This is a genomic window from Sphaerotilus microaerophilus, from assembly GCF_023734135.1.
Taxonomy (GTDB): domain Bacteria; phylum Pseudomonadota; class Gammaproteobacteria; order Burkholderiales; family Burkholderiaceae_C; genus Sphaerotilus; species Sphaerotilus microaerophilus.
This window is the reverse complement of sequence record NZ_AP025730.1, coordinates 1462201-1519871: the sequence shown is the minus strand read 5'-3', so window position 1 is coordinate 1519871 and position 57671 is coordinate 1462201. Positions and strand designations below refer to the sequence as shown.

General features: G+C 65.3%; 49 protein-coding genes (2 of these 49 only partly in view). 24 read left to right on the top strand and 25 right to left on the bottom strand.

Going from position 1 to position 57671, the window contains the following annotated elements:
* The 10 genes from NGK70_RS06710 to NGK70_RS06665 form a co-directional block, all read right to left on the bottom strand.
* Positions 1–117 carry the start of a bactofilin family protein gene (locus tag NGK70_RS06710; RefSeq protein ID WP_251972495.1) on the bottom strand. 303 nt of this gene lie to the left of the window's left edge, so 117 of the gene's 420 nt are visible here — the first part of the coding sequence; the start codon lies at positions 115–117; its stop codon lies beyond the left edge, outside the window.
* A gap of 127 nt (positions 118–244) precedes the next feature.
* Positions 245–958: a DUF6776 family protein gene (locus NGK70_RS06705; protein ID WP_251972494.1), complete on the bottom strand. Its 714-nt coding sequence runs from the start codon at positions 956–958 to the stop codon at positions 245–247.
* Between the two features lie 207 nt (positions 959–1165).
* Complete coding sequence (rpsI, locus tag NGK70_RS06700; RefSeq protein WP_251972493.1) at positions 1166–1558, bottom strand: 30S ribosomal protein S9; 393 nt, start codon at positions 1556–1558, stop codon at positions 1166–1168.
* Positions 1559–1567: 9 nt separating this feature from the next.
* Complete coding sequence (gene rplM / locus NGK70_RS06695; RefSeq protein ID WP_251972492.1) at positions 1568–1996, bottom strand: 50S ribosomal protein L13; 429 nt, start codon at positions 1994–1996, stop codon at positions 1568–1570.
* Between the two features lie 144 nt (positions 1997–2140).
* Positions 2141–2611, bottom strand: a complete 471-nt coding sequence (locus NGK70_RS06690; protein ID WP_251972491.1) for a SixA phosphatase family protein — start codon at positions 2609–2611, stop codon at positions 2141–2143.
* A 35-nt stretch (positions 2612–2646) separates the two neighbouring features.
* Complete coding sequence (locus tag NGK70_RS06685) at positions 2647–3288, bottom strand: hypothetical protein (protein WP_251972490.1); 642 nt, start codon at positions 3286–3288, stop codon at positions 2647–2649.
* 120 nt (positions 3289–3408) lie between these two features.
* On the bottom strand, positions 3409–4575 hold the full coding sequence (locus NGK70_RS06680) for a BMP family ABC transporter substrate-binding protein (RefSeq protein WP_251972489.1): 1167 nt from the start codon (positions 4573–4575) through the stop codon (positions 3409–3411).
* 103 nt (positions 4576–4678) lie between these two features.
* On the bottom strand, positions 4679–5599 hold the full coding sequence (locus NGK70_RS06675; protein WP_251972488.1) for an ABC transporter permease: 921 nt from the start codon (positions 5597–5599) through the stop codon (positions 4679–4681).
* Entirely contained in the window at positions 5596–6657 is a 1062-nt protein-coding gene (locus tag NGK70_RS06670; RefSeq protein ID WP_251972487.1) for an ABC transporter permease, read from the bottom strand. Before NGK70_RS06670 ends, NGK70_RS06675 begins: the two co-directional genes overlap by 4 nt.
* An 8-nt stretch (positions 6658–6665) precedes the next feature.
* Positions 6666–8243 (bottom strand): ABC transporter ATP-binding protein, encoded by a 1578-nt coding sequence (locus NGK70_RS06665; RefSeq protein WP_251972486.1) that lies wholly within the window; start codon positions 8241–8243, stop codon positions 6666–6668.
* A 169-nt stretch (positions 8244–8412) separates the two neighbouring features.
* Here NGK70_RS06665 and NGK70_RS06660 point away from each other — a divergent pair, with 169 nt between their 5' ends.
* The 13 genes from NGK70_RS06660 to NGK70_RS06600 all read left to right on the top strand — a co-directional run bounded on the left by NGK70_RS06660 (position 8413) and on the right by NGK70_RS06600 (position 23941).
* Positions 8413–9039 carry a Uma2 family endonuclease gene (locus NGK70_RS06660; RefSeq protein ID WP_251972485.1) on the top strand — a complete coding sequence of 209 codons (627 nt, stop codon included), beginning with the start codon at positions 8413–8415 and terminating at the stop codon, positions 9037–9039.
* A 155-nt stretch (positions 9040–9194) separates the two neighbouring features.
* Positions 9195–11537, top strand: coding sequence for an SLBB domain-containing protein (locus NGK70_RS06655; RefSeq protein ID WP_251972484.1), 2343 nt, complete (start codon positions 9195–9197; stop codon positions 11535–11537).
* 37 nt (positions 11538–11574) lie between these two features.
* Positions 11575–12777 carry a Wzz/FepE/Etk N-terminal domain-containing protein gene (locus NGK70_RS06650; protein ID WP_251972483.1) on the top strand — a complete coding sequence of 401 codons (1203 nt, stop codon included), beginning with the start codon at positions 11575–11577 and terminating at the stop codon, positions 12775–12777.
* The gene (locus NGK70_RS06645; protein WP_428985581.1) at positions 12777–13943 is read left to right on the top strand and encodes a DegT/DnrJ/EryC1/StrS family aminotransferase; all 1167 of its coding nucleotides are present in this window, start codon (positions 12777–12779) and stop codon (positions 13941–13943) included. Before NGK70_RS06650 ends, NGK70_RS06645 begins: the two co-directional genes overlap by 1 nt.
* Positions 13924–14523 (top strand): acyltransferase, encoded by a 600-nt coding sequence (locus NGK70_RS06640; RefSeq protein WP_251972482.1) that lies wholly within the window; start codon positions 13924–13926, stop codon positions 14521–14523. Before NGK70_RS06645 ends, NGK70_RS06640 begins: the two co-directional genes overlap by 20 nt.
* Positions 14524–14602: 79 nt before the next feature.
* Positions 14603–16129, top strand: coding sequence for a lipopolysaccharide biosynthesis protein (locus tag NGK70_RS06635; RefSeq protein WP_251972481.1), 1527 nt, complete (start codon positions 14603–14605; stop codon positions 16127–16129).
* Between the two features lie 6 nt (positions 16130–16135).
* Positions 16136–17080: a glycosyltransferase family 2 protein gene (locus NGK70_RS06630; protein WP_251972480.1), complete on the top strand. Its 945-nt coding sequence runs from the start codon at positions 16136–16138 to the stop codon at positions 17078–17080.
* A 5-nt stretch (positions 17081–17085) separates the two neighbouring features.
* Entirely contained in the window at positions 17086–17643 is a 558-nt protein-coding gene (locus NGK70_RS06625; protein WP_251972479.1) for a serine O-acetyltransferase, read from the top strand.
* Positions 17644–17694: 51 nt separating this feature from the next.
* Positions 17695–18984 (top strand): oligosaccharide repeat unit polymerase, encoded by a 1290-nt coding sequence (gene wzy / locus NGK70_RS06620; RefSeq protein WP_251972478.1) that lies wholly within the window; start codon positions 17695–17697, stop codon positions 18982–18984.
* On the top strand, positions 18962–19558 hold the full coding sequence (locus tag NGK70_RS06615) for an acyltransferase (RefSeq protein WP_251972477.1): 597 nt from the start codon (positions 18962–18964) through the stop codon (positions 19556–19558). Before wzy ends, NGK70_RS06615 begins: the two co-directional genes overlap by 23 nt.
* Positions 19555–20694, top strand: a complete 1140-nt coding sequence (locus NGK70_RS06610; protein ID WP_251972476.1) for a glycosyltransferase — start codon at positions 19555–19557, stop codon at positions 20692–20694. The genes NGK70_RS06615 and NGK70_RS06610 overlap by 4 nt, the downstream gene beginning before the upstream one ends.
* A 148-nt stretch (positions 20695–20842) precedes the next feature.
* Positions 20843–22825 carry an asparagine synthase (glutamine-hydrolyzing) gene (gene asnB, locus NGK70_RS06605; RefSeq protein ID WP_251972475.1) on the top strand — a complete coding sequence of 661 codons (1983 nt, stop codon included), beginning with the start codon at positions 20843–20845 and terminating at the stop codon, positions 22823–22825.
* A gap of 3 nt (positions 22826–22828) precedes the next feature.
* Positions 22829–23941: a glycosyltransferase family 4 protein gene (locus tag NGK70_RS06600; protein ID WP_251972474.1), complete on the top strand. Its 1113-nt coding sequence runs from the start codon at positions 22829–22831 to the stop codon at positions 23939–23941.
* A 55-nt stretch (positions 23942–23996) separates the two neighbouring features.
* Here NGK70_RS06600 and NGK70_RS06595 read toward each other — a convergent pair whose 3' ends face one another.
* From NGK70_RS06595 to rfbB, 13 genes are all read right to left on the bottom strand, one after another.
* Positions 23997–29027 carry a putative Ig domain-containing protein gene (locus NGK70_RS06595; protein WP_251972473.1) on the bottom strand — a complete coding sequence of 1677 codons (5031 nt, stop codon included), beginning with the start codon at positions 29025–29027 and terminating at the stop codon, positions 23997–23999.
* A gap of 217 nt (positions 29028–29244) precedes the next feature.
* Positions 29245–35064, bottom strand: coding sequence for a Calx-beta domain-containing protein (locus NGK70_RS06590; protein WP_310742583.1), 5820 nt, complete (start codon positions 35062–35064; stop codon positions 29245–29247).
* Between the two features lie 226 nt (positions 35065–35290).
* Positions 35291–36958 carry a type I secretion system permease/ATPase gene (locus NGK70_RS06585; protein ID WP_251972472.1) on the bottom strand — a complete coding sequence of 556 codons (1668 nt, stop codon included), beginning with the start codon at positions 36956–36958 and terminating at the stop codon, positions 35291–35293.
* A gap of 10 nt (positions 36959–36968) precedes the next feature.
* Entirely contained in the window at positions 36969–38309 is a 1341-nt protein-coding gene (locus NGK70_RS06580) for an HlyD family type I secretion periplasmic adaptor subunit (protein WP_256490847.1), read from the bottom strand.
* A gap of 27 nt (positions 38310–38336) precedes the next feature.
* Positions 38337–39497, bottom strand: a complete 1161-nt coding sequence (gmd, locus tag NGK70_RS06575; RefSeq protein ID WP_251972470.1) for a GDP-mannose 4,6-dehydratase — start codon at positions 39495–39497, stop codon at positions 38337–38339.
* Positions 39498–39554: 57 nt separating this feature from the next.
* The gene (locus NGK70_RS06570; RefSeq protein ID WP_251972469.1) at positions 39555–40025 is read right to left on the bottom strand and encodes a PIN domain-containing protein; all 471 of its coding nucleotides are present in this window, start codon (positions 40023–40025) and stop codon (positions 39555–39557) included.
* 37 nt (positions 40026–40062) lie between these two features.
* On the bottom strand, positions 40063–40299 hold the full coding sequence (locus NGK70_RS06565; protein WP_251972468.1) for a type II toxin-antitoxin system Phd/YefM family antitoxin: 237 nt from the start codon (positions 40297–40299) through the stop codon (positions 40063–40065).
* Positions 40296–41270 carry a GDP-L-fucose synthase family protein gene (locus NGK70_RS06560; protein ID WP_251972467.1) on the bottom strand — a complete coding sequence of 325 codons (975 nt, stop codon included), beginning with the start codon at positions 41268–41270 and terminating at the stop codon, positions 40296–40298. The genes NGK70_RS06565 and NGK70_RS06560 overlap by 4 nt, the downstream gene beginning before the upstream one ends.
* Before the next feature lie 8 nt (positions 41271–41278).
* The gene (locus NGK70_RS06555) at positions 41279–42742 is read right to left on the bottom strand and encodes a mannose-1-phosphate guanylyltransferase/mannose-6-phosphate isomerase (protein WP_251972466.1); all 1464 of its coding nucleotides are present in this window, start codon (positions 42740–42742) and stop codon (positions 41279–41281) included.
* Between the two features lie 153 nt (positions 42743–42895).
* Positions 42896–43447 (bottom strand): dTDP-4-dehydrorhamnose 3,5-epimerase, encoded by a 552-nt coding sequence (rfbC, locus tag NGK70_RS06550; RefSeq protein ID WP_251972465.1) that lies wholly within the window; start codon positions 43445–43447, stop codon positions 42896–42898.
* Between the two features lie 19 nt (positions 43448–43466).
* A complete protein-coding gene (gene rfbA / locus NGK70_RS06545) occupies positions 43467–44351 on the bottom strand; it encodes a glucose-1-phosphate thymidylyltransferase RfbA (protein ID WP_251972464.1) in 885 nt (294 codons plus the stop codon).
* A gap of 20 nt (positions 44352–44371) precedes the next feature.
* Entirely contained in the window at positions 44372–45271 is a 900-nt protein-coding gene (gene rfbD, locus NGK70_RS06540) for a dTDP-4-dehydrorhamnose reductase (RefSeq protein WP_251972463.1), read from the bottom strand.
* Complete coding sequence (rfbB, locus tag NGK70_RS06535) at positions 45268–46341, bottom strand: dTDP-glucose 4,6-dehydratase (RefSeq protein WP_251972462.1); 1074 nt, start codon at positions 46339–46341, stop codon at positions 45268–45270. Before rfbB ends, rfbD begins: the two co-directional genes overlap by 4 nt.
* 317 nt (positions 46342–46658) lie before the next feature.
* Here rfbB and NGK70_RS06530 point away from each other — a divergent pair, with 317 nt between their 5' ends.
* Positions 46659–47795, top strand: coding sequence for an MraY family glycosyltransferase (locus NGK70_RS06530; protein ID WP_251972461.1), 1137 nt, complete (start codon positions 46659–46661; stop codon positions 47793–47795).
* A gap of 7 nt (positions 47796–47802) precedes the next feature.
* A complete protein-coding gene (locus tag NGK70_RS06525) occupies positions 47803–49272 on the top strand; it encodes a DEAD/DEAH box helicase (protein ID WP_428985580.1) in 1470 nt (489 codons plus the stop codon).
* Between the two features lie 38 nt (positions 49273–49310).
* Here the strand turns inward: NGK70_RS06525 and NGK70_RS06520 are convergent, their stop codons facing one another.
* Both NGK70_RS06520 and NGK70_RS06515 read right to left on the bottom strand, forming a co-directional pair.
* The gene (locus NGK70_RS06520) at positions 49311–50081 is read right to left on the bottom strand and encodes an SAM-dependent methyltransferase (RefSeq protein ID WP_251972460.1); all 771 of its coding nucleotides are present in this window, start codon (positions 50079–50081) and stop codon (positions 49311–49313) included.
* Between the two features lie 104 nt (positions 50082–50185).
* The gene (locus tag NGK70_RS06515) at positions 50186–50806 is read right to left on the bottom strand and encodes a Maf family nucleotide pyrophosphatase (RefSeq protein ID WP_251972459.1); all 621 of its coding nucleotides are present in this window, start codon (positions 50804–50806) and stop codon (positions 50186–50188) included.
* A 137-nt stretch (positions 50807–50943) separates the two neighbouring features.
* On the opposite strand from NGK70_RS06515, the gene NGK70_RS06510 reads away from it, so the two are divergent.
* The 9 genes from NGK70_RS06510 to NGK70_RS06470 all read left to right on the top strand — a co-directional run.
* Positions 50944–51570 (top strand): YceD family protein, encoded by a 627-nt coding sequence (locus NGK70_RS06510; protein WP_251972458.1) that lies wholly within the window; start codon positions 50944–50946, stop codon positions 51568–51570.
* An 81-nt stretch (positions 51571–51651) separates the two neighbouring features.
* On the top strand, positions 51652–51834 hold the full coding sequence (rpmF, locus tag NGK70_RS06505; RefSeq protein WP_251972457.1) for a 50S ribosomal protein L32: 183 nt from the start codon (positions 51652–51654) through the stop codon (positions 51832–51834).
* Positions 51835–51992: 158 nt separating this feature from the next.
* The gene (gene plsX, locus NGK70_RS06500; protein ID WP_256490846.1) at positions 51993–53069 is read left to right on the top strand and encodes a phosphate acyltransferase PlsX; all 1077 of its coding nucleotides are present in this window, start codon (positions 51993–51995) and stop codon (positions 53067–53069) included.
* On the top strand, positions 53066–54058 hold the full coding sequence (locus tag NGK70_RS06495) for a beta-ketoacyl-ACP synthase III (RefSeq protein WP_251972456.1): 993 nt from the start codon (positions 53066–53068) through the stop codon (positions 54056–54058). The genes plsX and NGK70_RS06495 overlap by 4 nt, the downstream gene beginning before the upstream one ends.
* Before the next feature lie 55 nt (positions 54059–54113).
* Positions 54114–55052 (top strand): ACP S-malonyltransferase, encoded by a 939-nt coding sequence (gene fabD, locus NGK70_RS06490; RefSeq protein WP_251972455.1) that lies wholly within the window; start codon positions 54114–54116, stop codon positions 55050–55052.
* Positions 55049–55792 carry a 3-oxoacyl-ACP reductase FabG gene (gene fabG, locus NGK70_RS06485; protein WP_251972454.1) on the top strand — a complete coding sequence of 248 codons (744 nt, stop codon included), beginning with the start codon at positions 55049–55051 and terminating at the stop codon, positions 55790–55792. The genes fabD and fabG overlap by 4 nt, the downstream gene beginning before the upstream one ends.
* Positions 55793–55929: 137 nt before the next feature.
* A complete protein-coding gene (gene acpP, locus NGK70_RS06480; protein WP_251972453.1) occupies positions 55930–56169 on the top strand; it encodes an acyl carrier protein in 240 nt (79 codons plus the stop codon).
* A gap of 47 nt (positions 56170–56216) precedes the next feature.
* Entirely contained in the window at positions 56217–57461 is a 1245-nt protein-coding gene (gene fabF, locus NGK70_RS06475) for a beta-ketoacyl-ACP synthase II (RefSeq protein WP_251972452.1), read from the top strand.
* Between the two features lie 68 nt (positions 57462–57529).
* On the top strand, positions 57530–57671 hold the 5' portion of the coding sequence (locus NGK70_RS06470) for a hypothetical protein (protein WP_251972451.1). It continues 377 nt past the right edge of the window; 142 of the gene's 519 nt are visible here — the first part of the coding sequence; it begins with the start codon at positions 57530–57532; its stop codon lies beyond the right edge, outside the window.

The window sequence follows — 57671 nt, the reverse complement described above, 5'->3', positions numbered from 1 at the left end:
ATCACCCTGCACCTCGCCATCAATGCGCAGGCCGTCGCCGAAACGCAACGTCCCCTGCACCGTCGTGCCCTCGCCGATCAGGCTTCTGATGGAGGGCTGTTTCTTGGATCCAAACATGACTGGAGCTTCCTGGAGTTGAAGGGATTTGATCAGGGGGTGCGAGCCAGGGCGCCTTTGGGCATTTTCGTGCGAAACGGCACCAAGGCGAACCGCGCCGGCCGATAGGCCACCTTGACGTCCGGATTCACAGGCGTACGACCTCGCTGGTCTGCACCTTACCGACGCTGTCAAGCACCTTGATTTCCACCTGTTTTACCATGGCGCCAGCAGGGTGGTCGATCACGCCTTCCAGGCGTTGATACTGTTTCAGGTTTACGGTAAGGGAGGGCTGCGCGACATGGTGCGTCCAGGTCTTGCCGTCCTGGGTGCCGCTCAGATGGACCTCATAGCGGCCATTGAACCCGCCAGTGCGCCCTGCCGCCGCCATCAGCAACGCTTGGTAGCGCAGCCGCCCCGCTCCGTCCGGGAAGGCCTGCAGGCCGCGCAGCGCCATGGCCTTGTTGACTCCGCCCGAGGGCATGAATTTTTCGAAGAACCCCAGGTCGCGCGTGAGCGCGAGGTTCTCGGCCTCCAGTGCCTTCACCCGGGCAGCCAGGCTTTCCTGCGAGACGCGCTCGGTCTTGAGCAGGCTGTCGGCCGAGTTCGCGATCGAAATCGCGCGCTCATGCTCGCTGCGCAGCTTGGCCAGCTCGGCGCGCAACTCGACCAGCTCGGCCTGGGCATTGCGATCGATACCGGCGATGTCCTTGCCAAACTCGAAGGCCCACAGCGACAGCGCCCCCGAGAAACCCAGCACGAGGGCGAACGCCACCCAGCGCAGAGGCCACGGCAGCCGACTTTTGACCGTCACCCTGGGCGCACTCACCGACAGGCGACGACGCAACAACTTCCAACGCATGCAATCCCGTGTGTAGCGAAGCGGCGGCACACCGGAGGCCCGGCACCGCCCAACCGAGGCGCGCACCATACACGATGCGCACGCGGCTGCGACTGATCGAGCGCACAAAGTCGCAACCGCACCCCAGATGCGACAAAGCCGGCGCACCTGGCACCGGCTTTGCGTGTCGGGACGCCCCGCCGGATCCGGCAGGACGCACCCGTGGCGTCAGCGCTTGCTGAACTGCTTGCGACGGCGAGCGCCGTGCAGACCGACCTTTTTACGCTCGACTTCACGCGCATCACGCGTCACGAAACCAGCGTGGCTCAGCTCGGGCTTGAGCGCCGCGTCGTAGTCGATCAGCGCGCGGGTCACGCCGTGGCGCACCGCACCGGCTTGGCCGGATTCGCCGCCGCCATGGACGTTGACCTGGATGTCGAAGGCCTCGACATTGTTGGTCAGCACCAGGGGCTGCTTGACGATCATGATCGAGGTCTGGCGGCCGAAGTACTGCTCCAGCGGCTTGCCATTGACCTTGATCTGGCCCGTGCCCTTCTTGATGAACACACGCGCTACCGACGACTTGCGGCGGCCCGTGCCGTAGTTCCAATCACCGATCATGGCCGTTCCTTAGATGTCCAGCGTCTTGGGCTGCTGAGCGGTGTGCGGGTGCTCGGCACCGGCGTAGACCTTCAGCTTCTTGATCATCGCGTAGCCCAGCGGACCCTTGGGCAGCATGCCCTTGACGGCCTTCTCCAGGGCGCGGCCCGGATGCTTGGCTTGCATGTCCTTGAACTTGGTGGCACGGATGCCGCCCGGATAACCGGTGTGGCGGTAGTACACCTTGTCTTCGGCCTTGTTGCCGGTGACACGGATCTTGTCCGCGTTGACGATGACGATGAAGTCACCGGTATCCACGTGAGGCGTGTAAATGGCCTTGTGCTTGCCGCGCAGGCGGAGGGCGACTTCGCTGGCCACCCGTCCGAGAACCTTGTCCGTTGCGTCAATCACAAACCACTCATGCACGACTTCGGCCGGCTTGGCGCTGAAAGTCTTCATGGCAAATCTTCTTTGCTGGGGGTTTGCGGCTGCTGCCGTCACCGTCGGCGCCGCTTATGGGGGGCGGCCTCTCGGGCATCCGGCTGAGTGCCCCGGCGAACCGGGTAGCGCTCCTTCCCGTGCAGCCAATGCCGGGAAAGCCGACTATTGTAGCTGATCCTCGACTGGCAGGCGAACGGCCCGCAGCAGCACCGTCAACCCGGCGGCCGAACGCTCGCCGCGCAGCCACCAGACAGACCCTTTCTTGAGGGTCCAGGCCAGGGGCAGGCCCGACAAGACGAGAGCGGCGGCCTGCCCGAGTGCGGGCTGGTGTCCGACCAACAGCACCGCGCCACCACCGTCCGGCCACCCGGCACAGCCCAGCAGGTCATCGGCCGAAGCCGCCGGTCCCAATGCGTCCACCACCCGGCTGGGGCGCCCCAGCGCCTGCGCCGTCTCACGGGTACGCAGTGCCGGGCTCACCAGCACACGGGCATCGGCAGGCAGTTGGCGATCCAGCCAGGCCGCCATGCGCCGCGCCTGCCGGCGGCCCTTCGCAGACAGTGGCCGCTGCAGATCCGCTGGGCCGGCGACGGGCGTACCGGCATCGGCATGGCGCCAGAGAAACAGGTCCATAGGTCCGTCACCCGCCCGCCCGGAACCCAGCGGGCTCAGGAACCGCGACGCGCGCCGGCCTTGCCGGCCTTGGCCTTGGGCAAAGGCAGGTCCTGCGCGGCCGGACGGCCGGTCTTGAGCGCCGGCACGTCGTACAGCGCCGCCAGGAAAGCCGTGTCGCCCATGGCAGCGAGGGCCTTGATGCCCGCACGCAGCAGCTCACTCTTCTTCGCCGGGCGGGCCAGCGTCGTGGCGCGCTGCTTCAGGTCGGCCAGCAGGGCGTATTCGCCCTTGGGCATCGTGAAGCTGTCGCGCACCAGCTTGTCGCGCTTGCGGGAGGCCTCCGCCTTGACCGCCTGGGCCTGCGGAGCGCCCTTTGCGACGACCACCTCCTTCGCGGTGTCGCCAGACACAGCGGCCTTGGCGGACAGCTTGCGCACCGGCTTGAGAGCGTCCGACGCCACGGCCTTCACAGCCACGGGGATCTTCTTCGGAGCACGCTTGGCGGCAGGTGCCGACGCTGCCGCATGCACCGGCTCGGTGGCAGCGGCTTCAGCCGGCTTTGGCGCGGCAGCCCGCTTGCGCGCCGGCTTCACGGCCGGCGCGGGCTCGGCAGTCGCCGGTACGGCGGGTTCGACCACCGCTGCGGCAGAGGCAGCGGGGACGGAGGAAACGGCGGCGGCGGGCGAGGTGTTCATGGTCACTGACCTTTCCGTGAAAAACAGTATAAACAATATATACCGTTTTACATCCAAACGCCACGAGCAATGCCCGCACGAGCGGGCCGCGGCGCGCTCAGCCCGCCGGCAGCCGCTGCGTCACTTGCCGCTGGGGATCTTGCCGTCCACGCCCTTGACGTAGAAGTTGATGCCGCCGAGGAACTTGTCGTCGGCCACCGCGTCCTTGGCCAGCGCTTCCTTGCCGTCCTGGCCGACGATCGGGCCCTTCCAGATCACGAAGCTGCCATCCTTCAGGCCGGCCTTGACCTTCTCGACCTGCGCCTTCGCGTCGGCCGGCACGGTGTCGGAGACCGAGACGATGTCGATCGCCCCCTCCTTGACGCCCCACCACTGCGAGCCGGTGGCCCAGCTGCCGGTGAGGGCGTCGTCGATGGCCTTCTTGTAGTACGGCGTCCAGTTGATCACGGCCGAGGCCAGGTGCGCCTTGGGGCCGAACTTGCTCATGTCCGAATCCCAGCCGAAGGCAAACTTGCCCTTCTCCTCGGCCTTCTGCAGCACCGCGCTGGAATCGGTGTTCTGGAACAGCACGTCCGCGCCGCCGGAAATCAGGCTGGCCGCGCCCTCGCCTTCCTTGGGCGGATCGAACCACTTGTTCACCCACACCACCTTGGTCCGGACCTTGGGGTTCACGCTCTGCGCGCCCAGGGTGAAGCTGTTGATGTTGCGGATCACCTCGGGGATGGGGATGGAGCCGACCACGCCCAGCACGTTGGACTTGGTCATCCGGCCGGCGATCACGCCAGCCATGTAGGCGCCCTCGTAGGTCCGGCTGTCGTAGGTGCGCATGTTCTCGGCCGCCTTGTAGCCGGTGGCATGCTCGAACTTGACGTCCTTGCTGTCGGCCGCGACCTTGAGCATCGGCTCCATATAGCCGAAGGTGGTACCGAAGATCAGCTTGTTGCCCTGGCCGACCAGGTCGCGCATCACCCGCTCGGCGTCGGCCGACTCGGGCACGTTCTCGACAAAGGTGGTGACGATCCGGTCGCCGAACTCGGCCTGCACCGCCTTGCGGGCGTTGTCGTGCGCAAAGGTCCAACCCGCGTCGCCCACCGGGCCGACGTAGGCGAAGGCCACCTTCAGCGGCTCGGGCTTGGCCACCGCGGCGGATGCCGCAACCGAGGCCGGCGCCGCGGCGGGGGCGGCAGGCGCTTCTTCCTTCTTGCCGCAGCCGACCAGGGCAGCGGCGGCAGCCAGCGCAGCGCCACCAGAGAGTTTGAGCAGCGCACGTTTGGCGAGCAGGGTCATGGTTTCTCCTTGGTCAGGAATCAGGAATCAGGACAGGGGCACCGGTGCCCGGGCGGGCAATTCGTCACCCGTTTTGTGACAAACGGGCATTATCGACAGCGTCTCAGCCGCCCGGGAAGAACGGCTTGCCGATCGACGCCGGCATGTTGGCCCGGATCCACGCCGGGTTGCGCGAGATCAGCACCAGCACGACGATGGTGGCCAGGTAGGGCAGCATCGTCAGGAACTGGCTGGCCACCTGCACGCCCTCGCCCTGCAGGTGGAACTGCAGCATCGTCACGCCGCCAAAAAGGTAGGCACCCAGCAGCACCCGCGCCGGCCGCCAGGTGGCGAAGGTGGTCAGCGCCAGGGCGATCCAGCCCTTGCCCGCCGTCATGCCCTCCACCCACAGCGGGGTGTAGATCACCGACAGGTACGCGCCCGCCACGCCGCAAAGCGCCCCGCCCGCCACCACCGCCGCCAGGCGGATGCGCCGCACCGGGTAGCCCAGTGCGTGGGCCGACTCGGGCGACTCGCCCACCGCCCGCAGCACCAGCCCGGCGCGCGAGCGGTAGAGGAACCAGGCCAGCCCCAGCATCAGCGCCACCGCGAGATACACCATCGGGTGCTGGCGAAACAGCGCCGGCCCGACGAAGGGCAGGTCGGCCAGGCCGGGAACCTCGAAGTGCGGCCGCTCGGCCAGCTTCTCCTGCGTGTAGCGGATGCCCACGAAGGCCGAGAACCCCGTGCCAAACAGGCTCAGCGCCAGCCCGGTGGCGTACTGGTTGGTGTTCAGCCAGATCACCAGCAGGCCAAAGGCCGCAGCCATCACCGCCCCCGCCGCGGCGCCGGCGGCGAAGGCCAGCCAGTCGTTGTGCGTGTGCACCGCGGTGGCGAAGCCGGCAATGGCCGCCACCAGCATCATTCCCTCGGCACCGAGGTTGACGATGCCGGCGCGCTCATTGATCAGCAGCCCCAGCGCAGCGATCGCCAGCACGGTGCCGGCGCTCAGGGTCGCAGCCAGCAGCAGCGCAAACTCATTCATGACGGACGGCTCCAGCGGATGCGGTAGGCGATCAGCGTGTCGCAGGCCAGCAGCGAAAACAGCAGCAGCCCCTGGAACACGCCGGTGAGCGACTTGGGCAGGCCCAGGCGCGACTGCGCCAGCTCGCCGCCGATGTAGAACATGCTCATCAGCACCGCCGAAAACACGATGCCCACCGGGTGCAGCCGGCCGACAAAGGCCACGATGATGGCCGCGAAGCCGTAGCCCACCGGCACATAGGGCGTGAGCTGCCCGAGCGGCCCAGCCGCCTCCAGCGCCCCGGCCAGCCCGGCCATGCCGCCGGACACCAGCAGCGCCGTCCACAGCGCCCCGCGCGAGGAGAAGCCGGCGTAGCGCGCCGCCGCCGGCGCCAGCCCGCCCACCTGCAGCGCAAAACCCCGGTAGGTGCGGAACAGGAAGAGCGTGAACGCCACCACCGCCGCCAGCGCGACCAGCACGCCGATGTTCATGCGCCAGCCGTCCACCAGCCGCGGGATCTTGGTCGGCGCCAGGAAGGTGATGGTCTGCGGGAAGTTGTAGCCCTGCGGGTCCTTCCAGGGCCCGTAGACCAGCCAGCTCAGCAGCATCTCGGCCACGTAGACCAGCATCAGGCTGACCAGGATCTCGTTGGCGTTGAAGCGGTCGCGCAGCAGCGCCGTCAGCGCCGCCCAGGCCATGCCGCCCGCCACGCCCGCAGCCAGGATCAGCAGCACGATGCCGCGCGAGCTCTGCGCATCGGCCTGCATCGCCACCCAGCCGCCGGCCAGCGCGCCCAGCACGAACTGCCCCTCCGCGCCGATGTTCCACAGGTTGGAGCGAAAGCACACCGCCAGCCCGAGAGCGATCAGCACCAGCGGCACCGCCTTGACGCTCAGCTCGGCCAGCGCGTAGCCGCTGCGCAGCGGCTCGACGAAGAACACCTGTAGCGCCTTCAACGGGTCCTTGCCCAGCAGCGAAAACAGCGCGATGCCGATCAGCACCGTCAGCACCAGCGCGATCAGCGGCGACAGCCACGACATCAGCCGCGAAGGCTGCGGCCGCATCTCCAGTTTCAACATGCCGAGTCTCAACATGCCCCCACCCTTCCTGGACCGCCCTCCCGGACCGCGGTACCCACGGCCGCCGGCTCACCCCACAGCCCGGACATCCACAGGCCGATCTGCTCGATCGTCGCGTCGCGCGTGGCGATCGTCGGCGACAGCCGCCCCTGCGCGATCACCACCAGCCGGTCGCAGATCTCGAACAGCTCCTCCAGCTCCTCGCTCACCACCAGCACGGCGCAGCCCGCATCGCGCAGCGCCAGCAGCTCGGCGCGGATCTGCGCCGCCGCCCCCACGTCCACGCCCCAGGTCGGCTGGCTGACGATCAGCAGCTTCGGCTGCGCATCGATCTCCCGCCCGACGATGAACTTCTGCAGGTTGCCGCCCGACAGCGACCTGGCCGCCGCGCCCGGCCCGCCCGCCCTGACCTTGAAACGCTCGATCAGTGCCGCCGCCTGGCGCTCCACCGCCCCCAATCGCAGCCAGCCCGTCGCCGCCACCCCCTCGGTGCGCGTGAGCAGCAGGTTGTGCGCCAGCGACAGCGTCGGCACCGCGCCGCGGCCGAGCCGCTCCTCCGGCACGAAGTGCAGCCCCAGCTGGCGCCGCCGCCGCGGCGAGGCGCGCGCAATGTCGGCACCGAACAGGCGGATCGAGCCGGCCGGCGCCCGCATGTCCTCACCCGACAGCGCCGCCATCAGCTCCTGCTGGCCGTTGCCCGACACCCCCGCCACGCCCAGGACCTCACCCCCGCGCAGCTCGAAGCCGACCTGCCTCAGCGTGGTGCCGAACGGATCGCCCTTCGGCAGGTCCAGCCCCGCCACCTGCAGCGCCAGCGCCCCCAGCCTGGCCGGGCGGTGCTGCAGCGGCGGCGGCTCGGCGCCGATCATCAGCCGCGACAGGCTGGCGTTGCTCTCCCGCGTCGGGTCCACCTCGCCGGTCACCCGCCCGCCGCGCAGCACGGTGCAGTGGTGGCAGAGCGCGCGGATCTCGTCGAGCTTGTGGCTGATGTAGAGGATCGAGCGGCCATCCGCGGCCAGCTGGCGCAGTGTGACGAACAGGCGCTCCACCGCCTGCGGCGTCAGCACCGAGGTCGGCTCGTCCAGGATCAGCAGCTGCGGGTCGGTCAGCAGCGCGCGCACGATCTCCACCCGCTGGCGCTCCCCCACCGACAGCGTGTGCACCGGCCGCGCCGGGTCCACGTCCAGCCCGTACTCGCCGGCCACTTCGCGGATGCGTGCGCTCACCTGCGCCAAGCTCAGCGACCGGTCCAGCCCGAGCCACACGTTCTCCGCCGCCGTCAGCGTGTCGAACAGCGAGAAGTGCTGGTAGACCATGCTGATGCCCAGCTGCCGGGCCTGCGCCGGGCTGGCGATCTGCACGGGCCGGCCGTTCCAGCGGATCTCCCCGGCGTCGGGCTGCACCGCACCGTAGATGACCTTCATCAGCGTGGACTTGCCCGCGCCGTTCTCACCCAGCACCGCGTGGATCTGCCCGGGCGCGACCGTCAGGTCCACGCCATCATTGGCCCGGACGGCCGGGTACTGCTTGGTGATGCCGCGCAGCTGCAGCCGCGCGGCGGGCTCAACACCGATTTCCGCAGACATAGGACGCTTCCAGGTTCCTCTCGTCGGCCAGGGTGATCCAGGCGCTCAGGGGTGGACATGCGTGAATTGTCGCCGCGGCGGATGGTGCTGGCAGCCGCGAAAGTGCCGCGCTAGCATCCAACCCCGGGAACATCCCCATCACCGCGCAGCAACTCGCAGGGAGCGCAACGTGGGACTGGCCTTGCAGAAACAGGAAACCGTTGGCTTCGACCGCGACAGCTACCTGGCGTGGGAAGCCGAGCAGGACGCGAAGCACGAGTACCAGCGCGGCGAAATCGTCGCCATGGGCGGCGCACGCCAAAGCCACGTGCTGGTATCCCTGCGCCTGGCCAGCCTGTTCCTGCGGCCTCTCGATGGCAGCCCCTGCCGAACCTACATGTCCGACATGAAGCTGCTCATCGAAGCGGCCGACGCCTACTTCTACCCCGACGTCATGGTCAGTTGCAGCGCGGCCGACCGCCAGGCCGAACTCGCCCTCACCGCCCCCTGCCTGATCGCCGAAGTGCTGTCAGCCTCCACCGCCGGCCGCGACCGCGGCGCCAAGTTCGTGGCCTACCGCCTCATCCCCAGCCTGCGCGACTACCTGGTCATCGACCCGGAGCGCCGCCGCATCGAACTCTACAGCCGCGCCAACGAGGGCTGGCTGCTGCGCGAAACCGGCCCCGGCGAGCCCGGCCTGCCGCTCGACAGCATCGGCCTGACCCTCGCCGCCGAGGAGGTGTTTGCCGACCTGCCGGCGCTGAGCGCGCCACCAGGCATCGAGTCCGACCCGCCGCACGGCGACGACGCGCGCTGACCGACGCTGCGCCGGCAAACGGCCGCCCGAGGTCCCGATCCGAGAACAAGTTTGCAACCAACGGATACATGTGCGATCCCCTCTTCATGGGGTCCGTACACTTGCGGGTTGCTTTGCAGTTCAGGGTTGCCGCAGGCCCCCCCAACCAGATGCCCATGCGCTCGCTCCTCCTTCGTCCGCTCGTATTGCTGCTGCTCGCCTCGCCCCTGGCACACGCCCAGACGGCAGTCGCCGTCGGCTTCGCGGGCTCTGCCGGTGCAGCGACACCGGGCGCCGCGTCCATGGCAACGCAGGGCATGGCGTCGCCGGCCGGCAGCACAGCGCCTGCGGGCGCCATCACCATCACCAACAACCCCAGCGGCAACCCCACACCGGGCGATGGCAAGGCCCAGCGTCCAGCGGAGTCCCGCCCGGCCGACGTTCCCAGCGATACGCCGAGTGGCGCACAGCGCGAATTGGCGCAGGAAAACGAGTTCCAGCGCTTCGTCTACAACGCAACGGGACAGAAGCTGCCGCTGTTCGGCCAGCCCTACTTTGCCGGGGCCGACCGCAGCTTCGCCCCCGTCGAGAGCGTGCCCGTACCCACCGACTACGTGCTCGGCCCGGGCGACGAGCTGTATATCCGAGCCTGGGGCAGCATCGACGTCGACTACCGCGCCACCATCGACCGCAACGGGCAGATCAACATCCCCCGCATTGGCACCATGGGCGTGGCGGGAATCAAGGCCGGGGACGTCGAGGCCCACCTGCGCACGCAGGTCAGCCGGGTGTTCAGGAACTTCAGCCTCAACGTCACCCTGGGCCAGCTGCGCAGCATCCAGGTCTTCGTCGTCGGGCAGGCGCGCCGGCCCGGAAACTACACCATCAGCAGCCTGTCGACCCTGGTGAGCGCCGTCTTCGCCAGCGGCGGCCCGGCCCAGAACGGCAGCATGCGCAAGATCCAGCTGCGCCGGGACCGCAAGGTCATCGCCGAGTTGGACCTCTACGACTTCATCATCCACGGCAACAAGGACCGGGACGTCCGGCTGCTGCCTGGGGACGTCATCGTCTACACCGCGGCTGGCCCCCGCGTGGCGGTGCTGGGCGCCGTCGACACGCCGGCCATCTACGAGTTGCAGCCGCAGGGCGAGGCCCTGGAGCGCGTGCTCGGCTACGGCGGTGGTACCCGCGCCTCCACCAACCCGCGCTCGGCCCAGCTCGAAAGCATCGACGCCAGCCAGCCCAGGGCACCACGCACCGTCGCCACATTGGACCTGGCCCAGGCGGGGCGCACCTTGCTCAAGGACGGCGACATCGTCACCCTCTTCGGCGTCGCCCCCCAGTTCGCCAACGCCATCACCCTGCGCGGCAACGTCGCGGCCCCCCTGCGCTACCCGTACAGCCCCGGCATGCGCATCAGCCAGCTCATCCCTGACCGGGACGCCCTCATCACCCCGGACTACTACGTTCGCAAGAACAAGCTGGTGCAGTTCACCAACGGCAGCGACGTCAGCACCCAGCAACTCACCCGCGACGTCAAGAACATCGTCGACGAGCCCAACTGGGAATATGCCGCCATCGAGCGCATCGACCCCAAGACGCTTGCGATGCAGCTGATTCCCTTCAACCTCGGCAAGGCCGTGATCGACCGCGACCCGGCCCATGACCTGGCCCTGCAGCCCGGTGACGTTGTGACCGTCTTCGCCCGGCAGGACATCCGCAACCCGGTCTCCAAGCAGACCCGGCTGGTGCGTGTGGAAGGCGAAATCGCCGCGCCCGGCATCTACCAGATCCAGCCCGGTGAAACGCTGCCCCAGCTCGTCCAGCGAGCTGGCGGCATGACCCCCGAGGCCTACGTCTTCGGCACCGAGTTCGCCCGCGAGGAAACCCGCCGCCAGCAGCAGATCGCCCTGGACGACGCCATCAAGCGCCTCGAAGCCCAGTTGGCCAGTGAAGGTGCCACCGCTGCAGCCAACCTGTCCGCCACCGACGCCCAGGCCGCCAATCAGCTCCGCCAGGCACAGGCCGAAGCCCGCAAAGCGCAGATCACACGCCTCAAGGGCCTGAAGTCCACGGGCCGCATCGCACTGGAACTCCCCTCCAGCGCCACCCCGTCCGACCTGCCCGACCTGCCCCTGGAAGACGGCGACCGCGTGAGCGTGCCCGCCCGCCCCGCCTTCGTCTTCGCCGTTGGCGCCGTGGCCAACAACAACGCCATCCTCTGGCGCTCCGGGCGCAAGATGCGTGACTACCTCGACGTGGCCGGCGTCGACGCCGACGCGGACATGGGCAACAGCTTCATCGTGCGCGCCGACGGTACCGTGCTGCACGCCAGCCGACGCGGCTGGTTCAACGACCTGGAAGGCACCGAACTGATGCCGGGCGACACCCTCGTCGTGCCCGAGAAGGGCAACCGCGAGACGTTCTGGACCGCCTTCACGCGGGGGCTAAAGGACTGGTCGCAGATCCTGTATCAGTTTGGCTTGGCAGCAGCGGCGATCCAGACGCTGCGGAATTGAAGTTCGGACGACGCGCGTATATCCCTGTTTCTGAATCATGTCGAACGAAACACTCCCAGAGTCACCACACCGGTCCGAATCACCTGACGAAGAATCATCGATCTCGGCCATCGACATACTGCTGATCCTTCTAGCTCACAAGAAGTTGCTGACTATTTTTCCGCTGGCAGTAGGTGCCGTGGTGCTGGGCTTGAGCTTCCTTATCAAACCTGTATTCACTGCCAATACCCTGATGCTACCGCCGCAGCAGCAGCAAAGTAGCGCAGTCGCCGCGTTGCTTGGTGCAGCAGGCGGGATGGCAGGTGCATTGAGCGGCGTCGCCGGCTTGAAAAATCCGAGTGACCAATGGATTGCATTGTTGAAAAGCCGCCCGATCGCTGACGCCATCGTCTCGGAATTCAAGTTGCGTGAAGTCTATGAAAGCGAATACCAGTTTCAGGCGCGCAATGCCCTTGCAGGCAACACCCGCATCACATCAGGAAAAGACAATCTGATCACCATTGAGGTCGATGACGAAGTACCCGAGCGGGCCGCAAAGATCGCCAACAGGTACATCACTCAACTCCAGGAAATGACCAAGACGTTGGGCGTCACGGAAGCCGCACAGCGGCGGCTGTTTTTTGAGCGCCAACTGCTTGATGTCAAGGACAAGCTTGTCAAAGCCGAAGTCGCATTGAAGGACAGTGGCGTCGGAAAGGACGTGCTAAAAATCAACCCTGAAGCCGCTGTGGGTCGTGTCGCCCAAGTTCAAGCCACAATCGCTGCTCAAGAAATCCGGCTCTCGGTCATGCGAGGCACCATGACCGAGAGCAACCCTGAATACCGATCGGCGACGGCAGAACTTCAATCACTGCGGGCCCAGCTCAAGGCGCTGGAGCGAGACAACTCGCAGGAGCCTGATGGCAAGAGCAACGAGTACATTTCAAAGTACCGTGAATTCAAGTATTTCGAGACATTATTCGAAATATTTTCCCGGCAATACGAAATGGCAAGAGCCGATGAAGCCAGCAACGGTGCTGTCCTGCAGGTGGTCGCTATCGCCGAAATTCCAGAATACAAGTCCAAGCCAAAGCGCGGATTGCTCGCTATAACAGCTGCCCTCCTGACTTTCATCGTCTGTCTGCTGTGGTTGATGGCCCGTCGCGCGTTGGCCCGAATGGCCGAGACACCTGAAGGCGCCCAGAAGTTGGCCGCCCTGCGCGCATCGTTTGGTCTGCGCCGCGCGACCATTCGAGCCTGATGCCTGAAAACGACGACGCCTGCTGCCCCGGAAGAACCATGTCCCAATCTCGCTCGCCGATCTACGTCACCAAGCCCTTCCTGCCCGATTTGCAGGAGTTCATGCCCTACATGGAGAAAATTTGGGCCAACCAGGTACTCACCAATGGCGGGCCCTTTCACCAGCAACTTGAGCACGCATTGTGCGACCACCTCGGCGTGGAGCACATCGCGCTGTTTGCCAACGGGACGCTGGGACTGGTGACGGCGCTGCAGGCGCTGCGCGTCACCGGCGAAGTGATCACCACGCCGTATTCCTTCGTCGCCACCGCGCATTCGCTGCTTTGGAACGGCATCAAGCCGGTGTTCGTCGATATCAGCCGCGATACCCTGAACCTCGACCCGAGCAAGATTGAGGCTGCCATCACGCCGCAGACCACGGCGATCATGCCGGTGCACTGCTACGGCCACCCCTGCGATGTCGAGGCGATCCAGAAGATCGCCGACAACTACAACCTCAAGGTCATTTACGACGCCGCTCATGCCTTCGGCGTACGCATGGATGACGGCCACAGCGTGCTGCGTCATGGCGACCTGTCGGTGCTGAGCTTCCACGCAACCAAGGTATTCAATACCTTCGAAGGTGGCGCCATCGTCTGCCCCGACGCCAAGACCAAACAGCGCATCGACCATCTGAAGAATTTTGGCTTCGTCGACGAAACCACCGTGGTCGCGCCCGGCATCAACGGCAAGATGAGTGAAATCAACGCCGCCTTCGGTCTGGTGCAACTGCAGCACATCGACGCTGCCCTCGCCCGCCGTGCCGAGATCGACGCCCGCTACCGCACCGAGTTGGCCGACCTGCCCGGCGTCCGCTGCGTGCGCGACAGCGGAGAACGGGTGGCCAACCACTCCTACTTCCCCATCCTGGTTGGCCCCGAATACCTGCACAGCCGCGACGCGCTGTATGCCCGCCTGCGTGAGAACGACATCTACGCTCGCCGCTACTTTTACCCATTGATCTCGGATTTCCCGATGTACCGCAGCATGCCATCGGCCAACCCGAGCCACCTCCCTGTGGCCAGCGACATCGCCCGCAAGGTGCTATGCCTGCCTATTTATCCCGCCCTGAGCGACGCAGACCAAGGGCGGGTGATCGACGTGATCCGTGGCGCCTGTCGCACCTGACGGCATCAGGGGGGCCAAGCTGATGGGACTGCTAAGCCGCGCCGAATTGGAAGCTCAGGGCTTTGCCGCCTTGGGTGACGACGTCCGCATTTCCGACAAAGCCTCCATCTACGGCGCGAAGCGCATCCACCTTGGCGACCACGTCCGCATCGACGACTTCTGCGTACTGTCGGCTGGAACCGGCGGCATCGAAATCGGCAGCCACGTTCATGTTGCGATTTACTCCAGCCTGATCGGTGCTGGCCGCATTGTGTTGCATGACTTCTGCAACCTGTCCTCGCGCGTCTCGATCTACAGCAGTAGCGACGACTATTCAGGAGCATTCATGACGAACCCGATGGTGCCGACCGAGTACACCGGGGTGACCAGCGCCTCGGTCATCCTCGAGAAGCACGTGATCATCGGCTGCGGCAGCGTCGTACTTCCCGGCGTTCGATTGGCTGCAGGTGTAGCCGTCGGTGCGCTGAGCCTCGTGACGCGTGACTGCGAGGCATTCGGCATCTATGCAGGACAGCCAGCGCGAAGGATCAAGGAGCGGCGGCGGGATCTGCTCGACCTGGAAGCCCGGTTGATGTCGTGACCGAGTGGCCGGACGCTACAACCTGGGAGTCATCCGTGCAGCCTGACGGCCCGCCATTCTGCGGACCACTCAACCGTACATGACCGACTTCAAGCGCAACCTCGTCGCATCCTATCTCAGCCAGATCTACGTCGCTGCGGTTGGCATCCTCATCGTGCCGATCTACATCCGATACATGGGGACCGAGGCTTATGGTTTGGTGGGCTTCTATGCGATGCTGCAGGCGTGGTTCCAGCTGCTGGACATGGGCCTGTCGCCGACGTTGGCGCGTCAGACGGCACGGCTGTCCGGTGGCGCCATTACTGCGCTGGAACTACGGCGCCTGCTGCGGGTTTTAGAAGGCATTTTCGTTAGCATCGCGCTTTCGGGCGCCCTCGTGCTTGTGCTCGGTGCCGACTGGGTCGCCACCCGCTGGCTACAAGCACAGGCTCTGTCGACCGACCAAGTCCGTCTTTCGATCGAGCTGATGGCGGGCATCATCGGTCTTCGCTGGGTGGCCGGACTCTACCGCGGTGCCATCGGCGGGTTTGAGCAGCAGGTCTGGCTCGGCCGACTCAACGCCGCTACAGCGACCGCGCGATTCGTCGTCGTGTTGTTGGTCTTCGAATGGATCGGCACTTCCCCAGCCCATTTCTTTGGATGGCAACTGCTGGTGGGACTGGCCGAAACCACCTTGCTTGTTCGCCAAACCTACGGCCTCCTTCCTTCGCGCGAGCCGGGTGGCCCGAAAATCGGATGGCATTGGTCCGCAATGCGCGACGTAGTCGGCTTCTCGCTGAGCATCGCCTTCACCAGCGCAGTCTGGATAGGGGTAACCCAGACCGACAAGCTGGTGCTATCCAAGATCCTGCCGTTGTCGGACTACGGCCACTTCACACTCGCCGTGCTGGCAGCTGGCGGTGTGTCGATCATCAGCGGCCCGCTCAGCATGGCACTGATGCCCAGGCTGGCACGGCTGCAAGCCCAGGGCGACGAGAGCGGCCTGCTCCAACTCTACCGACAGGCCACACAGGGTATGGCCGTCATCGCGCTGCCCACGGCCCTGGTGCTGGGTTTCTGCGCCGAACCCTTGTTGCGGGCCTGGACCGGCGATGCCGCACTGGCCAGCCAAACCGCGCCGATCCTGCGTTTGTACGCGCTGGGCAACGGTATCCTCGCACTCGCCGCCTTCCCCTACTACCTTCAGTTTGCCAAGGGCGATGTCCGGTTGCACCTAGTTGGCAACGTGCTGTTCGTGCTGTTTCTGATCCCGTCGATCATCGTCGCGGCGATGCACCGCGGCGCGGTTGGCGCCGGATGGACTTGGTTCAGCGCCAACCTGATCTACTTCCTGCTATGGACTTGGCGTGTCCATCGCCGGTTCGCGCCGAACCTGCACCGGCCGTGGCTCCTTCAGGACATCCTGCCGACTGCCGCCATCGCCACGGCGACCACGGCCGCGCTCAGCACTCTGACCCCCTGGCATACCAACCGGCTCATCATCCTGGGTGAACTGGCCGCTGTCAGCTTCGCCGTCTTCCTGTTCAGCTGCGCCAGTTCGACCAACATCCGCCAATACGTGCGACTCCGGATTGCCGCACGCGCAGCCACCTCCAAAGCCTCCTGATTTGACATGAACGACACTCTGACGTTGCCGGAAACCGAGAACCGGCCCGTACCCAAGGTTTCGGTTTGTGTAGTGACCTACAACCAGAAGGACTTCATTGCTCAGTGCATTCAGAGTCTAGTTGACCAGAAAACCAACTTTCCATTTGAAATCATCATTTCAGATGATTGCTCAACAGACGGAACCTCTGGAGTAATCAGTGAATTCAAATCAAAGTATTCACACATGATCCGGTCCGTACGTCACGAGAAAAATATTGGCGCCTACAAGAACTTCGTATTTGCACACACGCTCGCATCTGGAGAGTACATCGCGCACGTCGATGGCGATGACTATGCACTCCCTGGAAAGCTGCAAGCACAAAGCGATTTCCTAGACAAAAACCCTGATTGCAACATCAGCTGGCATCGCATGCTAGTCAAAAATGAATCAACCGGTTTGATATGCGAAGACTTGTTTGACTGCAGTCTCATTCCAAGCAACGGCTTCTCTCGAGCGGACATTATCCGATTTATAACACTAGGATCCAACAGTTCAAAAATGTACCGAAAACAAGTTCGAGACTTTCAAATTCCAGACTTTCCCGTAGTGGACTACTTCGCCAACGTCGAGCAAATAGGAACAGGCAGCGCTTGGTTTATATCCGACAAACCATTTGGGGTATATAGAGCAGGCATCGGAATAGCGTCTGCCGGGCTGACCACAAGACGACTTCTAGCCTCCTGCTTCACATATTTTGGCAAGAAATATCCGCAACATAAGCGACAGGTGGGATCTGCATCGCTACTCCTCTTTGTTGCCGCACTAAAAAACAAGAACTGGCCAGTCGCAAAGATTTTTCTTGGGCCAACGCTGCAATTCTCACGCATTCAATCAGCACTTGATTTGATCAAATATCGAAATATCTTATCAACACTTCGGATTCCGCCATCAATTCGCCACTCAAAATAACAAAGATGACCATCTCATTCTTCTTTGATGACGTGACCGCGCTTGCTGGCGACAAATCTTACCTCAACAAGATCAAATGGATTCTCACGTGTCACACACTTCATATGACACTACTGATTCGCATCGGACAATCAATTCGCAAACTATGGGCAATAGGCTCACCCCTGGGGTTGCTGGTTGAATACATAATTAGGATTGTGTTTGCAAGCGATATATCCTGTAGAGCAAAAATTGGCCCCGGCTTGGTAATCGTACACGGTCACGACATAGTCATAGGTGCAGACGTCATCATCGGCCGAGATTGCACCATATTCAATGGCGTTACCCTGGGAAACAGGAACCTCATTCGCTCCAGCCTCGGCAACCAGCCTCACATCGGGGACAAAGTCACCCTCTCCACAGGCTCAAAAATACTTGGACGAATATGTATTGGCGATAACTCCGTGGTTGGCGCAAATGCTGTTGTAATTTCAGATGTACCAGAAAATTCAACGGTCGTTGGAGTGCCCGGCAGAGTGATAAACAAGGCAAGAAGCCAAACCAATAATCACAACCACCAATAAGATTAATCTAGCCGCATAGTACCCGGCACCCACTACATCAGCACATAAATAATGACGTCGCACAAAAAAAATAGCCAGGTCAATGGCATATCAAGAGGATCTCCTCGCGGACCGTGGCTTGCGGCGTATATTTTGTCAAACATAATTGGTTTAATTGTAATTGTTTTTTCCAATCAATTGATCGGCGACGCCGAAGGAAAACCACTAACCTCGACGACTACTGCAGTTGCAGCGACACTGATTATTTGCTGCGCCTACCTAATTATTCTCGGCCCACTTTTCAGAAATCTCAATCGGATTAATTTTTCAGATAAAAAAAATTTCACCAACGGCGAAGGAACGTCAAGGCGAATCGGCATCACGATGCTTGTCGTTCAGATACTATTCTTCGCATTCAATCTTTATTTCGGAGTAAATACCGCAGGATCAGCATCCACAAAAACCAGCACGCCACTTTCGATTATTTGGGTCGCAATCCCAGCAGACTACCTATTCATAGTTTACTACAGCCTCTACAGAGAGTCGAAGTTATTCCACGCCAATCTAGTGACCTGGGCACTCTCGAATGCCACGCGAGGTTGGTCAAGCTTTATCTTAATAATTATATTTTTCGAATATTGTCGGCTACATCGGTCAGGCAGAATTAACTACAAAATTGTGCTTACTGGTCTTGCCGCATTGATCACCCTCTACCCATTAATAACTGCCGCAAAATGGGCATTTCGCGCCGCTGCCGGTACTGATCTCGACTTAATTGGTGTTGCATCACAAATCGAACTGGGCGCCGCAGCAGACGGATATGAAACATTGATGAGCGATGGGATCGTTCACCTGATCGGTAGACTGCATCTCACGTCCATGCTGACGACAGTAATAGACCTATCAGAAAAACTTCAGAACGAATACGAGCAAGGAGCCTTCGCACCATTCTGGAAAGAGGGTCTACCAGGGATTGCCTACGACCTAGTTTTCAATGGCAGAAAAACAATCTACATAGGCACAGCCATCACTGGGTATGCTGACCTTGGAAACCCAGAAACGTTTGGAGACTGGAATTCAAGCATTTCCTATGTTGGCTGGTTCTTTATTGCACCACAACATGCTGCACTCTATTTGGCCTACACCTTGCTTCTTTGCATCATATCCGTGTATCTAACAAAGAGATGCAATGGGAACGCATTGACTCAAGACGGACTTTGGCTAGCCTGGCTTCTTTACCTCCTCCCCCCATGGTGGGGTGCATTCATTACTTATATTCAAGCGCTAATTTGGATGCGCATTTTTCAACACCTGCTCACAGTTCAGCAGAGAAGAACCTATGCTCAAATCAATAATCATTAATTTTGTTGCCAGGGCAATCAAGAAACTAGTCCGCAAATCCAATTTTGCTAATGCACAACGACTCGGCTTAAGTGTAGGAGAGGGGACCATCTTCGTTGGCCAGCAAGACTTCGGATCTGAACCATTTCTAATTTCAATCGGAAGCAGTTGTCTTATAACGAATTCGGTTTCATTCATTACTCACGACGGAGCAATACAAGTTCCGCTTATTGCAGATGGCGAGAAAATTAGAGATGTCTACGGAAAAAAATCAGTCTTTGGTCGTATCGTGATTGATGAAAACTGCTTTGTTGGTCAGGGCTCTGTAATCCTAAAGGACACCCACATCGGGAAAAACTGTATCGTCGCAGCATGCTCTGTGGTAAAAGGGCACCATCCGGAAAATTCCGTGATTGGCGGTAATCCCGCCAAGCGAATTTGCAGTATCGACGAGTATTACGGCAAAAATGGCCCTCATATCATCGACACGAGCAGCAGCGAGGGAATCGCTCGCAGAAAACTAATTGAAGACATGCTTAGTCGATCAAACGACGGCCACACAGGCCCAAAAACTTCGCACTCAAAGATGCCATGAAAGTCATGCACGTGATCATCAACCTTGGCATCGGCGGCGCCGAGTTGATGCTGCGCCGGTTGGTGATGGCGCAGCAGCCGGCGACGGTGGTCTCGATGATGGAGGTCGGCCCTGTGGGTCGGATGCTGCAGTCTTCGGGCATCGAGGTCATCGCCCTGGGCATGCGCGGAGCATGGGATCTGCCACGGGTCTTCCTCGCGCTGTACCGGTTGCTGAGGGCGCGTCGGCCGGACGTCGTGCAGACCTGGATGGTCCATGCCGACCTCATCGGCGGGTTGGCTGCGCGACGGGCAGGCATCCGCGCAGTGATCTGGGGGATCCGGACCACCGACTTCAGCGGCACTTCACGCGGCACACGGTTGATCCGCTGGTGCTGCGCCAGGTTGTCAAGTGCCGTGCCGGCGGCGATTGCTTGCGCGGCTGAGGCGTCGAGGCGTTCGCACGAGGCGATCGGCTACGACGCCTCGCGCATGGTGGTGATCCCCAACGGCTTCGACACCGACCGCTTCCGGCCGGACCCGGCTGTTCGCCAGCGGGTCCGAGAGCAACTCGGGATCGGTGCCACGGAATTGGTCATCGGCCATGTGGGCCGCTGGAACTACGCCAAGGATCACCCGAACTTCGTGCAGGCTGCCGCGCTGCTGGCACACGCTCTGCTGCAGAACCGCGAGGCCGCGGTTCCTCGCCTGGTGATGGTGGGCCGCGCGGTCGACACCGGCAATGCGGGGCTGGCGCGAGCGCTCGCGGAGACGGGGCATGGCGGGCAGTTCCTGCTGCTGGGCGAACGCGACGACGTGCCCGACCTCCTGCAGGCCTTCGACCTGTTTTGCCTGTCGTCCAGGACAGAGGGGTTTCCCAACGTGGTCGGCGAGGCAATGGCCTGCGGCGTGCCCTGCGTGGTGACTGATGTCGGCGATGCCGCCATGCTGGTCGGCGACACCGGGTGGGTGGTTCCAAAGGAAGACCCAGCTGCGCTGGGTGAGGCGCTGCGGCAGGCTGCCTTGGAACCGGCTGCTCGGCGGCGCCATCGGGCCGCCGCAGCACGCCAGCGGATCGTTGATGAATTCAGCATGGAGCGCGTCTGCCAGCGCTTCGGGGAACTTCAGGAATCGGTCTGGCGCCGCGCCGGGAAATGACCGGGCCCCGTAGGGAAATCATGGCTGGGAAGATCTGGCGCGTGGACGGCTGGCATGCGTGGAATCAATACAGGCCTGCGCTTTGCAGTGAACGGGCGGCGCATGTCGCCAACTCAGGGACGAATGCGGACCCAATGAAGGAAGAAAAATGTGCGGATTGACAGGGTGGCTCACCAGCGCAGTGGGCGGTGTGCCAATGCCCGAGCAGGAAGCTCGGCTGCGGCGCATGAACGATGCACTGTACCTGCGCGGGCCGGACAGCGAAGGGCTGTGGCTGGACCCGGAGCAGGGCATTGCGCTCGCGCATCGCCGGCTGGCGATCGTGGATTTGTCGGAAGCGGGTCACCAGCCGATGGTCTCGGCATCGGGACGCTACGTCATCGCTTTCAATGGCGAGATTTACAACCACGGGGAGCTGCGCGAGGAACTGGCCGTGCAGGGCCATGCACCGGTCTGGCGCGGGCACTCAGACACCGAGACGCTGCTGGCCGCATTCGAGGCCTGGGGCATCGAGGGTGGATTGAAGCGCGCGACCGGCATGTTCGCAATCGCGCTTTGGGACCGCTTGGAGCGCCGGTTGGCGCTTGCGCGTGATCGCCTGGGCGAAAAGCCGATGTACTGGGGCTGGCAGGGCGGGCAGGCCGGCCAGCCACGGGTTTTCCTGTTTGGATCGGAACTCAAGGCCCTGCAACGACACCCGGCCTTCTGTGCCGAGATCGACCGCGGCGCATTAGCGCTGCTGCTGCGGCACAACTACATCGGCGCGCCGCATTCGATCTTCCAGGGCATCCGCAAGCTGGAGCCGGGTACTTGGCTGGAAATCACTGCGAGGGCGGAGGAGCCAGTGATACGGGCCTATTGGTCGGGCCAGGAAGCTTGTTTGGCCGGCATGCGCCAGCCCTTCGATGGCAGCGCGGCTGAGGCGGTGGACGAGGTGGAGCGGCTCCTGTCGGCCTCGGTCGGCAGGCAAATGATGTCGGATGTGCCGCTCGGCGCCTTCCTGTCGGGCGGTATCGACTCGTCGGTGGTGGTGGCGCTGATGCAGGCGCAGTCGGCGCGGCCGGTGCGCACGTTCACGATTGGTTTCCATGAGCAGGGGTACAACGAAGCGACCTTTGCAAAGGCCGTCGCGCAGCACCTGGGCACCGATCACACCGAGTTGTACGTGCAGCCCCAGGACGCATTGGACGTGATCCCGAAGCTGCCAGGCCTGTACTGCGAACCGTTCTCGGACTCGTCACAGATCCCGACGTTCCTCGTGTCCCAGATGGCCCGCCAGCACGTCACGGTGGCGCTGTCGGGCGACGGCGGCGACGAGTTGTTCAGCGGCTACGAGCGCTACCGCATCACGTCTTCAATATGGCATTGGTTAAGAGCCGTGCCGGCGCCCTTGCGGCGCGGCGTGGCCGCCGTGCTGAGACGCCTGAGCGTGGAGCAGTGGAACCGCATCTTCACGTGGCTTTGGTTCTACAAGTCCGCTGACCACCGCGCCAACAACATGGGCGACAAGATCCACAAAGGTTCCACTCTGCTGGGCAGCCGGGACCCGTCGGAGCTCTACCGCGGCCTGGTCAGCCACTGGACCAATCCGGAAGAGGTGGTTCTGTCATCCCGCGAGCCGGTCACGCTGCTCAACGACGTACCACCCGAGATCTCTGCCCTGGGCGACGTCGAGCGCATGATGCTGCTGGACCTGCTGACCTACTTGCCCGGCGACGTGCTGACGAAGGTGGACCGTGCAGCAATGGGCGTCTCGCTGGAAACCCGGGTGCCGATGTTGGACCACCACCTGATCGAATTCGCCTGGCGGCTGCCGCTGGACCTGAAGATCCACGGCGGGACGACCAAGTGGCCGCTGCGACAGGTGCTTTTCCGCCACGTGCCGCGCGCGCTGATTGAGCGGCCGAAGAAGGGCTTCGCAGTGCCGCTCGCGGCGTGGCTCCGTGGTCCGTTGCGCGCCTGGGCTGAGGATCTGCTCTCAGAACACCGCCTGCGCGACGGCGGACATTTCGATGTCGCGATTGTACGCCGCTGCTGGCTGGAGCACCTCTCCGGCCGACGCAGTTGGTCCGGACACCTGTGGGATGTGCTGATGTTCCAGGCCTGGCTAGCTACGCAGGCGGTGGACTGAGCCATGCGCATCGCGGTCATCTCAAACACGTCCTGGTACCTCGTCAATTTCCGGCGTAACCTGATGCTGGCGCTGATGGCCGACGGGCACGAGGTCATTGCTGTTTCGCCTGAGGATGAATACACGACGCACTTGATATCGTCGGGTATTCGGCATGAGGCAGTTCCGTTGTCAGGGTCCGGCACACAATGGCTGACAGAGTTGAGATCCGTGCTTTGCTTGCGCAGGGTGTTCCAGAACAACCGGGTGGATGTCGTCCTGAGCAATACACCCAAGGGCAACCTCTACTCGGCAATAGCCTGCATGAGTCTGGGCATTCGATTCATACCGAACGTATCCGGCCTCGGTCGTGCCTTTATTCAAACCTCGTTCGTGACACGTATTGCGAGGCTGCTCTATCGTTTGACCTTCCGATATGCACATCGGGTATTTTTTCAGAACCTCGATGATCAGGATATTTTCCTGCGCAGCGGTTTGGTCCTGCCTGGCCGATATGAGCGACTACCGGGCTCCGGTGTGGATGTAGATCGGTTCTGTGCCGCCCCCTGGGTGGAGCGTGATACAGACGCACCTGTATTTCTGTTGGTAGCGCGGATGCTGTGGGACAAAGGTGTCGGGGAATTCATCGACGCAGCACGCCTTGTTCGCGGCAAATACCCCATGTCGACCTTTCACCTCCTGGGTGCCGCTGATTCGGACAATCCGGCATCGATCGGTCGCGACCAGATCGATGCATGGCAAGCTGAAGGAATCGTCCGTTATCTCGGCAAGACTGACGATGTCAGGCCGCACATCGCTCATGCTGATGCCGTTGTTCTTCCTTCCTATCGGGAGGGGGTTCCCCGCACCCTGCTGGAAGCGGCGGCAATGGCTCGCCCTGTCATCACCACCGATGCGCCAGGTTGCAAGGACACAGTGATTGATGGTCAGACCGGTTTGCGCTGCAAGGCAAGGGATGCCCCCGGTCTTGCGTCGGCCATGCTCCGTTTCGCTGCGATGGATAAAGCCTCACGCGTTGGCATGGGTGAGCGTGGGCGCGCACGAGTGGTCAGGGAGTTCGACGAGCAGATCGTGATCGACCGATACCGCGAAGCGTTGGCCTCGCTGCAACGCTGACCGGCAGCTGCAGGGCCTCCGCCTCGCCCCAATGCGCGCCTGATTCAACTGCTGGTTACTCGCCGATGCTGAAGGAGGCGGCGGTGAGCACGGGCTTGGTGGCCAGGCTGGCGAACTGCACGGCGGCGCTGCCGCCGAAGCCGTCGGCGTCGTAGTACAGGCTGCCCGTGGAGGTGTTGTAGTACACCCCGGCCGTCTGCCCCGCCACGCTGGCACCGGTCGCGCCCGCGCCGCTGTAGAACTGGCCCGCCGAGAGCGCTCCAGCCGCACCCAGCGCCGTGAAGATGTCGTTGTCCACTGCGATCAGGTCCCCTGCGGCGAAGTCGCTGATCACATCGACGTTGGTGGATGCGTTGAGGAGCGTGTCGAAGATGAAAGTGTCATTGCCGGCGCCGCCGATGAGGGTGTCGGTGCCCACGCCGCCAGCGAGCAGGTCGTTGCCGGCCCCGCTGTCGAGCTTGTCGTTGCCCGCCATGCCGCTCAGTGAATCGGCCAGCGCACCGCCGAACAGGTTGTTGGCCAGCTCATTGCCCACCAGCGCGCTGGCCGCGCCCATCACGAAGACGTTCTCCACCGCAGCACCCGCGGTGACGGTGTAGTTCACCGTCGTGAACACACGGTCGAACCCTTCACCTGCGGCTTCGCTCAGCACGTCGGCCGCGGAGTCGACGTAGTAGTAGTCGTCTCCCAGCCCACCGGCCATCCAGTCGTTGCCCGCTCCTCCCGCCAACGAGTCGTTGCCGGCGCCGCCCAGCAGCGTGTCGTTGCCGATCCCACCGTCCAGCAGGTCGTTGCCGGCCCCGCTGTCGAGCTTGTCGTTGCCCGCCATGCCGCTCAGTGAATCGGCCAGCGCACCGCCGAACAGGTTGTTGGCCAGCTCATTGCCCACCAGCGCGCTGGCCGCGCCCATCACGAAGACGTTCTCCACCGCAGCACCCGCGGTGACGGTGTAGTTCACCGTCGTGAACACACGGTCGAACCCTTCACCTGCGGCTTCGCTCAGCACGTCGGCCGCGGAGTCGACGTAGTAGTAGTCGTCTCCCAGCCCACCGGCCATCCAGTCGTTGCCCGCTCCTCCCGCCAACGAGTCGTTGCCGGCGCCGCCCAGCAGCGTGTCGTTGCCGATCCCGCCGTCCAGCAGGTCGTTGCCGGCGCCGCTGTCGAGCTTGTCGTTGCCGGCCATGCCGCTCAGTGAATCGGCCAGCGCGCCACCGAACAGGTTGTTGGCCAGCTCATTGCCCACCAGCACGTTGGCCGCGCCCATCACGAAGACGTTCTCCACCGCAGCACCCGCGGTGACGGTGTAGTTCACCGTCGTGAACACACGGTCGAACCCTTCACCTGCGGCTTCGCTCAGCACGTCGGCCGCGGAGTCGACGTAGTAGTAGTCGTCTCCCAGCCCACCGGCCATCCAGTCGTTGCCCGCTCCTCCCGTCAACGAGTCGTTGCCGGCGCCGCCCAGCAGCGTGTCGTTGCCGATCCCGCCGTCCAGCAGGTCGTTGCCGGCGCCGCTGTCGAGCTTGTCGTTGCCGGCCATGCCGCTCAGTGAATCGGCCAGCGCACCGCCGAACAGGTTGTTGGCCAGCTCATTGCCCACCAGCACGTTGGCCGCGCCCATCACGAAGACGTTCTCCACCGCAGCACCCGCGGTGACGGTGTAGTTCACTGTCGTGAACACACGGTCAAACCCTTCACCTGCGGCTTCGCTCAGCACGTCGGCCGCGGAGTCGACGTAGTAGTAGTCGTCTCCCAGCCCACCGGCCATCCAGTCGTTGCCCGCTCCTCCCGCCAACGAGTCGTTGCCGGCACCGCCCAGCAGCGTGTCGTTGCCCGCTGCACCGTCGATGGCGTTGTTGCCTTCGTTGCCCGTGATTGCGTTGTCCAGCGCGTTGCCTGATCCGCTGATCGCCCCTGCGCCCGCATACAGCGTCAGGTTCTCCAGGTTCGTCCCCAGCGTGTGGCTCAGCGAGCTGACCACCGTGTCCGTGCCTTCGCCGACCGCCTCCTCCACCACATCGCCTGCGTTGTCGATCGTGTAGCTGTCGTCTCCCGATCCTCCCACCAGGCGGTCACTACCGGCCCCACCGTCCAGCGTGTTGTCGCCCTCGTTGCCGGTGAGCACGTTGTCCAGCTCGTTGCCCGTACCGCTGATCGACCCCGCGCCCGCATGCAGCGTCAGGTTTTCCAGGTTCATCCCCAATGTGTGGCTCAACGAGCTGATCACCGTGTCCGTGCCTTCGCCGACGGCCTCTTCCACCACATCGCCTGCGTTGTCGATCGTGTAGCTGTCGTCTCCCGATCCTCCCACCAGGCGGTCACTACCGGCCCCACCGTCCAGCGTGTTGTCGCCCTCGTTGCCGGTGAGCACGTTGTCCAGCTCGTTGCCCGTACCGCTGATCGACCCCGCGCCCGCATACAGCGTCAGGTTCTCCAGGTCCGAGCCCAGCCTGTGGCTCAGCGAGCTGACCACTGTGTCCGTGCCTTCGCCGACGGCCTCTTCCACCACGTCGCCTGCGTTGTCGATCGTGTAGGTGTCGTCACCTGCTCCACCCACCAGGCGGTCACTGCCGGCACCACCGTCAAGGGTGTCATTGCCGTCAAGGCCCATCAACGTGTCAGCCAAGTCCGCACCAAACAAGGCATTGGCCAACTCGTTGCCCGTCAGCGCCGTGGCAGTGCCCTTCAGCGTCAAGCTCTCGATCGATATCCCCATACCCAGTACATAGTCAACCGAGGCCCAGACGCGGTCATGGCCCTCACCAATGGCCTCGGCAATGACGTCGGAAGCCGAGTCGACCCCATAGAGATCATCGCCAGCTCCTCCGGTCAGGCTGTCCTCGCCCACACCTCCGTTGAGCGTGTCGTCGCCTGCGCTTCCCACCAGGGTGTCGTTGCCCGCACCACCATCGAGCGCATCACTGCCGGCCCCGCCATCCAGCACGTCCTGCCCCGAGGCCCCGGTCAGCGTGTCCGCTCCATCGCCACCCAACAGCCTCTGATCCCTCAGTTGCAGCGTGAAGTTGGAGGCCACACTGGCACCGTCCGCATCGCGCGCCGTGGCCACCAGGCTCCAACTGCCCGTGGTGCCCACTGGCGCAATACCTGACAGCACATGCGTTGCCGCGTCGTAGCTGAGCCAGGTGGGCAGCCCCCTATCGGCAGTCAGCGTGATGGCGGACAGCGGCGTATCGTCCGGGTCGCGGAAGTGCTCGTCCAGAGCCAGGCTGAACAGCGTCACGCCATCATCGATGAAGGTGGGCCCGGGCTGAGACACCAGTACGGGTGCATCGTTGCCTGCCAGGATCTGCACCTGAGAGGTCGCCAGCATCGACAACTCCCCGCCGCTGCCCTGACTACCACCGCCGTTCCCGTCTGAAAAGGTCCAGGCGATCGTCACACCGGCGGGTGGTGCATCGCCAAGGTAGCGATACGTCAGGCTGCTCAATGCCTCGTCGACGCGGGCCTGGGTTGCCAGTGCACCGAACAGCAGCGTGAGACGCCCCCCCTGCTGGACGACGCTGCCGATCTGCACGCCATCAAGCAGGGCGCCCCCCGCCGCAAAGGTCAACCCACCCTCTGCACCAAACTCATCGAGGACATCAGCGCCCCCCTGTCGCTGGAGCTGCAAGCTGCTCCCCGCATAGTTGCCGACCCCACTGTTGAGCGCCAACAGATCGGGATCACGCACCGCCACGGTGGAATCAAGCCGCACGGCCACACCGTTCTCCTCGAACGTGACCGAGCCGCCCACCGTGGGGATCGATGCGGGATCAAAGCTGCTGTCCACGCTGCCATCGGCGTTCAGCCGCAGCAAGGCGACATCGGTGTCCGTTGCTCCTGTGGCCGTTCCTGCCAGCAGCAGACGCCCGTCGGATTGCAGCGCCACCGCGTAGGCACTGTCGTCGCCACCGCCCACCGCTACCAGGGCTTTGCCCCCGGTCAGAAAGCCGTTGTCCAGGGTGCCATTGGCATTGACCTGCACGACAGCAAAGTCCAGGCTGCCATCGGCCCGGCTGGACTGACCGGCCAGGACGATCTGACCATCGGGCTGGAGCACCATCGCGTAGGCGAAGTCGTCAGCGCTGCCCACGGGCACCACCAGTCGGCCGCTCCCATTGAAGCTGCCGTCCAGGCTACCGTCAGCGTTCAGGCGCAGCAGCAGCATGTCGTAGCCGGACGCGGTTTCGGTACTGCCGGCGATGAGGATGCGGCCATCCGGCTGCACCGCCACCGCGGTGGCTACCTCGTCGCCGCTGCCCACCACGAGTTGCCTGAGCCCGCCGCTGCCAAAGCCGTTGTCCAGGCTGCCGTCGCCATTCAGCCGCGCAACGGCCACGTCGAAGTTGCTGCCATTGAAAGTCGACCCGACCACCACGATGCGGCCATCGTTCTGCAATGCCACCGCGGCGGCGTTGTCGTCACCACGACCGTAGTCGATCGAAACCTGACCGCCAGCGCCGAAGTCGGTATCGACCCCGCCATCGGACACGAGCCGACGCAGGACGATGTCGTTGTCACTGCCGTTCCAGCGGGTCCCTGCCAGCACGATGGCACCGTCCGACTGGATGGCGACTCCACCGGCGAAGTCGGCTCCGCCACCATCGAGCTGCACGATACCCGCATTGCCGAAACTCGCATCGAGCGAACCATCGGCCGTCAGGCGAAGCACCGCGAGATCACTGTCGGCCACGCCATCGCTGCTGCAGAACAGCACGATGTCCCCGTCGGGCTGCAGGGCCATCGCGTACACGGCATCGAAGCCCGCACCCAACGCCGTCAGTACCCTCCCACCCGTGCCGAAGGCGGTGTCGAGGCTGCCATCCGCGTTCAGCCGCATCACCCCCAGGTCCGTGCCTTCGGGACCGGCGCCAAAGCCGGCCAGCAGGATCCGGCCGTCGGGCTGCACCACCATGGCATTGGCCCCGTCGTCACCACCACCGAGTGGCTGCAGCAGCCGACCGGGGCTCCCGGTGGCATCGGTGACCACGAAGGTCGGGGCATCGTTTACGCCGGGGTTGTCCACGAGGAGCAGCGCTGCATCGAGCCCGATCAAGCCGGCCGCCATCACGTCGTTGTCCGAAACCATGCGCGCCCCATCCAGCAAAAACGCACATTCTGATGAACAGAGTGACCGCCGTCAGCCTCCATCCGCGGGAGAAAGGCTGCCGCACCGGGCAGATCGCGGCAGGAACCGCCCGATGAACCACGGTCCTCCAACATAAAACCGGGCCAACGGCCCAGCTTTACAACCGGGAAGCATGGCTGCCTCCCGGCCGGATCAACCCACTTGCGTCAGTCGCGGATCACTCGCCGATGCTGAAGGAGGCGGCGGTGAGCACGGGCTTGGTGGCCAGGCTGGCGAACTGCACGGCGGCGCTGCCGCCGAAGCCGTCGGCGTCGTAGTACAGGCTGCCCGTGGAGGTGTTGTAGTACACCCCGGCCGTCTGCCCCGCCACGCTGGCACCGGTCGCGCCCGCGCCGCTGTAGAACTGGCCCGCCGAGAGCGCTCCAGCCGCACCCAGCGCCGTGAAGATGTCGTTGTCCACTGCGATCAGGTCCCCTGCGGCGAAGTCGCTGATCACATCGACGTTGGTGGATGCGTTGAGGAGCGTGTCGAAGATGAAAGTGTCATTGCCGGCGCCGCCGATGAGGGTGTCGGTGCCCACGCCGCCAGCGAGCAGGTCGTTGCCGGCCCCGCTGTCGAGCTTGTCGTTGCCCGCCATGCCGCTCAGTGAATCGGCCAGCGCACCGCCGAACAGGTTGTTGGCCAGCTCATTGCCCACCAGCGCGCTGGCCGCGCCCATCACGAAGACGTTCTCCACCGCAGCACCCGCGGTGACGGTGTAGTTCACCGTCGTGAACACACGGTCGAACCCTTCACCTGCGGCTTCGCTCAGCACGTCGGCCGCGGAGTCGACGTAGTAGTAGTCGTCTCCCAGCCCACCGGCCATCCAGTCGTTGCCCGCTCCTCCCGCCAACGAGTCGTTGCCGGCGCCGCCCAGCAGCGTGTCGTTGCCGATCCCACCGTCCAGCAGGTCGTTGCCGGCCCCGCTGTCGAGCTTGTCGTTGCCCGCCATGCCGCTCAGTGAATCGGCCAGCGCACCGCCGAACAGGTTGTTGGCCAGCTCATTGCCCACCAGCGCGCTGGCCGCGCCCATCACGAAGACGTTCTCCACCGCAGCACCCGCGGTGACGGTGTAGTTCACCGTCGTGAACACACGGTCGAACCCTTCACCTGCGGCTTCGCTCAGCACGTCGGCCGCGGAGTCGACGTAGTAGTAGTCGTCTCCCAGCCCACCGGCCATCCAGTCGTTGCCCGCTCCTCCCGCCAACGAGTCGTTGCCGGCGCCGCCCAGCAGCGTGTCGTTGCCGATCCCGCCGTCCAGCAGGTCGTTGCCGGCGCCGCTGTCGAGCTTGTCGTTGCCGGCCATGCCGCTCAGTGAATCGGCCAGCGCGCCACCGAACAGGTTGTTGGCCAGCTCATTGCCCACCAGCACGTTGGCCGCGCCCATCACGAAGACGTTCTCCACCGCAGCACCCGCGGTGACGGTGTAGTTCACCGTCGTGAACACACGGTCGAACCCTTCACCTGCGGCTTCGCTCAGCACGTCGGCCGCGGAGTCGACGTAGTAGTAGTCGTCTCCCAGCCCACCGGCCATCCAGTCGTTGCCCGCTCCTCCCGTCAACGAGTCGTTGCCGGCGCCGCCCAGCAGCGTGTCGTTGCCGATCCCGCCGTCCAGCAGGTCGTTGCCGGCGCCGCTGTCGAGCTTGTCGTTGCCGGCCATGCCGCTCAGTGAATCGGCCAGCGCACCGCCGAACAGGTTGTTGGCCAGCTCATTGCCCACCAGCACGTTGGCCGCGCCCATCACGAAGACGTTCTCCACCGCAGCACCCGCGGTGACGGTGTAGTTCACTGTCGTGAACACACGGTCAAACCCTTCACCTGCGGCTTCGCTCAGCACGTCGGCCGCGGAGTCGACGTAGTAGTAGTCGTCTCCCAGCCCACCGGCCATCCAGTCGTTGCCCGCTCCTCCCGCCAACGAGTCGTTGCCGGCACCGCCCAGCAGCGTGTCGTTGCCCGCTGCACCGTCGATGGCGTTGTTGCCTTCGTTGCCCGTGATTGCGTTGTCCAGCGCGTTGCCTGATCCGCTGATCGCCCCTGCGCCCGCATACAGCGTCAGGTTCTCCAGGTTCGTCCCCAGCGTGTGGCTCAGCGAGCTGACCACCGTGTCCGTGCCTTCGCCGACCGCCTCTTCCACCACATCGCCTGCGTTGTCAATCGTGTAGCTGTCGTCTCCCGATCCTCCCACCAGGCGGTCACTACCGGCACCTCCGCTCAAGAGATCATTGCCAGAACCGCCGGTCAGCGTGTCATTTCCAGCATCACCATTGAGGGTGTCGTTGCCATCCATCCCATCCAGGATGTCATCCAATGCCCCACCGTACAGCCCATTTCCGAACTCGTTCCCCGTCAGCGCCGTCGCGCTGCCCAGCAGGTAGGCGGACTCGATCTCTGCTCCAGCGGTGAGCGTGTAGTCAACGCTCGTGTTCACTCGGTCACCGCCGCCGCCTGCTGCTTCGGCGATGAAGTCTGCGGACGAATCGACGATGAACACGTCGTCTCCCGCACCGCCCACCAGGCTGTCGGTGCTCACGCCCCCGTCCAGCGTGTCGTTGCCTTCGCCGCCCAGCAAGGTGTCGTTACCGGCACCGCCAAGCAGCGAGTCGTTGCCGGCTGCGCCGTCGATGCTGTCGGCCAAGGTGCCACCCAGCAGCGTGTTGGCCAGTTCGTTGCCGGTCAGCTGGCTGGCGCTGCCGATGAGCTGCACGCTCTCCACTTCCACGCCGATGCCCAGCGTGTAGTTGGCCGACGCGCTCACCGTGTCGTTGCCCTGTCCGGCCGTTTCGACGATCACATCGCCGGCGTTATCGACTTCGTAGCTGTCGTCGCCTTGACCACCGACCAGCGAGTCAGCTCCGCTACCGCCTTGCAGGGTATCGTTGCCGGCTGCGCCGGTCAGGGTGTCGGCCAGTGTGCCACCGACCAGCGCATTGGCCAATTCGTTGCCCGTGAGTTGGTTAGCCGCGCCCGACACCACCAGCCGCTCGATGTCCGCACCGACCGCGAGCACGAGGTTGACCGAGGTCGTGATGGTGTCGGTGCCACCGCCCGCCATTTCCATCACCACATCCCCAGCATCGTCGACCAGGTAGGCATCGTCACCAGCCCCGCCGGTCATCGAATCAGCGCCCGCACCGCCATCCAGCGTGTCGTTGCCCTCGCTTCCCACCAGCGTGTCGTTGCCAACACCACCGCTCAGCGCATTGGCCGCTGCGTTGCCTGTCAGTACGTTCGTCTTGTCGTTGCCGGTGGCATTCGCCGCAGCTGTCCCCGTCAGGGTGACATTCTCAATCTCCGCCAACGCGGCGACTGAGTAGCTGACGCTCGACTGCACCGTATCGGTACCACTGGAAGCAGCTTCCGTGATTGTGTCCGTCGTCGTATCAACGATGTAGGTGTCATCGCCGACGCCCCCCACCAGCACATCCACACCCGCACCGCCGTCCAGCGTGTCATTGCCATCCATGCCGCTGAGCGTGTTGTTCCCGCTGTTGCCGGTCAGGACGTTGTTGCCGGTGTTGCCGGTGCCGTTGACGGCGCCGCTGCCGGTCAGGTTGAGGTTCTCGAACCCGGCCGCCAGCGTGTAGGTCAGCGCTGTCTGCACCGTGTCGGTGCCGGACGCATCCACCAGCGTGTCGGCGAGGCTGTCGACGAGGTACAGGTCGTTGCCGGCGCCGCCCACCAGCGAATCATTGCCGGCGCCGCCATCGAGCGTGTCGTTGCCGTCCGCGCCGGAAAGCGTGTCGTTGCCCGCTGCACCGGTCAGGCGGTTGTTCAGGGCGTTGCCGGTGCCTGTGGAGGCAGTGCCGCTGGTGAAGGTCAGGTTCTCAACGTTGGCGACGGCCGCGAGGCTGTAGCTGGTCTGAGCGGTGCGGATCTCGTCCGTGCCGGCATCGGCCGCTTCTGTCACCGTGTCGCCGGCAACATCGACCATGAAGACGTCATCGCCCAGACCGCCCACCAAGGTGTCATTGCCCACGCCGCCATCCAGCGTGTCGTTGCCTGCGCCGCCGCTGAGGCTGTCGGCGAGTGAACCGCCGTACAGGGCGTTGGCCAGTTCGTTGCCGGTCAGGACGGTGGCCGTGCCGCTCAGATAGGCGGCTTCCACCTCGGCGCCACTCGTCAGCGTGTAGTTGACACTGGCGTACAGCACATCCGTCCCTTCGCCCGCCACCTCGACGATCACATCGCCGGGGGCATCGACATTGAAGGTGTCATTGCCCAGGCCGCCGTACATCGTGTCGCTGCCGAGGCCGCCGGTCAGGGTGTCATTGCCGGCACCGCCGAACAGGGTGTCGTTGCCGGCGGCACCATCCAGCAGGTTTGCTCCGACGTTGCCTGTCAGCACGTTGTCGTTCAAGTCGCCCGTGGCGTTGATGTCGGCGCGCCCGGCCAGACTGAGGTTTTCGATGTTGCTGCCAGCGGTCAGGCTGTAGCTGATCCAGGCACGCACGGTGTCATTGCCTGAACCAGCGGCCTCGGTAACGACATCGCCCAGGCTGTCCACGCCATAGACATCGTTGCCCGCACCACCCACCAGCGTGTCGTTGCCGGCGCCGCCTTCCAGCGTGTCGTTGCCTTCCAGGCCGGTCAGTGCGTTGCCGCCGGCATTGCCGACGATGAGGTTGTCCTTGGTGTTGCCCGTGCCGGTGGCGGCCATGTCGGTCAGGCTGGCCAGCACGAGGTTTTCGAATTCCGCTGACAGCGTCTGCGAGCCGAGGTAGGTGATGATGGTGTCGACGCCACCATCCGCCGCTTCGACGGCGGTGTCACCGGTCTGTTCGAGGATGTAGGTGTCATCTCCCAGGCCCCCCACCATGGTGTCGATGCCGCCCTGCCCGTCCAGCAGATCAGCGCCACCACCGCCGGTCAGCGAATCGGCGTAGTCCGTTCCGGCCACCACGTCGCCCGACTTGGAGGCCAGGTACTGCGCGAGTGACAGGGTGGCGGGCGTCGGGTTGGCGTCGTAGTAGTCCCGGTTCAGGATGGTGACGGTGGTGTTCGACACCTCGTGGGTCGCACCGAACACACTCAGGGTCGTGTAGAACTGCACAAACTGCGTGGTCGCAGCGGACGTGGCGTTGTCCAGCAGCAGCACCCGCACGGTCTTCAACACCTCACCCGGCGCGAAGATGAGCGTGCCGGTGTGGCGCACGAAGTCGGCGCTGGTGGCGGTGACAGGGTAAGTCGCGCTCACGGGCACCGGGTTGGTGTCGTAGACCACGGCCACTTCGCCGGTGGCCGGCTTGTCCAGGGCCACGACGAAGTCTACGTAGCCGGCATCCTCGAAGGCGACGTTGCCAAACACATGGACCGAGGGCTTGACCACCGGGCCGCCGGTGACGTCCTGGTCAGCGATGGACACATGCACCACCGGATCGGTGACGGTCACGCCGGATGGATTGCCGAAGGACACCGCAAAGCTCTCGCGGCCCTCGACCTGCCCATCGGTGTACAGCGGGATGATGAGCGTGCCGCTGGTCTGGCCGGCGGCGATCGTCAAGGTGCCGGCTGCGGCGGCAAAGTCTTCCCCGGCAGAGGCAGTCAGCGAGTGGGTGGCGTAGTCCACCGTGACGGCGCTGGCCGACGGTGCATCCAGCGTGTACTGGATGGTGACCGTGCCCGCGCCCTCGTCGACGATGGCGTCGGATGCGGTGAAGTTGGGCGTGGCCACCGGCGAGGTGGCACCGTCCTGGATCACCGCAACGGCGCGGTTCTCGGTGAGCGCCACGTCGGTTGCAGCGGTACTGAGTTGGACCATGAAGCCCGGTGCCGAGGTCGAGGTCAGCGGCACCGTGAACTGCATCTGGGTGGTCCCGGCCAGCAGGGTGACGCTGGGCAAGGAGCTCGGGATAAGCTGGCCACCAGCACCTGGTGTGACCTTTGTCAGGTTGACAACCACATCCGTGGTGGGCGCGGCACCCACCACGGTGATCGTGAAGACGGCGTTGGTGTCGTTCTCGTTGTAGACGACGTTGTCGACGGAAAGGTAGGTGGTCATGGGCGATTCGGGTCGAAGAAGCTGCTCAAGTGCGGACGACAGGACGATCACGCACAACAACTGAGACTAGACCCGACGCCGTCACGCTCCACAACCCCGTGGGCTGGGGTCCGTAAGTGCCATCTCCGGGACCTGATGCACGACAGCGTTGGAAGTGTCACGAACCGGCCGCCCCGACGACGCAAAGTCACCACGCCGGTGACACACCCATGGGCTTCGCGCAGACCTAGGCCACGGCCGCAACCGACCCGCCGCTGAGCTTGGCCAACACCTGGTCACGCGGGCCGAAGGCCTCGATCTGGCCGTCGCGCAGCAGGGCGAGCTTGTCCACGCTGCGCATCATCGACGGGCGGTGTCCCACCATGACCACCGTGATGCCCTGCTGCTTGGCGCGCTGCAGCGCCTGCTGCAGCGCGGCTTCGCCCTCGGCATCCAGGTTGGAGTTGGGCTCATCCAGCACCAGCAGGCGCGGCAGCCCATAGAGGGCGCGCGCCAGGGCGACACGCTGGCGCTGCCCGCCAGACAGGGCTGCGCCGCCCTCGCCCACTGGCGTTTCATACCCCGCGCTCAAGCGCAGCACGAGTTCGTGCACGCCCGCCATCTGAGCAGCGGCGACGACCCGCTCGGCATCGACCTCACCCAGGCGAGCAATGTTCTCGGCCACGGTCCCGGCGAACAGCTCCACATCCTGGGGCAGGTAGCCGACGTGGCGGCCCAGCACCTGCGACCCGAGCCGGGCGACGTCAGCACCGTCGAGGCGCACCGTGCCCGATTGGGGCGACCAGATCCCCAGCACCAGGCGCAGCAGCGAGGTCTTGCCACCGCCACTGGGACCGATGATGCCCAGGCACTCGCCTGGCGCCACGCTCAGGCTCACCCCCTTGATCAGCGCTGTGCGCTGCCCCGGCAGGGCATAGACGACGCGCTCCACGTCGAGTTTGCCGCGCGGCGCCGGCAGCTCCAGGCTGGTCGGTGGGGCCTCAATGGCCTCGGCCTGCAGGCGCGCCCAGGCGGCTCGGGCCTCGATCAGGCTGCGCCAGCCACCCGACAACTGCTCGATGGGCGACAGCGCCTTGCCGAGCAGGATCGTGCCGGCCACCATCACGCCGGGGGACACGTGCTGGCGCACCACCAGCCAGGCGCCCATGGCAAGCATCGCCACCTGCAGAGCCTGGCGCAGCCAGCGCACCGCCGCTTGCACAGGCGACTGGTGCGCCGTCAACCGAGCCTGCTGCTCCAGCACGGCATCGTTGTGGCGCGACCAGTGCGCCACCGCATGGTCGGCCATGCCCATGCCTGCAATGACTTCGGCGTTGCGCAGCGCGGCGTCGATGAAGCGCGAGGCCTGGCGTGATTCGCGGGTAACTGCCTCGACGCTGCCGCGGCTCGTGCGCTCGTTCAGCCAGATCAGGCCGAACAGCAGCAACGCCCCGAGCGCGGCGGTCGCCCCCAGCCACGGGTGGAACAGGGTGATCACCGCCAGGTAGATCGGCAGCCAGGGGGCATCGAACAGCGCCAGCACCCCCCCACCGCCCAGGAAGCCCCGCAGCAGCGCAACGTCACGCAGCGTGTAGACGTTGGCAGCCCCACCAGGGCGGGCGCTGGCATGCAGCAAGCTGGCAAAGACCGTAGGCCCAAGCCGCGCATCGAGCACGGTGGAGGCCCAGCCGAGGGCGCGCACGCGCAGCACATCCATGACCGCCATCACGCACAGGCACAGCGTCACCAGCAGGATGAGCATCGTCAGCGTTTCCATGCTGCCGCTGGAGAACACCCGATCAAAGACCTGCATCATGAACAGCGAGGGTGCCAGCGCCATCAGGTTCATCAGCAGGCTGGCAAATGCCGCCAGGGCCACGAAACGCCGCAGCGCGGGAGCAAAGATCCACTTCATGGTCACTGGGTCACGGTTCGCGCAGGGCGCGCTGGCGGAAGACGTCGATCGGCTCCAGCAGGTATTGCCACAGGCTGCGCGGCACGGTGGCGACATAGACCTCGGCCGGCATGCCCGTCTGCAGGCGCAGGCGTGGCTGAGCGCGCAGGGCCTCGTCCGTCACACTCAACCGGGCGACGTACCAGGCGGCGCCGGTCTGCGGATCGGTCACCCGATCGGCCGAAACGAAGTCCACCCTGGCCGGGAGTGGCGAGCTGTTGCGGGCTTCGAAGGTGCCCAAACGGACCTCGGCCGCGCCCCCGACGTGCACGTGCTCGATGTCCTGCGGCCGGATGTTGGCCTCGACAATGAGCCGCTCCTCGGCCGGGATGAGTTCCATCAGCGGCTCGCGCGGGCCCACGGCTGCACCGACTGCGGCCACCCGCAGCCCCATCACCGTGCCGGGCACAGGCGCACGCACGGTCTGGCGCTCGGCCAGGTCCGCAGAGGGGCGCAGCTTCTCGTCCACCTCGCGCAGGCGCAGTGCGGTTTCCTTCAGCTCGTCCGCCGCCTGCTGCTGGTAGGCATTGCGGGCCTGGGCCGCACGCAAGCGCAAATCCTCGATGCTCTGGCGCGCCCGGGCGAGCTCGCCGCGCTGCTCACCGAGGCGCGATTCGTACTCGGCCACCACCCGCTGCAGGCCGATCAAGCGGGTCTGCTGCACGTAGCCCTGGGTGGCCAGCTGCTGGTTCAGCACCAGCTCCTCGTTGGCGAGCTTCATCGCGCTCGTGGTCGCGTCGATCTGGGTCTGCAGCGCCTGGGTCTGCTGCTCAGCCTGCCCGGACTGGGCCTGCAAGGCCGCCAGTTGCTCCTGCACCGTGGCGCGACGGGTCGCGAACACCTTGCGCTCGCGCGAGAGCAGGTCCCCCAGGACGCGTGATCCGCGCAGACCCGCCGGCACCTCGAAGTTGGCAGCATAGGCCACCTCGGCCTCCAGCCGCGCACGTCGCAGGCCGTCGGCGGCCTGCTGGTCGCGCAGCAGGTCGAGACTCGCATCGGCACGCACGTCGCCGATCACCACGAGCACCTCACCGGCCTTGACCTGCTGGCCATCGCGCACCAGGATGCGCTGCACCAGCCCACCCTCCTGGTGCTGGATGACCTTGCGGTTGTGCTCGGTGCGCACCACACCCGGCGAAACGACAGCGCCAGCCATCGGTGCCAGCGCGGACCACGATGCGGCCAACACCAGGAGCAACAGCAGCGTGACGAGGGCCTGCCTGCTCAGAGAACGCAGCGCAGCACCTGCCGGACCTGACAGCTGCGGCGCCTCCAGCAGTTGCCGGACCGATGGAGAAGTGGCCTGACTCACAGGCACACCCCCCCTGCGGGTCGCACCTCACTCATGGTGATCAAACGCCTGGAACCCGGCGAGCTTGACCAGGCTGTCCTTGCGGGCGGCCTCGTAGTCGCTCTCGATCATTTCCTTGACCAGTTGCTCGAACGGCGTGGTCGGTACCCAGCCCAGCTTGTTCTTGGCCTTGCTCGGGTCGCCCAGCAGGGTCTCGACTTCGGTAGGGCGGTAGTAGCGCGGATCGACCTTGACGATCACGTCACCCACCTTGACCTTGGCCTGCTTGCCTGACACGGCGGCCACGTAGCCGAACTCGTTCTCGCCCTCGCCCTCGAACTTGACCGTGATGCCCAGTTCTGCGGCCGCCCTCTCGACGAACTGGCGCACGCTGTACTGCACGCCCGTGGCGATGACGAAGTCTTCTGCCTGCTGTTGCTGCAGCATCAGCCACTGCATCTCGACGTAGTCGCGCGCATGGCCCCAGTCTCTGAGCGCGCTCATGTTGCCCAGGTACAGGCAGTCCTGCAGCCCCAGCGCAATCCGGGCGATGGCCCGGGTGATCTTGCGGGTGACGAAGGTCTCGCCGCGGATCGGGCTCTCGTGGTTGAACAGCACGCCGTTGCAGGCGTAGATGCCGTAGGCCTCGCGGTAGTTGACCGTGATCCAGTAGGCGTACATCTTCGCGACCGCGTAGGGGCTGCGCGGGTAGAAGGGGGTGGTTTCCTTCTGGGGGATTTCCTGCACCAGGCCGTAGAGCTCGCTGGTACTGGCCTGGTAGAAGCGGGTCTTCTTCTCCAGGCCGCAGATGCGGATGGCTTCGAGCAGTCGCAGGGCGCCGATGCCGTCGGCGTTGGCGGTGTACTCGGGTTCTTCGAAGCTCACCGCCACGTGGCTCTGGGCCGCGAGGTTGTAGATCTCGTCGGGCTGGACCTTGCCGACGATGCGCACCAGGCTGGTGGAGTCGGTCAGGTCACCGTAGTGCAGGGTGAAGGCCCGGTTGTCGACGTGCGGGTCCTGGTAGAGGTGGTCGATGCGGTCGGTGTTGAACAGGCTGCTGCGGCGCTTGATGCCGTGCACTTCGTAGCCCTTCTTGAGCAGCAGTTCGGCCAGGTAGGCGCCGTCCTGGCCGGTGACGCCGGTGACGAGGGCGACCTTTTTGCGGCCTGTGGTGTTGCTGCCGTTCGTGGTGTTGGTGTTTGCGTTCATGTCGGGTTCCCCGTGATTCATGGGTGTGTAACTTTGCGGGCTGGCACAGCGCGGGCTTCAGCCTCCTGGCGGCTCAGTCGGGAGGGGCGCCAGGTAGGGTGCCAGCAGCGGTGGTGATGGTTCGGTGAACGGATTGAGCACGGTCACGCCCCCCCAGGTGAAGCCAGGCTGCAGGTCTTCTGACAACAGGACACGGCAGTGGGCGCCGGCCGCGGCGGCCAGCACCACGGCGTCCCAGGTGGAGAGTTGGTGGTCGGCCACCAGGTCCTGAGCGGCCAGCATGGTGGCCAGGGTGGTGTCGGCACAGGCGTAGGCATCGCTCCAGCTCAGCACGGCGCTGCGGGCCTGCGCGGCACTGCGCCGGGCCTTGCCGGTGAGCACGCGGTGCAGTTCACCCAGCACCTGCACCGGGAGCACCACGTCCGCCGGGTCCAGCCGGGCGAGCAGCTCGCGGGCACGCTGGCAGCGGGGGGCATCGCCCCAGCCCTCGGCGTAGACGAGCACGTTGGTGTCCAGGGCGAGTTTCATGCTGGGTGAGCAGGGTGGCAGCGCGGGCTGAGTGGCTTCAGTCGTAGAGCTCGTCGCGGGCCCAGTCCCGCTGCCCCGCCACGGGCTGGGCGGCCAGGCGCTGCAGCAGGCTGGCCTTGGCAGCCTGGCGGCGCAGCTGCGCGCGCACATCAACAGGGCTCAGCAGGGCCACGGCGCGCCCGCGCGAGGTGATCTGCACGGTTTCACCCAGGCTCACCTCGCGCAGCAGTTGCGAGAAGCCGCGGTTGGCCTCGGTGCTGGTGACGGCCTTCATGTGGGCTCCAATGTAGTGTTCAACACTACTTCATTATCGGCGCGCCGCGCGTAGAACGGGGCGGCCTCGTAGGCCTGGCGGATGCCCGCGCGCAGCTGGGTGCTGGCGGCCCAGCCCAGGCTGCGCAGGCGGCTCACGTCGAGCAGCTTGCGCGGGGTGCCGTCGGGCTTGCTGGCGTCGAAGACGATGTCGCCCTGGAAGCCGACCACGTTCATGACGGTTTCGGCGAGTTCACGGATCGTCACGTCCTCGCCGGTGCCGATGTTGACGAGCGGGCCGTCGTAGCCGGCTTCCATCAGGTGCACGCAGGCATCGGCGAGGTCGTCGACGTAGAGGAACTCGCGCATGGGCCGGCCGCTGCCCCAGACGGTGTAGGTCGCGTCACCGCGCAGCCTGGCGTCGTGGGCCTTGCGCAGCAGCGCGGGCAGGACGTGGCTGTTGGCGAGGTCGTAGTTGTCGTTGGGGCCATACAGGTTGGTGGGCATGACGCTCACGTACTGGCGGCCGTACTGGCGGTTGTAGCTCTCGCAGAGCTTGATGCCGGCGATCTTGGCGATGGCGTAGGGCTCGTTGGTGGGCTCCAGCGGGCCGGTCAGCAGGTACTCTTCCTTGATCGGCTGAGGGCAGTCGCGCGGGTAGATGCAGGAGGAGCCGAGGAACATCAGCCTCTGTACGCCGGCCAGGTGGGCGCCGTGGATGAGGTTGGCCTCGATCAGCAGGTTCTGGTAGAGGAAGTCCGCGCGGTACTGGTTGTTGGCCTGGATGCCGCCGACCTTGGCCGCGGCGATGAAGACGTAGTCCGGGCGGTGTTCGGCCAGGTAGGCGAAGACGGCGCGCTGGTCGAGCAGGTCGAGTTCAGCGCGGGTGGGGGCGAGCACCTGCACACTGGCGCTCGCGCCCAGGCGGCGCACCAGGGCGCTGCCCACCATGCCGCGCGCGCCGGTGACGAGGATCTTTGAAGGGGTATCCATCTTTGAGGTCAGCTCCGCCCGTAGGTGTCCTCGAAGCGCACGATGTCGTCCTCACCCAGGTAGGAGCCGGACTGCACTTCAATGATCTCCAGCGGCACCTTGCCGGGATTGGCAAGGCGGTGCGTCTGGCCCAGCGGGATGTAGGTGGACTGGTTCTCACTCAGGACCAGCACCTTGTCGCCGTTGGTCACCTCGGCGGTACCAGAGACGACGATCCAGTGCTCGGCACGGTGGTGGTGCATCTGCAGGCTCAGCGAGGCGCCGGGCTTGACCATGATGCGCTTGACCTGATGGCGCGGGCCGTTGTCGATGCTGTCGTACCAGCCCCAGGGGCGGTGCACCTTGCGGTGCAGGCTGTGCTCGTTGCGCTGGCCCTTGTCGAGCGACTGGACGATCTTCTTGACGTCCTGGCTGCGGCTGCGATCGGCCACCATCACCGCATCAGGCGTTTCGACCACGACCACATCATCCAGGCCCACCACGCCCACCAGGCGGCTGGTCGCGTGCACCAGGGTATTGCTGCTGTCCTGCAGCAACACATCGCCCACCGAGGCGTTGCCCTTCGCGTCCTTGGGGGCGACTTGCCAGACGGCATCCCAGGCACCCAGGTCGTTCCAGCCGGCCGCCAGCGGGACCATGCGGATGTCGATGTCGCTGCCCGGGCAGCGCTCCATCACGGCGTAGTCCACCGATTCCGACGGCACCTGGGCGAACTCGGCACGGCCCGGACGAACAAAGCGGTCGTCGCTCTGGCGTGCCACCCAGGCGGCGCGGGTGGCCGCCGCAATGTCAGGGCGGAAGCGCTCCAGCGCGCTCATCCACACCGAGGCGCGCAGCACGAACATGCCGCTGTTCCAGGTGTAGCCGCCTTCGGCCAGGTAGCGCTGCGCGGTTTCCAGATCGGGCTTCTCGACGAACTGGGCCACGCGCGCCGCACCGGTCTCAGGCACCGAGCGGATGTAGCCGTAGCCGGTCTCGGGCCGGTCCGGGGTGATGCCGAGCACGACGATCGCCCCTCCGGCGGCCACGCGCACGGCATCCCGCAGGGCCGCCGCGAAGGCAGCCGGATCGGTGACCGTCTGGTCTGCAGGGGTGACGACCAGCACTGGATCCTGCCCACCCTCCAGGGCCTGCAGCGCCGCCAGCGTCAGGGCAGGAGCCGTGTTGCGCCCCATCGGCTCCAGCAGCACGGCCGCCGGCTCGCTGCGGATCTCGCGCAGCTGGTCGAGGACCAGGAAGCGATGTTCTTCATTGCCCACCACCAGCATGGGTTCGACCCTCAGGTCCACCGCCGCCAGGGACGACATGCGTTGCGCAGCCTCCTGGAACAGGCTGTGTGCACTGCCGGTCAGCACCAGAAACTGCTTGGGGTAGCCCGCGCGCGACAGCGGCCACAGCCGCGTGCCGCTGCCACCGGCCATGATGACCGGCTGGACGAGGACGGTGGACGACGAGGAGGAGTCAGACGCCATGAAAGATCCCTGTATCGTTGCTGAGAAGGAAGTCATGAAAGGTGTGGCAAGGACACCGACAACCCGGCGCCCTCACACCATGAATTCGAAACAAAATGAAACACCCCTGATGCGGAGCACGCGATCGCTGCCTCCTCCATTCGCGCCGTCCGTTCAGGCGAAGAGGTCGGCATCGGCCAGGGACGGCGCGGCGAGGTCCTTGGCGGACAGGGCGCGCGCCAGGGCTGGCTCGGGCCACTCAATGGCCAGCGTCGGATCGTCCCAGCGCACGGCCCGCTCGCAGGCGGGGGCGTGATGGTCGGTGGTCTTGTAAAGGAAGTCCGCACTCTCGCTGAGCACCAGGAAACCGTGGGCGAACCCGGGGGGAATCCAGAACTGACGGTGGTTGTCCTCGCTGAGCTCAACGCCCACCCAACGACCAAAAGTGGCGCTGCTGCGTCGCACGTCGACGGCCACATCAAACACACGGCCCTGCACCACGCGCACCAGCTTGCCCTGGGCGTGCGGCGGCAGCTGGAAGTGCAGGCCACGCAGCACTCCCCGGGCAGAGCGGCTGTGGTTGTCCTGCACAAACGCGATGGGGGCTCCAACAGCCTCGTCAAAGCGCCGTTGATGCCAGCTCTCGACAAAAAAGCCGCGGGTGTCACCGAAAACCTGGGGCTCCAGGATCAGCAGCTCCGGAATGGCGGTGCGGATGATGTTCATGGGCAGACGGGGCAATGGGTCAGTACACCCTCTCGCGCAGCACCTTCAAGAGGTACTGGCCATAGCCATTCTTCAGCAGCGGCTGGGCCAGTTGCTCCAGTCGGGCCGCGTCGATCCAGCCGTTGCGGTAGGCGATCTCCTCCACGCAGGCCACCTTCAGGCCCTGGCGTTTTTCCAGCGTGGCGATGAACTGCCCGGCGTCGAGCAGGCTGTCGTGCGTGCCAGTGTCCAGCCAGGCATAGCCCCGGCCCATGATCTCGACGTTCAACTGGCCCTGGGCCAGGTAGCGGGCATTCACGTCGGTGATCTCCAGCTCGCCACGGGCGCTGGGGCGGATCGACGCCGCGATGTCGCAGACCTGCTCGTCGTAGAAGTACAGGCCGGTGACGGCGTAGTTGCTCTTGGGCCGGCTCGGCTTCTCCTCGACGCTCAGCGCGCGCCGGTCCGCATCAAACTCGACCACGCCGTAGCGCTCGGGATCGTTGACGTGGTAAGCGAACACCGTCGCGCCCGCCTGGCGCCCGTCCGCGCTGAGCAGCTGGCGCTGCAGGTCGTGGCCGTAGTAGATGTTGTCGCCCAGCACCAGGGCGCTTGGCGCACCGCCGACGAATTCCCGCCCCAGGAGAAAGGCCTGCGCCAGCCCGTCCGGGCTGGGCTGGACGCAGTAGCGGATGTCCAGGCCCCAGCGCGAGCCATCGCCCAGCAGCGCCTCGAAGCGAGGGATGTCCTGTGGCGTGGAGATCAGCAGGATCTCGCGGATGCCCGCCAGCATCAGCGTGCTCAGCGGGTAGTAGACCATCGGCTTGTCGTAGACCGGCAGCAGCTGCTTGCTGATGGCCAGGGTGGCGGGGTGCAACCGGGTGCCGGAGCCGCCGGCCAGGATGATGCCCTTGCGGGTGGTCATGGTGATGTTCCTTGACGGATTCAAACGCCCAACACCTCGTGCAGCATGCGATCGACCCCCTGCTGCCAGGGCGGCAGAACCAGGTCGAAGGCGGCTTGCAGCCTGCGGGTGTCGAGGCGGGAATTGAGCGGGCGCCGAGCCGGCGTCGGAAAGGCGGTGGTCGCAACGGCGTCGATCTGCGTGGCCTGCAGCGCCTGCCCGTGCCGACGTGCAAAGTCGATGACGTGGCTGGCGTAGCCGTGCCAACTGGTCTCGCCACCGGCCACAGCGTGATAGGTGCCGGACAGCGCGGGCTCGAGGGCCAATTGGCACAGCGCATGCGCAGTGACATCGGCCAGCAGATCGGCCCCGGTGGGCGCGCCGATCTGGTCGTCAATGACGGTGAGACGTTCGCGCTCCCCAGCCAGGCGCAGCATGGTGCGTGCAAAGTTGCCCCCTCTCGCCGCGTAGACCCAGCTGGTGCGCAGGATGAGGTGCCGGCAGCCGCTGGCGCGGATGCAGTCTTCGCCTTCGAGCTTGGTCTGCCCGTAGACGCTCAGCGGTCCGGTGGGCGCCGCCTCGTCGCGCGGCGCATCGCCACTGCCGTCAAAGACATAGTCGGTGCTGTAGTGCACCAGCACGGCGCCCGTCCGGGCGGCATGCCGGGCCAGGCGGTCCACGCTGGTCGCGTTGATCAGCCGCGCCAACTCGGGCTCGCTCTCGGCGCGATCGACGGCGGTGTGGGCTGCGGCGTTGACGATGACGTCCGGCTGCAGCAAGGCCAGCAGGTCCGTGATCGCGTCAGGGCGAGAAAAGTCGGCGCCCAGGGGCCGGCTGTCGCGATCGAGAGCGATCACCTCACCCAACGGTGCCAGCGCGCGCTGCAACTCCCAGCCGACCTGGCCACCCTTGCCCAGCAGCAGGATCTTTTTCATGCTCATGGCGACGGCGCTGCCTCGCCGTACTGTCGAGCCACCCAATCACGGTAGGCGCCACTCTGGACATGCGCCACCCAATCGGCGTTGGCCAGGTACCACTGAACGGTCTTGCGGATGCCCGTCTCGAAGGTCTCGGCCGGGCGCCAACCGAGTTCACGCTCGATCTTGCGCGCATCGATCGCATAGCGGCGATCGTGCCCGGGCCGATCCTGGACGTAGGTGATCAGGCGCCGGTAGCTGCCCGCCGCATCCGGGTGGAGTTCGTCGAGCAGGTCGCAGACGGTATGGACGATCTCCAGGTTGGTCTTCTCGTTCCAGCCGCCGACGTTGTAGGTCTCTCCCAGTCGACCACCGGCCAATACAGCGCGGATCGCGCTGGCGTGGTCACGCACGTAGAGCCAGTCACGCACGTTCTGGCCGTCGCCATAGATCGGCAGCGGCTTGCCGGCCAGGGCGTTGACGATCATCAGGGGGATGAGCTTCTCGGGGAAGTGAAACGGGCCGTAGTTGTTGCTGCAATTCGTTGTCACCACCGGCAGGCCATAGGTGTGGTGCCAGGCTCGTACAAGGTGGTCGCTCGCTGCCTTGGAGGCCGAATAGGGGCTGTTGGGCTCGTAGGGATGGGTCTCGGTGAAGGCGGCATCAGCCGAACCAAGCGAACCGTAGACCTCGTCGGTGGAGACGTGGTGAAAGCGGAAGGCCTCACGCTCGCCACCCTGCAGCGAACCCCAGAAGGCACGAGCCGCTTCCAGCAGCGTGTAGGTGCCCTCGATGTTGGTGCGCATGAAGGCGCCAGGACCATGGATGCTGCGATCGACATGGCTCTCGGCCGCAAAGTGCACGATCGCCCTCGGGCGGTGCTGGGCGAGAAGCCGATCAATCAGGACGCGATCGCAGATGTCGCCGTGCACGAATGTGTGGCGGGCATCGCCCTGCAAGGATGCGAGGTTCTCCAGATTGCCCGCATAGGTCAGCGCATCCAGTGTCACCACGGGCTCATCCGACTGCGCCAGCCAGTCGAGCACGAAATTGCTGCCGATGAAGCCGGCTCCGCCGGTGACAAGAAGGGTCATGGTTGGAAGGCACGTCAGTGCCGGCTGGAATGGGATCCTGAATCGAACGCCGTCGGCCCTCTGTGCAGGGCACGCCATCTGATTTCGCATTGTCACCCACTGACAAGGTCATCGTCGCGGCCGCCCCCCAATGCAAACGAGTCACGCGACACCGTTCACAAACCGGGACCACGGCCATTCGGGCAACCGGCGACCCACCCCGGCAGGAAACATCTTGTCCACCACTGACACGCCACCGATCAGGCCGTGACATATTTGCTTGCACCCCTCCCCACCAAGGGCGAATGATGCGAAGCAGTTCTTGGCTTATCTTCGCTATGAGTCTATTTTTCCTGTCACTCGCGGTGTCACTCATCGTCACGCTGCTGATCGTGCGATCGTCTCCCCGGCACGCCCATTTCTCGGGCGACACCGACCAGACGGCCCCTCAGAAGTTCCATGCACGCGTGGTGCCACGGGTCGGCGGCATCGGCATTGCTGTCGCCTCGTGCATCGGGATGGCGTTGGCAGCCTCCAGCCTGAGTGGAGCCGATCGCGTGGCGCTGGCAGGATTGGGCATCAGCGCTTCCGTGGCATTCATGGCAGGTCTGATCGAAGACTTCACCAAGCGCGTGACACCCAGCCAGCGGCTGCTGGCGGTCATGCTCGCTGCGTCCCTGGCACTGTGGCTTGCAGGCAGCGAGATCTCCCGCACGGGCATCCCCGCCCTGGACGCGGCACTCACCGTGGGCGGGGTCTCGATGGCGTTGACGTTGATTGCCGTGGCAGGAGTCGCCAACTCGATCAACATCATCGACGGCTTCAACGGCCTGGCTTCGATGTGCGTCGCCATCATGCTTGCAGCGCTCGCCTACGTGGCCCATCGGGTGGGTGACCCACTGATCCTGTCGTGTGCGCTGGTCAGCTTGGGCGCCGTGCTCGGGTTCTTCGTGTGGAACTACCCGTTCGGGCTCGTCTTCCTTGGCGACGGCGGCGCCTACTTCCTCGGCTTCTGGGTCGCCGAGTTGGGCATTCTGCTGGTGCACCGCAACGAGGCGGTGTCGCCGCTGTTTCCCCTGCTGCTGTGCGCCTACCCGATGTTCGAAACGCTGTTCACGATGTACAGGCGCAAGGTCGTTCGCGGTCGCCCGGTGGGCCAGCCGGACGCGACGCACCTGCACAGTCTGATCTATCGCCGCCTGATGCGCTGGGCCGTCGGTCGACGCGATGCGGCCAATCTGCTGCGTCGCAATTCGATGACCTCCCCGTACCTCTGGCTGGTGTGCTCGATGAGCGCCGTGCCCGCCGTTCTGAGCTGGGACGACTCTGAGGTTCTGGGATGGTTCATCCTCGCTTTCTGCCTGTCTTACATCGCGCTGTATCGCGCCATCGTGCGCTTCCGCACCCCTCGCTTGCTGGTGCGCACCGGTGACCGCTGGGTAGCGCCAGAGGCTCCTTCCGAATCCGCGGGATAATCCCCGGGTGATCACAGAGACTCCCACCGCAGCCGAGCAGACGGCCGCCCCCTCCCGGTTCGATACCCTCGCACTGGCCCCCAAGCTGCTCCAGGCCATCCAGGACGCCGGCTACGAGACGATGACGCCGATCCAGGCCAAGGCGATACCGATCGTCCTGGACGGCAAGGACGTGATGGGCGCCGCCCAGACCGGCACAGGCAAGACGGCGGCGTTCTCGCTGCCCCTGCTGCAGAAGATGCTGGCACACGAAAACGCCAGTGCGTCACCGGCACGGCATCCGGTGCGCGCCCTGGTGTTGGCCCCCACACGTGAGCTGGCCGACCAGGTCGCCAACAACGTCAAGACCTACGCCCGGCACAGCCAGCTTCGTGTGACCTGCGTGTTCGGCGGCATCGACATGGCGCCACAAACGGCTGAACTCAAGCGTGGCGTCGAGGTCCTGATCGCCACACCGGGTCGGCTGCTGGACCACATCCAGGCGAAGAATTGCCAGCTCAACCAGGTCGAGTACGTGGTGCTCGACGAGGCGGACCGGATGCTCGACATCGGCTTCCTGCCCGATCTGCAGCGCATCCTGAGCTTCCTGCCGAAGAAGCGCCAGACCCTGCTCTTCTCGGCCACGTTCTCGACTGAGATCAAGCGCCTGGCGCAGAGCTACCTGCAGGACCCCGTACTGGTCGAGGTAGCCCGACCGAACGCCACCGCATCCACCGTCGAACAACGCTTCTACAGCGTGTCGGACGACGACAAGCGCAGTGCCGTGCGCCACATCCTGCGCGAACGCTCACTCGCCCAGGCCATCGTCTTCGTGAACTCCAAGCTGGGCGCTGCGCGCCTGGCCCGGTCATTCGAACGCGACGGTCTCAACACCGCAGCATTGCACGGCGACAAGTCTCAGGACGAGCGCCTGAAGGCCCTCGACGCCTTCAAACGTGGCGAGGTCGACCTGCTGGTCGCGACCGACGTGGCAGCACGTGGCCTGGACATCGCCGATCTGCCGGCGGTGTTCAACTTCGACATCCCGTTCAATGCCGAGGACTACGTGCACCGCATCGGCCGTACCGGCCGTGCCGGCGCCTCGGGACTGGCGGTGTCGCTGGTGACCCGGGAAGACGCCCGCCTGGTGGGCGACATCGAGAAGCTCATCCGCAAGAAGATCGACCTCGAAGCGCTGGAGCTGGACGACGAGCGGCCGCGCCGCCGCCGCCCTGAGGGCTGGGCGGGGGACGAGGCGCCACGCTCCGAGGGCAGCAGCTTCGGCAGCCCGGCGGCCCGGCGCCCGCCGCCCCCCCCGGCGCGACAGGCGAGCACAGACCCCTTCTTCGACCGCCCCTACGAGGCCGATCCGAACGCCACTCCCGTCTGGGAAAAATCCGACGCAGCGGCGGTGCCGTCTTCGCGGACGACCTTGTCGCGCTACATCAAGCCACGCCGCAAGGTCGCTACGCTGCTGGGCGGCAAGCCGTCAACCTGATCACACATCGTCCGAGCCCGTTCGCCTGCCACTGCCCCTCATCGAGCCAAGAAGAGAAAAACCGCCGGCACCTGGGAAGGCAGCTCCATCGGCAGGCTCGTCGCGGCCATGTCAGTGCGCCAGCGGGAAATGTCCGCCGTCCATATCTGCTCATCCTCCAGCGTGACCCCGCAGGCCACGCTGAGTCGAGTCCCCGGCTGGAGGCCCTGGCGCAATGCTGCCAGCAAGGCAGAGTTGCGGTAGGGGGTCTCGATCAGAATCTGGGTCTGCTGCCAGCGGCGGGAGTGCGCCTCCAGTTCGCGCAGGCGCTGTGCCCGTTGCGCCGCATCCGTGGGCAGGTAGCCGACAAAGGCAAACGACTGGCCATTGAGGCCTGAAGCGGCCAGCGCCAGCATCAGTGAAGACGGGCCCGACAGCGGCCGCACCCGCACCCCGGCCGCATGGGCCACGTCGACCAGCGCTGCACCCGGATCCGCCACGGCAGGCAGCCCGGCCTCGGACAGCAGGCCGACATCGCGCCCCGCCAACGCGGGCGCCAGCCAGTCGGCCGCCCGCAACACCTCGACCGGCCCCGGCCCGCCACCCTTGCGAGGACGAGGCAACTCGCGGATGTCCAACTCCTGCAGTGGCCGCGCCAGTGGCGCGATCGCGCCAACGCGCTTGAGCAACGCCCGTGCGCTGCGCGCGTTCTCCACCACCCAATGTGACAGCCGGGCCGCCACCTCCAGGGCCTGCTGCGGCAACACCAGCCGCACGTCGGGCTGCGGCACACCGTCACGCAGCGTACCCAGGTCAAGCGTGTTGGGCATCAACCAGAGGCTCCCGGTGCGTGCGGCAGGCGAGGGAGCCTGGTCCGGTACACCCGACACTGCTGCAGGCGATGACGCCCCCGATGCCTGTCGACGCGGCGGATTCATGCGCCCTCCTGCACGACCGAAGCAGTCTCAGCCAGGAGCCGCAGCGCATCCCAGCCGGCCTCGCGCAGCAGCCGGGTCGTCGCGATCAGGGGCAGGCCGATCAAAGCCGTCGGGTCATCGGATTCGATCGCATCGAGCAGCGTGATGCCCAGCGTTTCACAGCGGGCGCTGCCGGCGCAGTCGTAGGGCCGATCCAGCCGGAGATAGGTTTCGATGTCGCCGCGCTCCAGCACACGGAACCGCACGCTGACGGGCACCCGCAGGGTTCGAGCGAATCCCGCCTGGCGACGCACCACCGCCACCGCCGTGTGGAAGCGCACCGTCCGCCCACTCATGGCGGTCAGCTGCTCGACAGCCCGCCCGTGCGAGCCCGGCTTGCCGATGGCACACCCCTCGTACTCGGCCACCTGGTCGGACCCGACCACCCAGGCCTGCGGGCATCGATCGGCCACAACGCAGGCCTTGGCCAACGCCAGCCGCTCGGCCAGGTCAGCCGGCGCCTCGCCAGCCTGCGGTGTCTCATCGACGTCGGGCGCGACGACCTCAAAGGGCACGCGCAGTCGGGCCAGCAGCTCGCGGCGATAGGGGGAGGTGGAAGCCAGGATCAGTTGCGACATGGTCTTTCAGAGGAAACCACGGCGTTGCGGGCGCCGCATGCCACGATTGTTTCATCCCGAGGCCCACCGATCCGGCGAGAACTGCCGCCCGACCCCCTGGACAGCCCCGGCGCAGCCCTGCGCCTACACTTCCGACCATGAGACACCGAGAGTTCCTGGCACGTCGCCTTGACGTGGCCTCGCTTGCAGAAGACGGCTGCCCCCTGCAGGGCCAGGCGCAGCTTGGCGAATTGCCCCGCTGGACCGAGTTGCTGCACCCTGGCGCCGACCCGTCCAGCCACACCGTTTCCTGGTCGGCGCAGGGCGAGTTGCGCGGCCGGCGTGCCACGCGCGCCGAGATCTGGCTGCACCTGCAGATCCAGACCAGTATCGCGCTGACTTGCCAGCGCTGCCTGGGCCCGGTCGACACGCCCATGCAAGTCGATCGCTGGTTCCGCTTCGTCGAGGACGAAACCCAGGCTGCCACGCTCGACGAGGAAACCGAAGACGATGTGCTCGTGGCCAACAAGGCCTTCGACCTGATCGAACTGATCGAGGACGAACTGCTGCTCGCCGCCCCCATCGTGCCGCGCCACAACACCTGCCCGGCGCCGCTGAGGGTGAACGAAGAGGCAGCCGAGCCGCCCGTCCCGCAGTCACCCGAAGCCAGCCAGCCCGACACCGCCGGCGCCGGCACCAACAACGCACCCCGCCCTCATCCCTTTGCGGCCCTGGCGGGATTGAAAGAGCAACTGAAGAAGGGTCCCGACGGGGCTTCGAGCTGAAAGCCGTACACGGCCGCAGCGAGCATGTTATAGTCGAAGGCTTTTCAAGCCGGTTCCAGCCGGAAGACCCAGGAGTCCGTCATGGCCGTCCAGCAAAACAAGAAGTCGCCCTCGAAGCGGGGCATGCACCGTTCGCACAACGCGCTCACCAACCCGGGCACGGCCATCGAGCCGACCACCGGCGAGGTGCACCTGCGTCACCACATCAGCCCGACGGGCTTTTACCGTGGCCGCAAGGTCCTGAAGACCAAGGCAGACGCCTGAGCCTGCGGCTTCGTGCTGCGAAGCGCTGGTGCATTGCACCAGGCAGCCCGCGTGACGACATCCCGGCGCAGGCCGGGTGAGCATCCGGGCGTACCGGCCCGCTGGTCGTCCGATCGAGAGTTTCACCCTTGAACGCCTTCCCGCCCCTGACGCGGCCGGTGCGCCTGTCCGTGGATTGCATGGGCGGGGATCACGGCCCCAGTGTCACTCTGCCCGCCTGCAAGGCCTTTCTGGCCCAGCACCCCGGCGCGGAGTTGCTGCTGGTCGGCCTTGAGGCAGACCTGCGCGAAGCGCAGGTCTGGCAGCGTTGCCGGATCGTGCCCGCCTCCGAGGTGGTCACGATGGACGATCCGGTCGAGGTGGCGCTACGCAAGAAGCGCGACTCCTCCATGCGCGTGGCCATCCAGCAGGTCAAGGCGGGCGACGGCGAGCCGGCGGCCGATGCGTGCGTTTCTGCAGGCAACACCGGCGCCTTGATGGCGGTGGCCCGCTACCTGCTCAAGACGCTCGACGGCATCGATCGCCCCGCCATCGCCAGCCTGCTGCCCAACCACAGCGGCGGCTATACCAAGGTCCTGGACCTGGGGGCGAACGTGGACTGCAGTGCGGAGCACCTGCTGCAGTTTGCGGTGATGGGCAGCGCACTGGTCAGCGCGCTGGACGGCACCGAACGACCGACCGTTGGCCTGCTCAACATCGGCGAAGAAGCGATCAAGGGCAACGACGTCATCAAGCGCGCAGGTGATCTGTTGCGTGAGGCCGACGCCCGCCAGGTGCTCAACTTCCACGGCAACGTCGAAGGCAATGACATCTTCAAGGGCACGACCGACCTGGTCGTGTGCGACGGCTTTGTCGGGAACGTGGCACTGAAAACCGCCGAAGGCGTGGCTGGCCTGATGGCAGGCATCCTGGTGCAGGAGTTCACCGGCAGTCTGTATGGCAAGCTGGCCGCGCTCGTCGCCATGCCGGTGCTGCGCCGCTTCAAGCGCCGCCTCGATCACCGGCGCTACAACGGTGCCGCCCTGCTGGGGCTGCGCGGACTGGTTTTCAAGAGCCACGGCTCGGCCGACGCATTCGCCTTCGAGCAGGCGCTGAACCGCGCGTATGATGCCGCTCGCAATCGACTGCTCGATCGCGTCCATGACCGCATCATTGCGGCCATGCCGGCGATGAGCGGTGCGCAGCCCGAGTTTGCCTCTGCCGGCGGTTTGCCTCCGTCGCGCCAAGCCGCATGACCCTCACCTCGCCCCGTCACTCCCGCATCACAGGCACTGGCAGCGCGTTGCCACCGCGCCGGCTGACCAATGCAGAACTGGCCACCGAGCTGGGTGCCCGTGGCATCGAAACCTCCGACGAGTGGATCGTCGAACGCACGGGGATCAGGTCGCGTCATTTCGCTTCGCCGGAAATCAGTGCCAGCGACCTGGCGGTCGAGGCGGCACGCCATGCACTCGAAGCTGCCAGCCTGAAGGGCAGCGACATCGATCTGATCATTGTCGCGACCTCGACGCCGGACATGATCTTCCCGTCGACCGCCACCATCGTGCAACGCAAGCTCGGCATCGTGCACGGCTGCCCCGCGATGGACGTGCAGGCGGTGTGCTCCGGCTTCATCTATGCGCTGACCCTCGCCGACGCGATGATCCGCACCGGATCCGCGCGCCATGCCCTGGTGATCGGTGCCGAGGTGTTCTCGCGCATCCTGAACTTCGATGACCGCACCACCTGCGTGTTGTTCGGCGATGGGGCTGGCGCCGTGGTGCTGTCGGCGAGCGACGCCCCAGGCATCCTCGCGACCGACCTGCACGCGGACGGCCGCCACCTCGACATCCTCTGCACCCCGGGGGCCCTGTCTGGCGGGAGCGTGCTGGGCGACCCCTTCCTGCGCATGGACGGCCAGGCCGTCTTCAAGCTGGCGGTGGGCGTGCTGGAGAGCACCGCCCGGGCCGTGCTCGAAAAGGCCGGCCGCAGCGAGCAGGACATCGACTGGCTGATCCCGCACCAGGCCAACATCCGCATCATGCAGAGCACGGCCCGCAAGCTGAAGCTGCCCATGGACAAGGTGATCGTGACGGTCGACCGGCATGGCAACACCTCGGCAGCCTCGATTCCGCTTGCACTGGACGAGGCGGTACGCAGCCACCGCGTCAAGACCGGCGACACCGTCCTGCTCGAAGGCGTGGGCGGGGGTTTCACCTGGGGTGCCGTGCTGCTGGATTTCTGACCCTCGGCATACCACCCCCTGAACTCAGGCGCACCGCGCCCATCCACCGATCACCATGACCGCGTTTGCCTTCGTTTTTCCTGGCCAGGGTTCGCAGTCCGTCGGCATGCTCAATGCCTGGGCTGACCACCCTGCCGTGCGTCGCACGCTGGACGAAGCCAGTGCCGCCCTGGGCGAGGACATGGCCCGCCTGATTGCCGAGGGGCCGAAGGAAGCGCTGGACCTCACCACCAACACCCAGCCGGTGATGCTCACCGCAGCCATCGCCAATTACCGCGTCTGGCTGGCCGAAGGGGGCACGGAGCCCGCTGCGGTGGCCGGCCACTCGCTGGGCGAGTACACCGCCCTGGTCGCCGCTGGCGCGCTGACGCTGGCCGATGCGCTGCCACTCGTGCGCCTGCGTGCCCAGGCGATGCAGGAGGCCGTGCCGGTCGGTACCGGTGCGATGGCCGCGATCCTGGGCCTGGATGCCCAGGCCGTGCGCGAAGGCTGTGCCCAGGCGGCCGCAGCCACCGGCGAAGTGGTCGAGGCCGTCAATTTCAACGACCCGAAGCAGACCGTGATCGCCGGCAGCAAGGCGGGCGTCGAGAAGGGCTGCGAGCTGCTGAAGGCGCTGGGCGCCAAACGCGCCCTGCCGCTGCCGGTGTCCGCCCCCTTCCACTGCAGCCTGATGAAGCCGGCCGCCGAACGCCTGCGCGTGCGGCTGGCCGAGATCGCCATCGCCAGCCCGCGCATCCCGGTGATCAACAACATCGACGTGGCCGTGCAGACCGAGCCCGACGCCATCCGCGATGCGCTCTACCGTCAGGCCTTCGGCGCGGTGCGCTGGGTGGAGTTGGTCCAGGCGCTCAAGGCGCGCGGCCTGAGGCATGTCATCGAGTGCGGACCGGGCAAGGTGCTGGCTGGCATGGCCAAGCGCATCGATGCCGAACTGGTCAGTGCCACGATCTTCGATCCGGCCAGCCTGGCCGAAGTCAAAGGACTGCTCGCATGAGTCTCGCCACGCCCCCGCAGATTGCCCTCGTCACCGGTGCCAGTCGCGGTATCGGCCGTGCCATCGCGCTGGCGCTGGCCCAGCAGGGATTCAAGGTGATTGGCACGGCCACCACGGAGTCCGGTGCCGCCTCCATCACCGAAGCGCTGGCTCACGTGGGCGGGCGCGGCATCGCGCTGAACGTCACCGACGCCGCTGCGCTGGACGCCGCCATCGACTCGATCGTCAAACAGGACGGCGGCCTCCATGTGCTGGTGAACAACGCCGGCATCACCCGCGACATGCTGGCCATGCGGCTGAAGGACGACGACTGGGACGCGGTGATCGACACCAACCTCAAGTCCGTTTTCCGCGCCTGCCGCGCCGCGATCAAGCCGATGATGAAGCAGCGCTACGGCCGCATCATCAACATCACCTCGGTGGTGGGCGCCTCGGGCAACCCCGGCCAGGCCAACTACTGCGCCTCCAAGGCCGGCGTGGCCGGAATGACCCGCTCGCTGGCCAAGGAGTTGGGCAGCCGCAACATCACGGTCAACTGCGTCGCGCCCGGGTTCATCGCCACCGACATGACCGAGGCACTGCCCGAGGCCCAGAAGCAGGCCCTGTTGTCCCTGATCCCACTGGGGCGGTTGGGCGCACCCGAAGACATCGCTGAAGCCGTCTCGTTCCTCGCTTCCTCGAAAGCCGGCTACATCACCGGTACCGAGGTGCACGTGAACGGCGGTATGTACATGGGTTGAGTCGCACGCGACCGCCCATCCGGTCAGGTAGCCCGACTTCCGTCCTGCGCGGGTCGCCTGACCACCCGGAATCCGTCACACTCCGGACCCCTTAGAATCGCAGGCTGTTTTCACTGCACCCCTCCCGGAGGAGAGTCATGAGCGACATCGAAGCACGCGTCAAGAAGATCATTGCCGAACAACTGGGCGTGGCCGAAGCCGAGGTCACCAGCGAGAAGGCCTTCGTGGCCGATCTGGGCGCCGACTCGCTCGACACCGTCGAGCTGGTGATGGCCCTGGAAGACGAGTTCGGCATCGAGATCCCGGACGAAGAGGCCGAGAAGATCACCACCGTTCAGCTCGCGATCGACTACGCGAAGAACAACGTCAGGTCCTGAGCGACTGACGCTGCGCCGTATCCCGCCGTCCTGCCATTGACACACGCATGACCCGCCGCCGCATCGTCGTGACCGGCCTCGGCCTGGTGACCCCCCTGGGCAACACCGTTGCCGACTCCTGGGCCAACCTCCTGGCCGGTCAATCCGGCATCGCCAACATCACGCGCTTCGACGCGTCGAAGATGGGGGTGCGCTTTGCCGGCGAGGTCAAGGGCTTCAACATCGAGGAGTACATCCCCGCCAAGGAAGCCCGCCACATGGATGCCTTCATCCATTACGGCATCGCCGCGTCGATGCAGGCGGTCAAGGACTCGGGCCTGGCCACCGGCGAGGCGCTGGATGCCGAGCAGGCCGAGCGCATCGGCGTGATGGTGGGCTCCGGCATCGGCGGTCTGCCGATGATCGAGGCCTCGCACGGCGAGTACCTGGAACGTGGCCCGCGCCGCATCTCGCCGTTCTTCGTGCCGGCCTCGATCATCAACATGATCTCCGGGCATGTGTCGATCCTGTGCGGCTACAAGGGCCCGAACCTCGGGGTCGTCACCGCCTGCACCACCGGCTTGCACAGCATCGGCCTGGCCGCCAGGTTGATCGAGTACGGCGATGCCGACGTGATGATCGCCGGCGGTGCCGAATCCACCGTCTCGCCGCTGGGTGTGGGCGGCTTTGCCGCGGCGCGTGCGCTGTCAACCCGCAACGATGACCCGGCCACGGCATCGCGCCCCTGGGACCGTGACCGCGACGGCTTCGTGCTCGGCGAAGGCGCTGGCGTGATGGTGATCGAAGAGTACGAGCACGCGAAGAAGCGCGGTGCGCGCATCTATGCGGAGCTGTCCGGCTTCGGCATGACGGGCGACGCGTATCACATGACCGCCCCGAACGTCGACGGCCCGCGCCGCTCGATGGCCCTGGCACTGCGCAATGCCGGCATCAACGCCGACCAGGTGCAGTACGTCAACGCCCATGGCACCTCGACGCCGCTGGGCGACGCCAACGAGACCAACGCGATCAAGCTGGCCTTCGGTGACCACGCGAAGAAGCTGGTGGTGAACTCGACCAAGTCGATGACCGGCCACCTGCTGGGCGGCGCAGGCGGCATCGAATCGGCGTTCTCCGTGCTGGCCCTGCACCATCAGGTGTCCCCACCGACCATCAACATCTTCAATCAGGACCCTGAGTGCGATCTTGATTACTGCGCCAACACCGCGCGTGAGATGCCGATCGAGTACGCCGTGAAGAACAATTTCGGCTTCGGCGGCACCAACGGCACGCTGGTGTTCCGCCGCAGCTGACCGGCAGCGCGGGGTACGCGGCTGGCGGGTCGACGGGCATCGACGCACATCGCAGGGGCGGACGCAACATGCGCACCGCCCCTTCGTTCGTCTTGGACACCCTCACGAGCCGGGGCTGGCTGTACGGTACGCGCGCGCTGTGCGCGGCCACGGCCGGCACGCTGCTGCTGTGGCTGCTGCACGGACTTCAGCTTGACGCCCTCGCCCCGT

Bases quoted from the DNA above. Each gene is read 5' to 3' on its own strand.
- NGK70_RS06560 (WP_251972467.1), bottom strand. From the start codon at position 41,270: ATGGATACCCCTTCAAAGATCCTCGTCACCGGCGCGCGCGGCATGGTG.
- NGK70_RS06635 (WP_251972481.1), top strand. From the start codon at position 14,603: ATGACCGACTTCAAGCGCAACCTCGTCGCATCCTATCTCAGCCAGATC.
- rfbB (WP_251972462.1), bottom strand. From the start codon at position 46,341: ATGACCCTTCTTGTCACCGGCGGAGCCGGCTTCATCGGCAGCAATTTC.
- NGK70_RS06610 (WP_251972476.1), top strand. From the start codon at position 19,555: ATGAAAGTCATGCACGTGATCATCAACCTTGGCATCGGCGGCGCCGAG.
- acpP (WP_251972453.1), top strand. From the start codon at position 55,930: ATGAGCGACATCGAAGCACGCGTCAAGAAGATCATTGCCGAACAACTG.
- NGK70_RS06645 (WP_428985581.1), top strand. From the start codon at position 12,777: ATGCCTGAAAACGACGACGCCTGCTGCCCCGGAAGAACCATGTCCCAA.
- NGK70_RS06510 (WP_251972458.1), top strand. From the start codon at position 50,944: ATGAGACACCGAGAGTTCCTGGCACGTCGCCTTGACGTGGCCTCGCTT.
- NGK70_RS06590 (WP_310742583.1), bottom strand. From the start codon at position 35,064: ATGACCACCTACCTTTCCGTCGACAACGTCGTCTACAACGAGAACGAC.
- rplM (WP_251972492.1), bottom strand. From the start codon at position 1,996: ATGAAGACTTTCAGCGCCAAGCCGGCCGAAGTCGTGCATGAGTGGTTT.
- NGK70_RS06690 (WP_251972491.1), bottom strand. From the start codon at position 2,611: ATGGACCTGTTTCTCTGGCGCCATGCCGATGCCGGTACGCCCGTCGCC.
- NGK70_RS06555 (WP_251972466.1), bottom strand. From the start codon at position 42,742: ATGGCGTCTGACTCCTCCTCGTCGTCCACCGTCCTCGTCCAGCCGGTC.
- NGK70_RS06705 (WP_251972494.1), bottom strand. From the start codon at position 958: ATGCGTTGGAAGTTGTTGCGTCGTCGCCTGTCGGTGAGTGCGCCCAGG.
- NGK70_RS06495 (WP_251972456.1), top strand. From the start codon at position 53,066: ATGACCCTCACCTCGCCCCGTCACTCCCGCATCACAGGCACTGGCAGC.
- NGK70_RS06615 (WP_251972477.1), top strand. From the start codon at position 18,962: ATGCTCAAATCAATAATCATTAATTTTGTTGCCAGGGCAATCAAGAAA.
- rfbC (WP_251972465.1), bottom strand. From the start codon at position 43,447: ATGAACATCATCCGCACCGCCATTCCGGAGCTGCTGATCCTGGAGCCC.
- NGK70_RS06685 (WP_251972490.1), bottom strand. From the start codon at position 3,288: ATGAACACCTCGCCCGCCGCCGCCGTTTCCTCCGTCCCCGCTGCCTCT.
- NGK70_RS06585 (WP_251972472.1), bottom strand. From the start codon at position 36,958: ATGAAGTGGATCTTTGCTCCCGCGCTGCGGCGTTTCGTGGCCCTGGCG.
- NGK70_RS06565 (WP_251972468.1), bottom strand. From the start codon at position 40,299: ATGAAGGCCGTCACCAGCACCGAGGCCAACCGCGGCTTCTCGCAACTG.
- NGK70_RS06530 (WP_251972461.1), top strand. From the start codon at position 46,659: ATGAGTCTATTTTTCCTGTCACTCGCGGTGTCACTCATCGTCACGCTG.
- rpmF (WP_251972457.1), top strand. From the start codon at position 51,652: ATGGCCGTCCAGCAAAACAAGAAGTCGCCCTCGAAGCGGGGCATGCAC.
- rpsI (WP_251972493.1), bottom strand. From the start codon at position 1,558: ATGATCGGTGATTGGAACTACGGCACGGGCCGCCGCAAGTCGTCGGTA.
- NGK70_RS06675 (WP_251972488.1), bottom strand. From the start codon at position 5,599: ATGAATGAGTTTGCGCTGCTGCTGGCTGCGACCCTGAGCGCCGGCACC.
- NGK70_RS06630 (WP_251972480.1), top strand. From the start codon at position 16,136: ATGAACGACACTCTGACGTTGCCGGAAACCGAGAACCGGCCCGTACCC.
- NGK70_RS06650 (WP_251972483.1), top strand. From the start codon at position 11,575: ATGTCGAACGAAACACTCCCAGAGTCACCACACCGGTCCGAATCACCT.
- fabG (WP_251972454.1), top strand. From the start codon at position 55,049: ATGAGTCTCGCCACGCCCCCGCAGATTGCCCTCGTCACCGGTGCCAGT.
- wzy (WP_251972478.1), top strand. From the start codon at position 17,695: ATGACGTCGCACAAAAAAAATAGCCAGGTCAATGGCATATCAAGAGGA.
- NGK70_RS06680 (WP_251972489.1), bottom strand. From the start codon at position 4,575: ATGACCCTGCTCGCCAAACGTGCGCTGCTCAAACTCTCTGGTGGCGCT.
- NGK70_RS06520 (WP_251972460.1), bottom strand. From the start codon at position 50,081: ATGCCCAACACGCTTGACCTGGGTACGCTGCGTGACGGTGTGCCGCAG.
- rfbA (WP_251972464.1), bottom strand. From the start codon at position 44,351: ATGACCACCCGCAAGGGCATCATCCTGGCCGGCGGCTCCGGCACCCGG.
- rfbD (WP_251972463.1), bottom strand. From the start codon at position 45,271: ATGAGCATGAAAAAGATCCTGCTGCTGGGCAAGGGTGGCCAGGTCGGC.
- NGK70_RS06665 (WP_251972486.1), bottom strand. From the start codon at position 8,243: ATGTCTGCGGAAATCGGTGTTGAGCCCGCCGCGCGGCTGCAGCTGCGC.
- NGK70_RS06670 (WP_251972487.1), bottom strand. From the start codon at position 6,657: ATGTTGAAACTGGAGATGCGGCCGCAGCCTTCGCGGCTGATGTCGTGG.
- NGK70_RS06515 (WP_251972459.1), bottom strand. From the start codon at position 50,806: ATGTCGCAACTGATCCTGGCTTCCACCTCCCCCTATCGCCGCGAGCTG.
- fabF (WP_251972452.1), top strand. From the start codon at position 56,217: ATGACCCGCCGCCGCATCGTCGTGACCGGCCTCGGCCTGGTGACCCCC.
- NGK70_RS06595 (WP_251972473.1), bottom strand. From the start codon at position 29,027: ATGGTTTCGGACAACGACGTGATGGCGGCCGGCTTGATCGGGCTCGAT.
- gmd (WP_251972470.1), bottom strand. From the start codon at position 39,497: ATGAACGCAAACACCAACACCACGAACGGCAGCAACACCACAGGCCGC.
- NGK70_RS06625 (WP_251972479.1), top strand. From the start codon at position 17,086: ATGACCATCTCATTCTTCTTTGATGACGTGACCGCGCTTGCTGGCGAC.
- NGK70_RS06655 (WP_251972484.1), top strand. From the start codon at position 9,195: ATGCGCTCGCTCCTCCTTCGTCCGCTCGTATTGCTGCTGCTCGCCTCG.
- NGK70_RS06570 (WP_251972469.1), bottom strand. From the start codon at position 40,025: ATGAAACTCGCCCTGGACACCAACGTGCTCGTCTACGCCGAGGGCTGG.
- asnB (WP_251972475.1), top strand. From the start codon at position 20,843: ATGTGCGGATTGACAGGGTGGCTCACCAGCGCAGTGGGCGGTGTGCCA.
- fabD (WP_251972455.1), top strand. From the start codon at position 54,114: ATGACCGCGTTTGCCTTCGTTTTTCCTGGCCAGGGTTCGCAGTCCGTC.
- NGK70_RS06600 (WP_251972474.1), top strand. From the start codon at position 22,829: ATGCGCATCGCGGTCATCTCAAACACGTCCTGGTACCTCGTCAATTTC.